The 57,439-nt window shown below is 75.5% G+C and carries 51 protein-coding genes and 1 pseudogene (2 of these 52 only partly in view); 27 read left to right on the top strand and 25 right to left on the bottom strand.

The features are described from left to right. The 8 genes from K353_RS05415 to K353_RS05380 all read right to left on the bottom strand — a co-directional run. Positions 1-205, bottom strand: the beginning of a protein-coding gene (locus K353_RS05415; protein ID WP_111552397.1) for an amidohydrolase family protein. Its footprint begins 695 nt before the window's first position; the window shows 205 of its 900 coding nt (coding positions 1-205); it begins with the start codon at positions 203-205; the stop codon falls past the left edge of the window. Positions 206-285: 80 nt separating this feature from the next. Beyond that, complete coding sequence (locus tag K353_RS05410; protein ID WP_111552396.1) at positions 286-762, bottom strand: GNAT family N-acetyltransferase; 477 nt, start codon at positions 760-762, stop codon at positions 286-288. Further along, positions 759-1,553 carry an ABC transporter ATP-binding protein gene (locus tag K353_RS05405; protein WP_111552395.1) on the bottom strand — a complete coding sequence of 265 codons (795 nt, stop codon included), beginning with the start codon at positions 1,551-1,553 and terminating at the stop codon, positions 759-761. The genes K353_RS05410 and K353_RS05405 overlap by 4 nt, the downstream gene beginning before the upstream one ends. Continuing rightward, positions 1,550-2,209, bottom strand: coding sequence for an isochorismatase family protein (locus tag K353_RS05400; RefSeq protein ID WP_111552394.1), 660 nt, complete (start codon positions 2,207-2,209; stop codon positions 1,550-1,552). The genes K353_RS05405 and K353_RS05400 overlap by 4 nt, the downstream gene beginning before the upstream one ends. Before the next feature lie 43 nt (positions 2,210-2,252). Beyond that, positions 2,253-3,854 carry a (2,3-dihydroxybenzoyl)adenylate synthase gene (locus K353_RS05395; protein WP_111552393.1) on the bottom strand — a complete coding sequence of 534 codons (1,602 nt, stop codon included), beginning with the start codon at positions 3,852-3,854 and terminating at the stop codon, positions 2,253-2,255. Then, the gene (locus K353_RS05390; protein ID WP_111552392.1) at positions 3,851-4,105 is read right to left on the bottom strand and encodes a hypothetical protein; all 255 of its coding nucleotides are present in this window, start codon (positions 4,103-4,105) and stop codon (positions 3,851-3,853) included. The genes K353_RS05395 and K353_RS05390 overlap by 4 nt, the downstream gene beginning before the upstream one ends. Then, the gene (locus K353_RS05385) at positions 4,102-5,316 is read right to left on the bottom strand and encodes an isochorismate synthase (protein ID WP_111552391.1); all 1,215 of its coding nucleotides are present in this window, start codon (positions 5,314-5,316) and stop codon (positions 4,102-4,104) included. The genes K353_RS05390 and K353_RS05385 overlap by 4 nt, the downstream gene beginning before the upstream one ends. 200 nt (positions 5,317-5,516) lie before the next feature. Next, positions 5,517-6,404, bottom strand: coding sequence for a 2,3-dihydro-2,3-dihydroxybenzoate dehydrogenase (locus tag K353_RS05380; protein ID WP_111552390.1), 888 nt, complete (start codon positions 6,402-6,404; stop codon positions 5,517-5,519). 245 nt (positions 6,405-6,649) lie between these two features. On the opposite strand from K353_RS05380, the gene K353_RS05375 reads away from it, so the two are divergent. The 4 genes from K353_RS05375 to K353_RS05360 all read left to right on the top strand — a co-directional run bounded on the left by K353_RS05375 (position 6,650) and on the right by K353_RS05360 (position 12,733). Further along, positions 6,650-8,281 carry an AMP-binding protein gene (locus K353_RS05375; protein WP_111552389.1) on the top strand — a complete coding sequence of 544 codons (1,632 nt, stop codon included), beginning with the start codon at positions 6,650-6,652 and terminating at the stop codon, positions 8,279-8,281. A 201-nt stretch (positions 8,282-8,482) separates the two neighbouring features. Further along, positions 8,483-10,321, top strand: coding sequence for a hypothetical protein (locus tag K353_RS05370; RefSeq protein WP_111552388.1), 1,839 nt, complete (start codon positions 8,483-8,485; stop codon positions 10,319-10,321). Positions 10,322-10,525: 204 nt separating this feature from the next. Beyond that, on the top strand, positions 10,526-11,761 hold the full coding sequence (locus tag K353_RS05365) for a hypothetical protein (RefSeq protein ID WP_199527992.1): 1,236 nt from the start codon (positions 10,526-10,528) through the stop codon (positions 11,759-11,761). Between the two features lie 117 nt (positions 11,762-11,878). Next, entirely contained in the window at positions 11,879-12,733 is an 855-nt protein-coding gene (locus K353_RS05360; RefSeq protein ID WP_111552387.1) for a DMT family transporter, read from the top strand. Positions 12,734-12,861: 128 nt separating this feature from the next. Here K353_RS05360 and K353_RS05355 read toward each other — a convergent pair whose 3' ends face one another. Continuing rightward, positions 12,862-13,506, bottom strand: coding sequence for a DedA family protein (locus K353_RS05355; protein ID WP_111552517.1), 645 nt, complete (start codon positions 13,504-13,506; stop codon positions 12,862-12,864). A 97-nt stretch (positions 13,507-13,603) separates the two neighbouring features. Here K353_RS05355 and K353_RS05350 point away from each other — a divergent pair, with 97 nt between their 5' ends. Both K353_RS05350 and K353_RS05345 read left to right on the top strand, forming a co-directional pair. Further along, positions 13,604-14,920 (top strand): VWA domain-containing protein, encoded by a 1,317-nt coding sequence (locus K353_RS05350; protein ID WP_111552386.1) that lies wholly within the window; start codon positions 13,604-13,606, stop codon positions 14,918-14,920. 73 nt (positions 14,921-14,993) lie between these two features. Beyond that, positions 14,994-16,187, top strand: a complete 1,194-nt coding sequence (locus K353_RS05345) for a low temperature requirement protein A (RefSeq protein WP_111552385.1) — start codon at positions 14,994-14,996, stop codon at positions 16,185-16,187. Positions 16,188-16,213: 26 nt separating this feature from the next. On the opposite strand, the gene K353_RS05340 is transcribed toward K353_RS05345, so the two are convergent. Continuing rightward, a complete protein-coding gene (locus K353_RS05340) occupies positions 16,214-17,905 on the bottom strand; it encodes a PP2C family protein-serine/threonine phosphatase (RefSeq protein ID WP_111552384.1) in 1,692 nt (563 codons plus the stop codon). A 242-nt stretch (positions 17,906-18,147) separates the two neighbouring features. Between K353_RS05340 and K353_RS05335 the strand changes: the two genes are divergently transcribed. Further along, entirely contained in the window at positions 18,148-18,633 is a 486-nt protein-coding gene (locus K353_RS05335) for a MarR family winged helix-turn-helix transcriptional regulator (RefSeq protein WP_158585343.1), read from the top strand. Between the two features lie 107 nt (positions 18,634-18,740). Here K353_RS05335 and K353_RS05330 read toward each other — a convergent pair whose 3' ends face one another. After that, positions 18,741-19,925 carry a PP2C family protein-serine/threonine phosphatase gene (locus K353_RS05330; protein ID WP_370447561.1) on the bottom strand — a complete coding sequence of 395 codons (1,185 nt, stop codon included), beginning with the start codon at positions 19,923-19,925 and terminating at the stop codon, positions 18,741-18,743. Between the two features lie 72 nt (positions 19,926-19,997). Between K353_RS05330 and K353_RS05325 the strand changes: the two genes are divergently transcribed. After that, the gene (locus K353_RS05325; protein ID WP_100834824.1) at positions 19,998-20,501 is read left to right on the top strand and encodes a MarR family winged helix-turn-helix transcriptional regulator; all 504 of its coding nucleotides are present in this window, start codon (positions 19,998-20,000) and stop codon (positions 20,499-20,501) included. A 253-nt stretch (positions 20,502-20,754) separates the two neighbouring features. Here the strand turns inward: K353_RS05325 and K353_RS05320 are convergent, their stop codons facing one another. After that, a complete protein-coding gene (locus tag K353_RS05320) occupies positions 20,755-21,339 on the bottom strand; it encodes a TMEM165/GDT1 family protein (protein ID WP_111552382.1) in 585 nt (194 codons plus the stop codon). A gap of 566 nt (positions 21,340-21,905) precedes the next feature. Between K353_RS05320 and K353_RS05315 the strand changes: the two genes are divergently transcribed. Genes K353_RS05315 through K353_RS05305 form a run of 3 tightly spaced genes read left to right on the top strand, consistent with a single transcriptional unit; the run spans position 21,906 to position 24,049 of the window. Beyond that, on the top strand, positions 21,906-23,096 hold the full coding sequence (locus K353_RS05315; RefSeq protein ID WP_111552381.1) for a cytochrome P450: 1,191 nt from the start codon (positions 21,906-21,908) through the stop codon (positions 23,094-23,096). A gap of 47 nt (positions 23,097-23,143) precedes the next feature. Next, complete coding sequence (locus K353_RS05310) at positions 23,144-23,350, top strand: ferredoxin (RefSeq protein ID WP_100834821.1); 207 nt, start codon at positions 23,144-23,146, stop codon at positions 23,348-23,350. Positions 23,351-23,401: 51 nt separating this feature from the next. Further along, positions 23,402-24,049 (top strand): AAA family ATPase, encoded by a 648-nt coding sequence (locus tag K353_RS05305; RefSeq protein ID WP_111552380.1) that lies wholly within the window; start codon positions 23,402-23,404, stop codon positions 24,047-24,049. Between the two features lie 7 nt (positions 24,050-24,056). Here the strand turns inward: K353_RS05305 and K353_RS05300 are convergent, their stop codons facing one another. Both K353_RS05300 and K353_RS05295 read right to left on the bottom strand, forming a co-directional pair. Then, on the bottom strand, positions 24,057-24,686 hold the full coding sequence (locus K353_RS05300; protein WP_111552379.1) for an MBL fold metallo-hydrolase: 630 nt from the start codon (positions 24,684-24,686) through the stop codon (positions 24,057-24,059). Next, positions 24,686-25,771 (bottom strand): S-(hydroxymethyl)mycothiol dehydrogenase, encoded by a 1,086-nt coding sequence (locus K353_RS05295; RefSeq protein WP_111552378.1) that lies wholly within the window; start codon positions 25,769-25,771, stop codon positions 24,686-24,688. Before K353_RS05295 ends, K353_RS05300 begins: the two co-directional genes overlap by 1 nt. A gap of 305 nt (positions 25,772-26,076) precedes the next feature. Between K353_RS05295 and K353_RS05290 the strand changes: the two genes are divergently transcribed. From K353_RS05290 to K353_RS05280, 3 genes are all read left to right on the top strand, one after another. Then, positions 26,077-26,481 carry an SsgA family sporulation/cell division regulator gene (locus K353_RS05290; RefSeq protein ID WP_158585342.1) on the top strand — a complete coding sequence of 135 codons (405 nt, stop codon included), beginning with the start codon at positions 26,077-26,079 and terminating at the stop codon, positions 26,479-26,481. Between the two features lie 365 nt (positions 26,482-26,846). Continuing rightward, complete coding sequence (gene sigK, locus K353_RS05285) at positions 26,847-27,434, top strand: ECF RNA polymerase sigma factor SigK (RefSeq protein ID WP_111552376.1); 588 nt, start codon at positions 26,847-26,849, stop codon at positions 27,432-27,434. Beyond that, complete coding sequence (locus K353_RS05280) at positions 27,431-28,195, top strand: anti-sigma factor domain-containing protein (protein WP_111552375.1); 765 nt, start codon at positions 27,431-27,433, stop codon at positions 28,193-28,195. Before sigK ends, K353_RS05280 begins: the two co-directional genes overlap by 4 nt. A 471-nt stretch (positions 28,196-28,666) precedes the next feature. Here the strand turns inward: K353_RS05280 and K353_RS05275 are convergent, their stop codons facing one another. From K353_RS05275 to K353_RS05255, 5 genes and pseudogenes are all read right to left on the bottom strand, one after another. After that, on the bottom strand, positions 28,667-29,428 hold the full coding sequence (locus K353_RS05275; protein ID WP_111552515.1) for a DUF1295 domain-containing protein: 762 nt from the start codon (positions 29,426-29,428) through the stop codon (positions 28,667-28,669). Positions 29,429-29,484: 56 nt separating this feature from the next. Then, on the bottom strand, positions 29,485-30,747 hold the full coding sequence (locus K353_RS05270) for a class I SAM-dependent methyltransferase (protein ID WP_111552374.1): 1,263 nt from the start codon (positions 30,745-30,747) through the stop codon (positions 29,485-29,487). A gap of 188 nt (positions 30,748-30,935) precedes the next feature. After that, positions 30,936-31,673 (bottom strand): annotated as a pseudogene (locus tag K353_RS05265) (DUF1365 domain-containing protein); the annotation flags it as partial. Positions 31,674-31,744: 71 nt separating this feature from the next. Continuing rightward, entirely contained in the window at positions 31,745-33,061 is a 1,317-nt protein-coding gene (locus tag K353_RS05260) for an NAD(P)/FAD-dependent oxidoreductase (protein ID WP_111552373.1), read from the bottom strand. 182 nt (positions 33,062-33,243) lie between these two features. Further along, the gene (locus K353_RS05255; RefSeq protein ID WP_111552372.1) at positions 33,244-33,717 is read right to left on the bottom strand and encodes an SRPBCC family protein; all 474 of its coding nucleotides are present in this window, start codon (positions 33,715-33,717) and stop codon (positions 33,244-33,246) included. Between the two features lie 364 nt (positions 33,718-34,081). Here K353_RS05255 and K353_RS34225 point away from each other — a divergent pair, with 364 nt between their 5' ends. From K353_RS34225 to pip, 5 genes are all read left to right on the top strand, one after another. After that, positions 34,082-34,384, top strand: a complete 303-nt coding sequence (locus K353_RS34225) for a DUF3040 domain-containing protein (RefSeq protein ID WP_158585341.1) — start codon at positions 34,082-34,084, stop codon at positions 34,382-34,384. A gap of 162 nt (positions 34,385-34,546) precedes the next feature. Then, on the top strand, positions 34,547-34,939 hold the full coding sequence (locus K353_RS05245; protein WP_111552370.1) for a hypothetical protein: 393 nt from the start codon (positions 34,547-34,549) through the stop codon (positions 34,937-34,939). Between the two features lie 72 nt (positions 34,940-35,011). Next, positions 35,012-35,299 carry a hypothetical protein gene (locus K353_RS05240; protein ID WP_111552369.1) on the top strand — a complete coding sequence of 96 codons (288 nt, stop codon included), beginning with the start codon at positions 35,012-35,014 and terminating at the stop codon, positions 35,297-35,299. A 313-nt stretch (positions 35,300-35,612) separates the two neighbouring features. Next, positions 35,613-38,456: a carbohydrate-binding protein gene (locus K353_RS05235; protein ID WP_111552368.1), complete on the top strand. Its 2,844-nt coding sequence runs from the start codon at positions 35,613-35,615 to the stop codon at positions 38,454-38,456. 94 nt (positions 38,457-38,550) lie between these two features. Then, entirely contained in the window at positions 38,551-39,537 is a 987-nt protein-coding gene (pip, locus tag K353_RS05230) for a prolyl aminopeptidase (protein WP_111552367.1), read from the top strand. Positions 39,538-39,638: 101 nt separating this feature from the next. Here pip and K353_RS05225 read toward each other — a convergent pair whose 3' ends face one another. Beyond that, positions 39,639-41,333 carry an ABC transporter family substrate-binding protein gene (locus K353_RS05225; RefSeq protein WP_111552366.1) on the bottom strand — a complete coding sequence of 565 codons (1,695 nt, stop codon included), beginning with the start codon at positions 41,331-41,333 and terminating at the stop codon, positions 39,639-39,641. Positions 41,334-41,696: 363 nt separating this feature from the next. Between K353_RS05225 and K353_RS05220 the strand changes: the two genes are divergently transcribed. From K353_RS05220 to K353_RS05210, 3 genes are all read left to right on the top strand, one after another. Beyond that, positions 41,697-42,680, top strand: a complete 984-nt coding sequence (locus K353_RS05220) for an ABC transporter permease (RefSeq protein WP_111552365.1) — start codon at positions 41,697-41,699, stop codon at positions 42,678-42,680. A gap of 142 nt (positions 42,681-42,822) precedes the next feature. Further along, a complete protein-coding gene (locus K353_RS05215; protein ID WP_111552364.1) occupies positions 42,823-43,794 on the top strand; it encodes an ABC transporter permease in 972 nt (323 codons plus the stop codon). Positions 43,795-43,901: 107 nt separating this feature from the next. Then, on the top strand, positions 43,902-45,938 hold the full coding sequence (locus K353_RS05210) for an ABC transporter ATP-binding protein (RefSeq protein WP_111552513.1): 2,037 nt from the start codon (positions 43,902-43,904) through the stop codon (positions 45,936-45,938). Between the two features lie 49 nt (positions 45,939-45,987). Here K353_RS05210 and K353_RS05205 read toward each other — a convergent pair whose 3' ends face one another. Continuing rightward, a complete protein-coding gene (locus K353_RS05205) occupies positions 45,988-49,209 on the bottom strand; it encodes a penicillin acylase family protein (RefSeq protein WP_111552363.1) in 3,222 nt (1,073 codons plus the stop codon). Between the two features lie 316 nt (positions 49,210-49,525). On the opposite strand from K353_RS05205, the gene K353_RS05200 reads away from it, so the two are divergent. Together K353_RS05200 and K353_RS05195 are read left to right on the top strand one after the other, a co-directional pair. Then, the gene (locus K353_RS05200) at positions 49,526-49,873 is read left to right on the top strand and encodes a PRC-barrel domain containing protein (RefSeq protein ID WP_111552362.1); all 348 of its coding nucleotides are present in this window, start codon (positions 49,526-49,528) and stop codon (positions 49,871-49,873) included. Between the two features lie 282 nt (positions 49,874-50,155). Beyond that, positions 50,156-51,118: a TerC family protein gene (locus tag K353_RS05195; RefSeq protein WP_111552361.1), complete on the top strand. Its 963-nt coding sequence runs from the start codon at positions 50,156-50,158 to the stop codon at positions 51,116-51,118. A gap of 37 nt (positions 51,119-51,155) precedes the next feature. Here the strand turns inward: K353_RS05195 and K353_RS05190 are convergent, their stop codons facing one another. Next, positions 51,156-51,482 (bottom strand): putative quinol monooxygenase, encoded by a 327-nt coding sequence (locus K353_RS05190; RefSeq protein ID WP_111552360.1) that lies wholly within the window; start codon positions 51,480-51,482, stop codon positions 51,156-51,158. A 289-nt stretch (positions 51,483-51,771) separates the two neighbouring features. Between K353_RS05190 and K353_RS34780 the strand changes: the two genes are divergently transcribed. From K353_RS34780 to K353_RS05180, 3 genes are read left to right on the top strand one after another with little or no spacing between them, the layout of a single operon-like run. Further along, positions 51,772-51,921, top strand: a complete 150-nt coding sequence (locus tag K353_RS34780; RefSeq protein WP_199527991.1) for a hypothetical protein — start codon at positions 51,772-51,774, stop codon at positions 51,919-51,921. Continuing rightward, positions 51,911-53,359: a glycosyltransferase gene (locus K353_RS05185; RefSeq protein ID WP_233533381.1), complete on the top strand. Its 1,449-nt coding sequence runs from the start codon at positions 51,911-51,913 to the stop codon at positions 53,357-53,359. Before K353_RS34780 ends, K353_RS05185 begins: the two co-directional genes overlap by 11 nt. A 43-nt stretch (positions 53,360-53,402) precedes the next feature. Beyond that, entirely contained in the window at positions 53,403-55,088 is a 1,686-nt protein-coding gene (locus K353_RS05180; RefSeq protein WP_111552359.1) for a serine/threonine-protein kinase, read from the top strand. 116 nt (positions 55,089-55,204) lie between these two features. Here the strand turns inward: K353_RS05180 and K353_RS36775 are convergent, their stop codons facing one another. The 3 genes from K353_RS36775 to K353_RS05160 all read right to left on the bottom strand — a co-directional run. Beyond that, a complete protein-coding gene (locus tag K353_RS36775) occupies positions 55,205-55,876 on the bottom strand; it encodes a phosphatase PAP2 family protein (RefSeq protein ID WP_111552358.1) in 672 nt (223 codons plus the stop codon). A 460-nt stretch (positions 55,877-56,336) separates the two neighbouring features. Then, the gene (locus K353_RS05165) at positions 56,337-57,011 is read right to left on the bottom strand and encodes a response regulator transcription factor (protein ID WP_111552357.1); all 675 of its coding nucleotides are present in this window, start codon (positions 57,009-57,011) and stop codon (positions 56,337-56,339) included. After that, a protein-coding gene (locus tag K353_RS05160; protein WP_370447560.1) for a sensor histidine kinase crosses the window boundary here: on the bottom strand, positions 57,008-57,439 show its 3' portion. The gene runs 1,080 nt beyond the window's last position; the window shows 432 of its 1,512 coding nt (coding positions 1,081-1,512); its start codon lies beyond the right edge, outside the window; its stop codon occupies positions 57,008-57,010. Before K353_RS05160 ends, K353_RS05165 begins: the two co-directional genes overlap by 4 nt.

The following is a 57,439-nucleotide window of genomic DNA, read 5'->3' as shown; positions in this document are numbered from 1 at the left end:
CGTCCTCCGCGCGGCGGTAGGTGATCGGCCAGCCGCGGGCGCCGATCAGCGGCCCGTGGGCGTCGAAGTACGCCCAGACCTTCCGCAGCACCCGCTCCGGCATGAAGTGCGTGTGCACGTCGATCAGCCCGGGCAGCCCCAACCCGCCCCAGAACCGCCGCACTTCGGCGGCCTCCGGGTCGCACCCCGTCCGCGCCGGACCCATCGGGACCCCTCTCCGCCCGCCGCGCCCGCGGGACACCGCTCCGACCGTACGCGCCCCGGGCCCGGCCCGGGGCCGCGGGGTCAGAGCAGGCGGCGGTAGACCCGGGAGCCGCGGGCGGGGTCGAGCGCGGCGGACCAGGACGGGGGCGCGGCGGAGGCGGGGATCTCGGCGAAGCCGTGGTGCCGGAAGACCGCGCCGTCGCCGGTGGTGGCGGTGACCACGGCGGTCAGCGCGGTGCGGCGGGCGTGCGCCAGGACGGCGGTGATCAGCAGGCCGCCCAGCCCCAGGCCCTGCCGGCCGGCGCGCACGCAGAGGTTGTGCAGGACGCCGGTGGGCGGGTGGCCGGGGTCGGGGTCCAGGACGCGCAGCGCGGCGCAGGCGTCCGGGGCGGCGGCGCCCCGGACGACCAGGAAGGTGTCCGCGGCGTGCCGGTAGTCGGCGGGGGTGCGGGCGCGCAGCGCCCCGGAGCGGATGAACGGCAGCGACAGCTCGTACAGGGCGCGGGCGTCGCGGAAGTCGGTGCGCACCGCGACGGGGGAGAGGGCGGCGGCGGTCATCGCGGCGCGGGCGGGACGACCAGCGGGGTGCCGGTCCGCGGGTCGGGGACGACCTGGCCGGGCAGGTCGAACACCCGCCGGACCAGGTCGGCGGTGACGATCTCGCCGGGCGGCCCCTCGGCGACCACGGCGCCGTCGCGCAGCGCGATCAGGTGGGTGGCGTACCGGGCGGCCTGGTGGAGGTCGCGCAGCACGACGACCAGGGTGCGGCCCTGCTCGCGGCGGAGCCGGGCGCACAGGTCGAGGACCTCGACCTGGTGCGCGACGTCGAGGAAGGCGGTGGGTTCGTCGAGCAGCAGCAGCGGGGTCCGCCGGGCGATCGCCACGGCCAGCCAGACCCGCTGGCGCTGCCCGCCGGACAGCTCGTCGACGGAGCGGTCGGCGAGCGCCTCGACGCTGGTGGCGGTCATCGCGTCGCAGACGATCCGCCGGTCCTCGGGCGACCACCGGCGCAGCAGCCCCTGCTGCGGGTAGCGGCCGCGGGCGACCAGGTCGGCGACGGTGATGCCCCCGGGCGCGGTCGCGCTCTGCGGCAGCAGGCCCATCCGGCGGGCCAGCTGCCGGGCCGGCAGGGTGGCGATCCGCCCGCCGTCCAGCAGCACCTGCCCGGCGGCCGGCCGCACCTGCCCGGCGAAGGCCCGCAGCAGGGCGGACTTGCCGCAGGCGGCCGGCCCGACGATCACGGTGAACGAGCCGTCCGGGACGCCCACCGTCAGGTCGGCGGCGGCCGGCCGGCCGCCGTACCGCGGGGTGACCCCGGCGGCCGGCGGCCGGGCGGCGGGGAGCGTCACGACACCCCCTCCGGGGCCGGCTCCGCCGCCCCCACCTGGGCCAGCAGCCGCGCGGTGTCCAGGACGACGGCGCACTTCCCGGCCGTCCAGCGCAGCGCCTCGCGGTGCTGCTCGGCGGAGAAGTCCGCGACGGCGTCGGCGACCACGAACGCCTGGAGGTCGCGCTGCCAGGCGTCGGCGGCGGTCATCTGCACCCCGATGTGGGCGTACACGCCGACGATGACCAGCTGGTCGCGGCCCAGCTCGGCCAACTGCTCGGCCAGGTCGGTGCGGACGAACGCGCTGTACTTCCACTTCAGCACCAGCCGGTCGCCGGGCTCGGGCGTGACGGCGGCGGGCATCGCCTGGGCGTGCTCGTCGGCGGGCAGGCCGGGGCCCCAGAAGTCCAGTTGCAGGCCGCGCTGTTTGGGCGTCTGGCCGCCGCGCTGGTGCGAGTAGAACACCGGCAGCCCGGCCGCCCGGGCGGCGGCGAGGATGCGCGCGGTGTGGGCCAGCACGGGCTCCAGCGGCGGCCCGGCGGCCGGGAAGGCCCCCAGGAAGTAGTGCTGGAGGTCGTGCACCAGGACGGCGGCCCGGGCCGGGTCGACCCGCCACGGCACGCGGCTCGGCGGCAGCTCGGCAGGCAGCTCGTAGGGGGCGATGGCGGGAAGCGCCACGGGGTGGGTCCTCTCTGACGGGCCTGACGCGTCCGGCGGACGGTCAGCTCTGGTGGGCGCGCAGGTCCTTCTTGCTGACCTTGCCGATGCCGGTGGACGGGAAGGCCGCGACGAACTCGACCCGGTCCGGCACCTTGTACCCGGCCAGCCCGGCGGCCCGCACGAACGACTTCAGCTCGACCGGCCGGGGCCGCTCGGCGCCCGGACGGAGGATCACGTACGCGCAGGACCGCTCGCCGAGGAACTCGTCGGGCTCGGCCACCACCGACGCGTCGTGCACCGCCGGGTGCGCCAGCAGCACGTTCTCCACCTCCTCGGCGGCGACCTTCTCGCCGCCCCGGTTGATCTGGTCCTTGGCCCGGCCCTCCACCACCAGGTGCCCGGTGGCGGTGCGGCGGACGATGTCGCCGGTGCGGTAGAAGCCGTCGGCGGTGAACGAGCGGGCGTTGTGCTCCGGGGCCCGCCAGTAGCCGCGGATGGTGTACGGGCCGCGGGTGAGCAGGTGGCCGGCGGTGCCGTCGGGCAGGTCGCGGTCCTCGTCGTCGACCACCCGGACCTCGTCGTCCGGGGAGATCGGACGGCCCTGGGTGGTCAGCACGGTGTGCTCGTCGTCCTCGGGGCGGGTGTAGTTGACCAGGCCCTCCGCCATCCCGAACACCTGCTGGAGGCGGCAGCCCAGCGCCGGGCCGAGCCGGCGCGCGGCCTCCTCGCTGAGCTTGGCCCCGCCGACCTGGAGCAGCTCCAGGCTGGACAGGTCCGGCCCGTCCGGCCCGGCGGCCTCGGCGGCGCCCGCCCAGGCCAGCGCGAGCGGCGGCACCACGCCGGTCAGCGTGACCCGCTCGCGGGCGATCAGGCCGAGCGCGGTGGCCGGGCTCGGGTCGGGGGCCAGCACCACCCGGCCGCCCGCGAAGAAGGTGCCGAGCGTGCCGGGCGAGGACAGCGGGAAGTTGTGCGCCGCCGGGAGCGCGCACAGGTACACCGACTCCGGCGAGAGCCCGCAGATCCCGGCGGACGCCCGGACGCTGTACAGGTAGTCGTCGTGGCAGCGCGGGATCAGCTTCGGCAGGCCGGTCGAGCCGCCGGACAGCTGGAGGAAGGCCAGGTCGCCGGGGTCCGGCGGGGCGGGCAGCGGCGCGTCCGCGGGGGCCCGCAGCTCGGCCAGCGGGGAGAACGGCCCCGGCTCGCCCACCACGAACACCTCCAGCGGCTGCGGCACCGCCGCCCGGACCTCGGCCGCCAGCACCCGGTGGTCGAAGCCCTCGTGGCGGTCGGGCACGAACAGCGCCCGGGCCTCGGCGAACTCGCAGAAGTACCCGATCTCGGAGCGCCGGTGCGCGGGCAGCGCCATCACCGGCACCACCCCGGCCCGCAGCGCGCCGAAGAACACCTCGAAGAACTCCGCCACGTTCGGCAGTTGCAGCACCACCCGGTCGCCTCGGCGCAGCCCGCGCGCCGCCAGCCCGGCCGCCAGCCGGTCGGCCCGGGCGTCCAGCTCGGCGTAACTCCACCGCCGGTCCCGGTCGGTGACCGCGATCCGCTCCGGCGTCGCGGCGGCGTGCCGCCGGATCATCGCGTCCAGCAGCTCGCCGGTCCAGTACCCGGCGGCACGGTGACGGGCGGCGGCCTCGGGCGGGTACAGGTTCATCGGACGTCCTCCGGCGGGCAACTCGACTGGATGGGCGGGGAATCGGCCGCCGTGACGGTACCGGGCCCGGCACCGGCCCCGGCACCCGCCCCGGCGTCGGTGTCGGTGCGGCTCTCGGCCCCGGCGTGCATTCCGGCTCCGGCGCCGGCCCGGGGGCCGGTCTCGGACCCGGTGTCGTGCTGGCGCAGGCCGGCGTCCAGCAGGCGGCCGTTCCAGCGCCGGGTGACGGCCTCGTCGGGGTGGGGGCTCACCGGGTGTCCGCCAGGCCCACCGCGTGCAGGAAGGTGCGGAACTTGGCGGCGGTCTCGGCGAGTTCGAGCTCCGGGTCGGAGGCGGCGACCACGCCCGCGCCCGCGAACAGGCGCAGCCGGTCGCCGTCGGCCTCGGCGCAGCGCAGGGTGACCACCCATTCGCCGTCGCCGGAGGCGTCGCCCCAGCCGACCACGCCCGTGTACAGGCCCCGGTCGAAGGGCTCCAGTTCGCCGATCGCGGCCCGGGCGTGCGCGGTGGGGGTGCCGCAGACCGCCGGGGTCGGGTGCAGGGCGAGGGCCAACTCCAGCGCGCTGGTGGCGGGTTCGCGCAGGACGCCGGTGACGGTGGAGGACAGGTGCCACATCGCGGCGGTGCGCAGCAGGGACGGCCGCTCCGGCGCGACCAGCTCGGTGCAGAACGGGGCGAGCGCGGCGCGGACCGCGTCGACCACGAAGGCGTGCTCGGCGAGGTCCTTGGCGGACTCCAGCAGCGCCTCGGCGCGCCGCCGGTCCTCCACCGGGTCGGCGCTGCGGGCGGCCGACCCGGCCAGCGGGTTGGAGACCACCCGGGTGCCGCGCCGCGACACCAGCAGCTCCGGGCTGGCGCCGATCAGGGTGGCGGTGCCGCCGGCCGGCACCGCGAAGGTGTAGCCGTGCGGGTCGCGGTGCACCAGCCGGGCCGCCATCGCGGCCAGGTCGCTCCCGCCGGGCGCGGTCAGCTCCAGGGTGCGGGCCAGCACCACCTTCTCCAGCGGCGAGTCGCCGGCCAGCCGGCGCACGGCCTCCGCGACCGCCGCCCGGTACCCGTCCGGTTCCGGCACCGGGCGGCGGTGCCAACGCCCTTCGCCGGTGCGGTCGGTGGCCAGCGGGACCCCGGACGGCGGCGGTACCGGCCCGGCCCGGCGGACCCGGTCGGGGACGAACAGCCGGGCGGGCGCGGCCGGGTCGAACGGGATCGCGCCGATCAGCAGCCGCTCCCCGCCGTCGGGCCGGACCTCGGCGAGCACCCGCCCGGCCGCCGCCGGGTCGTCGACCGTGCGGTGCACGCCCTCGGCGAGCAGGGTGCGGGTGGGCGTGGCGAGCAGGGCCCGGTCCGGTCCGGGACGGTACGCGGCCAGCAGGTCGCTGCCGGGCAGGTCGCCGGGTAGCGGACCGGCGCCGCCGGAGGCGGTACTAGTGGCGGGCGGCCGGAGCTCGGAGGCCGTGGTCATGCTGCTGCTCCGTTCCGCCGACGCGGGGCGCGCGCCGGCACTGCGAGGGCGGGAGGATGGCGGAGGGGGAGGAGGAGGGGAGTCCGGGTCGGGGCGGGACGTGGCGGAGCGGCCCGGGGCGGTCGCGGGAGGACCGCCGCACGGACCAGCGGGGCCCTCCGGCCGGGCCGGGGCGTGCCGCGCCTGGCGCGCCGGGCGGGTCAGGCCCGCAGCGTCGCGCCGCCGTCCACGTACAGGTCGTGCATGGTGATGTGCCGGGCGCGGTCGCCGGCCAGGAAGGCGACGGCCTCGGCGACGTCCCCGGGGTCGGCGATCCGGCCGAGCGGGATGCCGACCCGGTAGCTGCCCGGGTCGCCCTCCAGGACGCGGCGTTCGGCGTCGGGGTCGGTCCACAGCGAGCGCTGCATGGCGGTGTCGGTGGAGCCGGGGGAGACCAGGTTGCAGCGCACCCCGGCGGCGGCGAGCTCCAGGCCCAGGCAGCGGACGTACATGGTGGTGGCGGCCTTGGACGCGGCGTACGCGGCCATGCCGGTGCGCGGGACGCCGGCGGCGTTGGAGCCGACGGTGACGATGCTGCCCCGGCCGCGCTCGGCCATCCGGCGCCCGACGGCGCGGCAGGTGTGGAAGACGCCGGTGGTGTTGACGTCGAAGGAGTGCTGCCAGTCGGCGTCGGTGAGCTCCAGCGCGGGCGCCACGTGCAGCACGCCCGCGACGTTCACCAGCACGTCCACCGGGCCGACTTCGCGCTCCACGCGTTCCACCAGCGCCTCGACGGCGGCCCCGTCGGTGACGTCCAGCCGCTGCACGGCGTCCGGACCGGTCGCCAGGCCGCCGGCCGCACCGCCGTCCGCGCCGCTGCCGCCGCTGCCGCCGCTGCCGCGCAGGTCGCAGCCGACCACCCGGGCGCCGCGCGCGGCGAGCAGGGCGGCCACGGCCGCGCCGATGCCCTGGGCGGCGCCGGTGACCAGCGCGACCCGCCCCTCGAAGCTGTCCCCGGCACCGAGGACGGCGCCGGGCGCGGGGCCGGTGGCGGGCCCGGCGGCGGTGGCCGCGGCGGCGGGGGCGGGTATGCGGGTGGTGAACGGCATGGGGGTGCTCCCGGGTGTACGGATGCGGCGGATCGGAGGACCCCGACCCACTTAGGTTAGGTTAGCCTAATCATGCTTCCCGGGCCGCCCCGCGACCACCCTGCCCCGACGCCGGACTGACCGCCCGTCACCCCCGCCCCCGCCGGCCGCGCGCTCGCGGACCGGATTCCGGGAAGGGGCTGGTCAAGCGTCCTCCGGCTGCGCAGCATGGGTACCCGTCGGTACACCCCGTCCAGGAGGCCCCCTTGTCGCGCGATCCGCTCCCGCTCAGCCACTCCTCCGGCCCGTCCGCGGTGCCGCTGCTCGGCGACACCATCGGGGCCGACCTCGACCGGGCGGTGCGGGCCTTCCCGGAGCGGGAGGCGCTGGTCGAGTGCGCCACCGGCCGGCGCTGGACGTACGCCGAGTTCGCCGCCGACGTGGACGCGGTGGCGCTCGGGCTGCGCGCGCGGGGCGTGGGCCGGGGCGACCGGGTGGGCATCTGGGCGCCGAACCGGGCCGAGTGGACGCTCACCCAGTACGCCACCGCCCGGCTCGGCGCGATCCTGGTGACGATCAACCCGGCGTACCGCGCGCACGAGGTGGAGTACGTGCTGGTGCAGGCGGGGGTGCGGCTGCTGGTGGCCGCCGAGCGGTTCCGGTCCTCCGACTACGCGGGCATGATCGCCGAGGTGCGCCCGCGCTGCCCGGAGCTGGCCGGGGTGGTGCTGCTGGACGGTCCGGACTGGCCGGACCTGCTGGCCGCCGGGCGGGCCGGCGACCGGGCCGAACTGGCGACGATCGAGCGGGAGCTGAGCGCCGACGACCCGATCAACATCCAGTACACCTCGGGCACCACCGGCTTCCCCAAGGGCGCGACGCTCTCGCACCGCAACATCCTGAACAACGGCTACTTCGTGGGCGAGCTGTGCGGCTACACCGAGCGGGACCGGATCTGCCTCCCGGTGCCGTTCTACCACTGCTTCGGCATGGTGATGGGCAACCTCGCGGCCACCTCGCACGGCGCCTGCACGGTGATCCCGGCCCCGACCTTCGACGCCGCCGCCACGCTCGCCGCGGTGGCCGCCGAGCGGTGCACCTCGCTGTACGGGGTGCCGACCATGTTCATCGCCGAGCTGGCCGACCCGGGCTTCGACGGGTACGACCTGTCCAGCCTGCGCACCGGCATCATGGCGGGCGCCCCGTGCCCGACCGAGGTGATGAAGGGCGTGATGGACCGGATGGGCATGGCCGAGGTGTCGATCTGCTACGGCATGACGGAGACCTCCCCGGTCTCCACCCAGACCCGGGCCGACGACCCGGTCGAGCGCCGGGTCTCCACCGTTGGCCGGGTCGGGCCGCACCTGGAGGTCAAGGTGGTCGATCCGGCCACCGGCCGCACCGTCCCGCGCGGCGAGCCCGGCGAACTGTGCACCCGCGGCTACTCGGTGATGCTCGGCTACTGGGCCGAGCCGGAGAAGACCGCCGAGGCGGTCGACGCCGACGGCTGGATGCACACCGGCGACCTGGCGGTGATGGACGCGGAGGGGTACCTCTCCATCACCGGCCGGATCAAGGACATGGTGATCCGCGGCGGCGAGAACGTGTACCCGCGCGAGATCGAGGAGTTCCTGTACGCCCACCCGGACGTGCTCGACGTCCAGGTGATCGGGGTGCCCGACGCGAAGTACGGCGAGGAGCTGATGGCCTGGGTGCGGATGCGCGAGGGCGCGCCGCCGCTCACGGCCGAGGCGGTGCGCGCATTCTGCACCGGACGGCTGGCCCACTTCAAGGTCCCGCGCTACGTGCACGTGGTCGACGAGTTCCCGATGACGGTCACCGGCAAGGTCCGCAAGGTCGAGATGCGCGAGCTGGCGGCGGCGATCCTGGCCGGCTGAGCCCCGCCGCCACCGCCCGGGGCCCGGCCCTCCGCCGGGCCCGGCCGGACCGGTCACGTCACGGGTCTTGACGCCCCTCTTTTCTCAGACGTTAAATCTCGGCGTGAAGTAAGCGGGCCGGTTCGGGAGCTGACGCGCCGTCGGCGTTCCGTCCGGTCCCGGCCGTCCTCCCCGGATCCCACCAGACGGGTGTGCACCCCCATGAACCGAGCTCCCCGGTACCGCAGATACGGCCTCGCGGCCGCCGCCGCGACCGCCCTGGTCGCGGCCCTCGTCGCCCCCACCACCCAGGCCGTCGCGGCCCCCGTGCCGCCCGGCGGCGGCAGCCTCGGCGAGAACGCGATCGTGCTCGACCCGAGCATGCCCAAGGCCCAGATCCAGGACCGGCTGAACGCCCTCGCCCAGGCCCAGGCCGGCAACGAGTTCGGCCCCCAGCGCTACGCGGTCCTGTTCAAGCCCGGCACCTACGGCACCGCCGCCGACCCGCTGGTCTTCCCGGTCGGCTTCTACGAGAGCGTGGCCGGCCTCGGCCGCAACCCCGGCGACGTGGTGATCAACGGCTCCGTCAACGTGTACAACCAGTGCGTCGGCGGGGACCAGTCGCAGTGCTACGCCACCACCAACTTCTGGCGCTCGCTCAGCAACCTGACCGTCAACGTCGCGGGCCAGAGCGGCTGTTACGGCAACACCGACTTCTGGGCGGTCTCCCAGGCCGCGCCGCTGCGCCGGGTCCGGCTGAACGGCAACGTGACGCTGATGGACTACTGCACCGGCTCGCCCTCCTGGGCCAGCGGCGGCTTCATCGCCGACTCCGAGTTCACCGGCGCCACCGTGGTCAACGGCTCCCAGCAGCAGTTCTTCACCCGCACCAGCAGCCTGGACGGCTGGAGCAACGGCGTCTGGAACCAGGTGTTCTGCGGCACCGAGGGCGCCCCCGCGCAGTCCTTCTCCACCGACCCGGCCGCCGCCCCCTACACCACCCTGGACACCTGCCCGGTCACCCGCGAAGCCCCCTACCTCTACCTGGACGACCGCGGCCGGTACCGGGTGTTCGTGCCCGCCGTGCGGCGCGACTCGCGCGGCACCAGCTGGGCGGACGGCGCCACCCCCGGCCGCTCGATCTCCCTGGACGACTTCTACGTGGTCCGCCCCGGCGCCGACGTCAAGCAGATCAACGCCGCCCTGAAGGCCGGCCGCCACCTGCTGCTCACCCCCGGCGTCCACCAACTGCCCGACGCGATCAAGGTCACCCGCCCCGGCACCCAGGTCGTCGGCCTCGGCTTCGCCACCCTCGTCCCGACCAAGGGCAACGCCGCGATCAAGGTCGACGACGTGGACGGCGTCAACGTCTCCGGCCTGATCATCGACGCGGGGGAGAAGAAGTCCAAGGTGCTGATGCAGGTCGGCGACCGGGGGAGCGACGACTCGCACCGCAACGACCCGATCGCGCTGTCCGACGTGTTCTTCCGGGTCGGCGGCGCGCTGAACGGCGCGGCCGACACCGCGCTCGAGGTCAACAGCGACGACACCCTGATCGACGACGCCTGGATCTGGCGCGCCGACCACGGCGCCGGCGGCGGCACCTGGACCGGCGCCCGCAGCGACACCGGACTGGTCGTCAACGGCGACCGGGTCACCGCCACCGGCCTCGCCGTCGAGCACTTCCAGAAGACCGAGGTCGAGTGGAACGGCGAGCACGGCAAGGTGGTGTTCTTCCAGAACGAGAACCCCTACGACGTGCCCAACCAGGCCGCGTGGATGGCGAGCAAGAAGCAGAAGGGCTACCCGGCGTTCGCCGTCGGCCCGAAGGTGAAGACCTTCGAGGGCTGGGGCATGGGCAGCTACTCCTACTTCAACCAGGGCGTCGACATCCGCAACTCGATGGCCTTCCAGGCCCCGAGCACCCCGGGCGTCACGTTCCACGACCTGCTGACCGTCTTCCTCAACGGCTCCGGCGGCATCGACTCGGTGATCAACGGCACCGGCCGCGCCGTCGACCCCGCCTTCGGCGGCCCCAGCAACGTCGTCTCCTACCCGTGACGACTCCTACCCGTGACGACCCGCTGACCGCCGGTCCCTCCGGCCGCTCGTCCCGCTGACCGACCCTCCGAACGGCGGCGCTCCCAGGAAACACTCAGGAATGCCGTCGTTCGGCCCAATACGCCGATCTCCGGTCTGACGGATGGTCAGGTTGGCGTGTCTTCGGAAGAAGGCCACCGACCGTTCGTCAGAGGAGACCACGCCTTGTCTCGTCCCCGTCCCACCCGGCGCGCCCTGATCGCCACCTCCGCCTTCGTGGCCGCCGCGAGCACCCTGGCCGTCCCGGCCGCGTACTCCACCGACAGCCGCCCCGCCGCCCCCCACCAGCGGATCACGGCGGCGACCACCATCACCGAGAACCGGCTGCCCTTCACCACCCGTTTCGAGGGCGACTTCCACGGCAGCATCACCCACATCAGCAACACCCTGATGACCTGCGACGAGACCCAGCCCCCGGTCGACCCGGCCCAGGCCCCCTGCGCGCAGGCCCGCAACGGGGACGGGTCGCGCCCGATCAACAACAACTTCCAGATGAAGTACATCAACATCGACGGCCCCGGCCACATCGGCCCGCTCGGCGACCCGATCTACTCCTCCAGCTCCGCCGACCTCCATATCCCCGAGGACGCCACCGTCAAGTTCGCCCGCCTCTACTGGGGCGGCACCCGCGGCATCGGCAGCACCGTCCTGCCCGAGAGCCAGATCGACGAGATCTACTTCAAGTTCCCCGGCGACGTCCAGTACACCAACATCGCCAACCAGCAGCCCTCCATCGGCTACATCACCACCGACGACGAGAGCAGCTACCAGGCCTCCGCCGACATCACCGAGCAGGTCCGCAACCACGGCTCCGGCACCTACGAGGCCGCCGACATGGACTCCGTCGTCAAGGCCCACAGCTGGGGCGGCTGGACGGTCGTCGTCGCCTACGAGCGCGAGTGCGAGCCCCTGCGCCACCTGCACGTCTGGGACGGCTTCCAGCCCGAACTACCCAACAGCCCCGCCCTCACCGGCGTCCTGAGCGGCATCAAGACCCCCGCCAACGGCCCCGTCACCGGCCACCTCGGCTGGGTCGTCTACGACGGCGACCACAAGTGGACCGGCGACACGATGGACATGAAGTCCACCAACGGCCCGCTCACCCGCTTCTCCGACGCCCTGCACCCGGCGAACGACGCCTTCACCTCCAACCTCGACAACGCCGACCCGGCCCAGCGCTTCCCGCGCAACCCCGCCTACCCCAACTCCTTCGGCTACGACGCCAACCGCTGGGACGTCTCCCCGTACCTGCGCAACGGCGACAGCGACATCAACATCACCGTCAACACCCAGGGCGACGGCTACAACCTCGGCGTCTTCTACGCCGACGTCGACATCGACCCGGCCTCCCTCCGCGGCGTGAAGACCCAGCCCCGCTCCGCCTGGACCGGCCAGCGGTAACCGCCGCCCGGCCGGCGGTGACCGCCGCGCCGAAGCCCCTTCCCCGCCGGGGGAAGGGGCTTCGGCCGTCCGGGGGAAGCGGGGGTTCGGGCGCGCGGAAGGGGGAACCGGTCCCGGGTGGACGTGCTCGCTGTGGTGTTCGCCGTGCTCGGGGCCGCCTCCAACGCGGCCGGGACCGCCTTCCAACGGAAGGCGGCGTCCCGGGTGGCGCGGGGCGGGGGACTGCGCTTCCTGGCGGTGCTGGCCCGGGACCCGGCCTGGGTGCTGGGCATCCTCGGGGTGGCCGGGGCGGCGCTGTTCCAGGCCCTGGCCCTGGTGTTCGGGCCGCTCGCGCTGGTGCAGCCGGTCTTCGTGCTGGAACTGCCGTTCGCGCTGCTGATCGCCGCGCCGCTGCTGCACCGGCGGATCCCGCCCGCCGCCTGGGCGGGCGTCGCGGCCGTGGTCGGCGGCCTCGCGGTGTTCCTCGGGTGCGCCGCGCCCTCCGGGGCCGAGGACCACGCGCCGATGAGCCGGTGGACGCCCGTCCTGATCGGCTGCCTCGGGGCGATGGCGCTCTGCGTGGCCGCCGCCCGCGGCCGGGGCCCGGTGTTCCGGGCCGGGGCCCTGGGCGCCGCCGCCGCGATCGGCAACGCGCTGACCGCGGCCCTGCTGAAGTCCGCCACCGGCACCTTCTCCGACCACGGCCCGGCCGCCTTCCTGACCGCCTGGCAGACGTACGGCTTCGCGCTCACCGGCATCGCCGCCGTCCTGCTGCTGGAGAACGCCCTCCAGGCCGGCCCGCTGCTCGCCTCCCAGCCCGCGCTGACCATCGGCGACGCCTCGGTCAGCCTGCTGCTCGGCGTCGTCCTGTTCGACGAGGAGGTCCGCACCGGCCTGCTGCTGATCCCCGAACTCCTCGCCGTCGCCCTGGTGGCCGTCGGCGTGGTCACCCTGGTCCGGGCCGTCCCGAACATCCGCGGGACGGCGCCCTGAACCGGCCGCCGCGCCCCGCCGCAGGGCGTCCCGTGGTCCGCGCCGCGACGCGCGCCCGCACCGGGCGGCCGTTCGGGTCCACCACCACCCGGGCCGGGCCGGGGGCCGAACGGTCCGCTCCGGTCGGGTCAGTCGTCCCCGCCCGGGTGCCCCCGCTCCTTCTCCCGGGCGTGCTCCCCGCGGTGGCCGCGGACGTAGTGGACCAGCACCGCCACGACCAGCACGCCCGCCACCACCAGCGCGGCGGTCCGGCCGACCGTCCCCTCCACCCTGGTGTAGGCCGCGCCCGCGAAGTAGCCGAGCAGGACGAAGCCGACGCCCCACAGCAGGCCGCCGAGGGCGTTGAAGAGCAGGAACCGGCGGTACGGCATCCGGGACACCCCCGCCAGGGCGGGCATCAGGGCGCGGAAGAAGGCCACGAACCGGCCCAGCAGGACGGCCGCCGGGCCCCGGCGGCGGATCAGGTCCTGGGCGCGGCCGATCCGGTCCGCGTGCCGGCGCAGCGACTTGGTCTCCAGCACCCGCGGGCCCAGCCGCCGGCCCACCTCGTAGCCGACCGAGTCGCCGAGCACCGCCGCGCCCACCACCGTCACCAGGATCCAGCCCAGCGAGACACCGCCCTGGTGGGCCAGCACCCCGCCGAGCACCGCCGCGGTCTCGCCGGGCAGCACGAAGCCGAAGAACAGCGCGTCCTCGGCGAACACCAGCGCCGCCACCACCGCGTACACCACCGGCCCGGACAGGCCGCCCAGCCAGTCGGTCACCGTCCGCACCCGGACCACCTCGCTCCCGTCCCACCGTAACCCGCGCACGCGCGGCGGACCGGGACCGGACGGTGCCCGGCGCGGTCGCGGCGGGCAGACTGGGGAGGTGACAGCGACTCCACTCCCCAAGGGCGGCAACCTGCCGGTCGACGCCGCCGCCGTCCGGGCCCGACTCACCTGGCGCGCCGGGCCCGGCGTCCCCGCGGTCGCCACCGCCGCGCTGCTGATCGGCCCGGACGACGGCCCCCGGCTGGTCCGGGCGCAGGCCCCCGGCGTCCTGGTGCGGCCGGACGGGATCGACGTCGACCTGGCCGCGCTGGCGCCCGCCGTGCAGCGGGTGCTGCTGCTGGCGCTCTCGGACGGCGCCGGGCTCGGCGCCGTCCCCGGGCTGTCGCTGCTGCTCGGTGACGCCCGCGGCGGGGCCGGGCTGGCCCGCTTCGACCCCGGCGCGGGCGCGGAGACCGCGCTGGTCTGCGGCGAGCTGTACCGGCGCGAGGGCCGCTGGAAGTTCCGCGCCGTCGGCCAGGGCTGGACGGACGGCCTGGCGGGCCTCGCCGTCGCGCACGGGTTCACCCTCCCGGAGCCGGAGCCGGAGCCCTCGCCCGTACCCGTGCCCGTGCCCGTGCCCGTACCGGAGGTGGCGGAGCGTCAGGAGGCTTCGGCACCGGACGAGTCGGCGCTGCCCGCCGACATGCGCGAGCGGCTGAGCCTGCGCAAGCGGCAGGTCGCGGTCAGCCTGCGCAAGCACGGTGCCCAGCACCTCACCGCGCGGGTGGTCCTGGTGCTGGACGCCTCCGGTTCGATGGCCGGGCTCTACCAGCGGGGCGTGGTCGCCGACGTGGTGGAGCGGATGGCGGCCGTCGCCGCCCAGTTGGACACGGACCGCACCATGCAGGCGTGGACCTTCGCCAGTTGGCCCGCCCGGCTGCCCGACCTGCCGCTGTCCGAGCTGCCGCAGTGGCTGGGCCGGCACGTCCGGGTCGGCGAGCTCTCGCTGTTCGGCCGCCGCAAGGTCCGCCCGCCGCTGCCCGACGGCCGGATCGACATGAAGTCCGTCGGCGTCGGCAACGACGAGCAGCGGGTGATCGCGCAGGTCCGCGACCACGTCCGGGAGCACCCGACCGCCGAGCCGACCCTGGTGCTGTTCTTCTCCGACGGCGGCGTCTACCGCAACAGCGAGATCGAGCGCGAGCTGCGGGCGGCCGTCGAGGAGCCGGTGTTCTGGCAGTTCGTCGGCCTCGGCCACGGCGACTACGGCGTCCTGGAGCGCTTCGACACGCTGCCCGGCCGCCGGGTCGACAACGTCGGCTTCTTCGCGGTCGACGACATCAGCACCCTCCCGGACCCGGAGCTCTACGACCGCCTGCTGTCCGAGTTCCCGCAGTGGGTGGCGGCGGCCCGCCGGGCGGGCATCCTGCGCTGAGGCGGACGCGGCGCCCGGGGCGCGCGCGGCGCGCCGGAGCCGTCCCCGGCCGGGCGGTGCCGATCATGGGGAGGTGGACGCGGAGGACGGGACGGGCGCGGCGGCCGAACGGCACGCGGGGTGGAACGAGCTGTTCTTCGACCTGATCGCGGTGGCCGGGGTCGGGCAGCTGGCGCACCTGCTGCACACCGGGCCGGACTGGGGCGCGGTCGGGCTGTACGGGCTGCTGTTCGGGGCGTTCTGGCTGAGCTGGGCGTGCTTCACGGTGTACGGGGACGTGGTCGCGGAGCGGACCAGCTCGTTCGCGCTGTTCGTGGCGATGGCCGGGATGGCGGTGATGGCGGCGGCCGTCGAGGGCGTCCACGAGAGCGCCCGGGCCAACGCCTTCGCGCTCGCCTACGTGCTGCTGCGCTGGTACGCGGGGCGGCTGTGGCGGCAGGGCCGGAGCCTGCTGGTGGTGCCGGACTGGCCGATCGCGCAGTACGCGGCGGGCGGGGTGCCGTGGGTGGTCTCGCTCTTCGCCCCGGAGGGCTGGCGCTACTGGCTGTGGGGCGCCGGCCTGCTGGTGGACGCGCTGCTGCTGGCCGCCGCCAGGGGCGACGACCGGGAGCGGATCGCCGCGCGCTGGCGGGCCCGGCAGCGGCGGCACCCGGGCGGGCCGGGGGCGGACCGGCCGCTGCCGGAGCTGCGCGAGGCGGAGGTGGACGCCGCGCACCTGGGGGAGCGGCTGGGCCTGTTCATGGTGATCGTGCTCGGCGAGGGCGTGATCCAGGTGATCCGCGCCGCGTCCGACCAGGAGCACTGGGACGCCCGGCTGGCCTGGACCGGGCTGGCCGCGATGACGCTGCTGGCCGCGCTGTCGGTGCTGGGCGTGCGGCGCGGCGCGGTCGCCTTCCCGCAGCTGCTCGCGGGCGGCCGGCCGCGCTGGGTGCTGCTCTGCCACGCGCTGGGCTCCGCCGCGCTGGCGGCGCTGGCGGCCGGTCTCGGCCGGGCGGTCGAGCACGCCGGCGGCCCGCTGCCCGACGACACCCGGCGGCTGCTCTGCGCCGCGCTGGCCGGCTACTTCGCGGTGACGGCGGTGGCGGTGCTGCCGACCCTGGACACCCCGGGCCGGGCGCGCGGCCTCCTGGCGCACTTCGCCCCGGCTGTGCTGCTGCCGCTGCTGCTGGCCCTGCTGCCGGTGCCGCTCGCCGCCGGCCCGGTGGTGCTCCTGCTGCTGCTCGCCACCCTGTGGGCGCGCGGCTACCGCCCGGAGCGCGCCGGGTAGCGGGCGGGACGGGGGCCGGTGGCCGGTCAGGCCGCCGGGGCCTGGGTGAGCAGGAAGCAGATGTCGTCCTCGCGCGAACAGTTCGGCAGCATCCGGTTCAGGACGTCCTCGGCACCGGCCTCGGTGTCGCCGCGGCCGAGCGGTGCGGAGGAGCCGAGGACCGCGGCGAGCCGGTCGATGCCGAGGGCCACGTCCTCGCGGCGGCGCTCGACCAGGCCGTCGGTGTAGAGCAGCAGGGCGGAGCCGGGGGCGAGGAGGAGGCGGTGGTCGTGGATGGTCTGGTCCATCGGGAGGCCGAGCATCGCCCCGCCACGCTGCCGCAGCGCCCGGGTCTCCCCGTCGGCCCCGCGCAGCAGCGCCGGGAGGTGGCCGGCGGTGGCCCAGGTGACCTCCGGGCTGCCGGGGCGGTGGTGGGCGATCACGGCGGTGGCGCACAGGCCGGGCTCGGTGTGGCGCAGGAAGACGTGCAGGCGGGTGAGCAGTTCCCCGGGCGAGTCCTGGCTCATGCCGTAGGCGCGCAGGGCGTGCCGGAGCTGACCCATCATCACCGCGGCCCGCAGGCCGTGGCCGGTGACGTCGCCCACGACGGTGAGCAGCGAGCCGTCGGGGCGGGTGAAGGCGTCGTACCAGTCGCCGCCGACGTTCATGCCGCGGGTGGCCGGGAGGTAGCGGGCCGCGAGGCGGACGCCGGAGCCGGTCGGCAGGTCGGTGAGCATGGCCCGCTGGAGGGTCTCCGCGGTGTGCCGCTCGCGCTCGTAGCGCTGGGCGTTGTCGAAGGCGACGGCGGCGCGGCCGGCGAACTCGGTCAGCATGGCGACGTCGTCCGGGTCGAAGTCGGCGGCGCGGACCAGGTCCAGCACGCCGTGGACGGTGTTGCGGGCGGTGAGCGGGAGGGCGAGGCGGGCGGGGGCGTCCGGGCCGTCGGCGGCGGCGCGCTGCGGCAGGCCGGTGCGGGCCGCGGCGGCGACGGGGTGGTCGGCGTCCGGGACGGGCCGGCCGGCTCCCGGGCCGCCGGGGGCGGGGAGGAGCCGGCCGGCGTGGTCGGTCAGCCAGACGTCCGCCCGCTCGGCGTGGCCGGGGACGAGCAACTCGTCGAGGTGGCGCAGGATCTCGGCCCGGTCCAGCGAGGCGCTGAGCAGCGCGCCGCCGCCGGAGAGGAAGGTGAGGCGGGCGCGCATCCGTTCGGCGTGCAGCCGGGCGGCCTGCTCGGAGGCCAGCAGGAGCCGTTGGGCGCGGTCCGCCTCGGCGAGTTCCGCGTGCAGCGCCACCACGCCGCGGTTGGTCTCCTCCAGTTCGCGGCTGTGCCACTCCAGCAGGTCGAGGACGGCGGAGGCGTCGGCGTCCCCGGCGAACAGGGCCTCGACCAGGTCGGTGGTCGGGTCGCCGCCGCCGCCGTCCGCCGACCCCTGCCAGGCCGGGTGCAGTCCGCCTTCCGGCGGGCCCACGGTGAGGGTGGTCTGCCAGACGGGCGTGTCGGCGGCGGCCTGCGGGTACAGCGCCAGGTGGAGCCGGGGCGGGGAGCCGGCGCCCTGCACGTTCAGCCGGGCCGCGCAGCGCTCCGCGGTGAGCCGCTGCAGGTGGGCGGTGAGCGAGGAGGTCAGCCGGACGCGTTCGAGCGGGCGCAGGCCGGCCCACCGGGCCAGGTGGTGCACCGTGGACCGGGCACGGGCCGCCTCGGCCGGGGAGGTGATCGTCTGGACGAAGGACGGAGCGGTCATGGTTCCCTAGTCGCGGGGAGCGGGGGAGGGCGGTGTCGAGGGCGGCGGGGCCGCCTGGTTCTCCCCTCCGTCGGCCGGGCGCGGCGGTCGACGTGTGCTGTCCGACAACATTTGTCTCGCGACAAGTGTAGCCGCCGGAGGCCGTCTGAAACGGGTTCCTTCCCCCGAATGCGTGAATTCCCCACATGTCCCCCCGTTGTTCGGGTACGCGCGCGGCAGCGACACGTGTGGAGGAACGCACCATGCCTGGGCAGGAAAGCCGCGCGGAAGACGCGATCCGCGCTGCCGAACACGTTGCCGAAGCCATGATCGAACTGTGGCGGCGCGCACACGAGGAGGTGGCCGCTGCCGTCTCCGACCAGCAGATGCGGGCGCTACTGGTGCTGGAGGACGGCAGCGGCAACCCCACCGTGCTGGCCGCCAGACTCGGTCTCAGCCCCTCGTCGACGACCCGGCTCTACGACCGGTTGGAGCACCGCGGGCTGGTCGCCCGGGTCCAGTCCGGGCGGAAGGTCGCCGTCTCGCTCACCGCGGTCGGCGACCGTCTGCTGGAGGCGACCCGGCGGCGCCGCCGCGAGCTGCTGAGCCAGGCGCTGTCGGCGGCGGCCGCCGCCGACCAGCCGGTGCTGTACGAGGCGCTGGAGCAGCTCTGCACGCTGGTCCAGGACCTGCCCCCGGCCGCGCCGGAGCTGACGGTCGCCGACCCGGGCCCGCAGTGCCCGTCCTGACGCCGGATCACCCGCCGGGCCGTCGGCGGCGGACCGTCGGCGGGCCGCTCACCGGCCGGGGCCGCTCGTCTGCCGGGGCCGGTGGGCCGCGGCCCACCGGCCCCGGCTCAGGCGTCCGCGCCCGGGCGGCCGTACCAGTCGACGCAGACGATCAGGGCGTCGTCGTCCGGGTCGGCGGCGCGGTGGCCGGCCAGCTCGGCCAGGATCGCCCGCGGCACCTCGGCGGCGGGCAGCAGCCGGGTGGCGTGGATCGCCCGGATCAGCGCCCGTTCGCCGTAGCGCTCCCCGGCGGTCGAGGCGACCTCGGAGACGCCGTCGCTGACGATGATCAGCCGGTCCCCCGGCCGCACCTCGAACTCCTGCTCGCCGTACGGGGTCTCGTCCGCCATGCCGAGCGGCAGCTGGGCCTCGAAGGGCACCCGCTCGACCGTGCTCGTGCGTAGCCGCAGCAGCTGCGGGGAGCCCGCGTCCACCACCCGGACCCGGCCGGTGTCCAGCGCGAAGTCCAGCAGCAGGACGGAGAGGAACATCCGGCCCCGGTACTGGGCGTAGACGGCCTGGTCGGCGAGGGCCGCCTGGTCGGCGATGCTGATGCCCGCCCGGCGGGCGTTGCGCAGCGCGTTGACGGCCAGGTTGGTGAGCAGCGCGGCCTCGATGCCCTCGCCCATCCCGTTGGAGACGGTCAGCACCAGCCGGTCGCCGCCGGCCGACCAGTCGAAGTTGTCGCCGTGGATCGCGTACGCGGGCTCCAACTGCGCGCCGATCGCGTACTCGGCGTGCCGGCAGGCCTGGGCGGGGAGCAGCTGCCACTGCATCTCGGCGGCCAGGGTGAGCCGGTTGCGGCGGCGGGCCTGGAGGTAGAGGTCGGTGTCCCGCCCGGCGACCAGGATCTCGCGGGCCAGCATCTCGGCGATCTCGCACAGCTCATCCGCCACCTCCGGGGTGAGGCCGCCCGCGGGCAGTCGGGCCGTCAGGACGCCGAGCCGGTCGCCGCGGACCGTGACCGGCACGTAGGCGATCACCGCCCCGTCGTGCCCGTCCTCCTGGGCGAACAGCTCCTGCGCGCCGAAGGCCCGCCCGGCCGGGTTCCCGTGCGCGGGGACCGCCGCCCCGGGCTGCCGTCGCGCGGACACCGGCTGCAGGACGCTGAGGCTGTAGTCGATCATCAGCAGCTCGACCTCGGACGCCGCGTAGCACCGGGTCAGGCAGTCGCGCAGGGCGTCGAGCAGGTCGTGGGGTGCAGCGGTGCGCAGGGCGCGCTCGACTGCCATCAGGTTCGTCACGTCGGTCATTTCGTCGAGAAGCGGACCGGGCGGCCGTCGGACGGCTGCCCGTGGGTGACCGGTAGTGCCAAGATAGGGACCATGAGCCCCTTCTCCGCCCTTCCGGGTCCAGGCGACGCCGCGCAAACGGCGTCCTCGGTGGTGGAACTGCTGGAGATCCTCTGGGGCGGCGGACGCGATCTGGCGACCGCCCCCCTGTCGGCGTCACAGTTGCGCGTCATGTATGTGCTGGAGCGTCAGGACGGGATCAACCTGCGGACGCTGACCGAGGCGCTGGACTCGACGCCGTCCTCGGCGAGCCGCCTGTGCGACCGGCTGGAGGCGGTCGGGTTCCTCGACCGCGCGCCGAGCACCACCAGCCGGCGCGAGCTGGAGCTGCGGCTCAGCGGTCGCGGCCTGGCCTTCCTCGCCGAGTTGCGGGCCCGGCGCGAGCGGCAGATCGGGGCGGTCCTGGACGCGATGCCGCCCGCGGAGCGCAAGGCCCTGGTGCGCGGCCTGGAGTCCTTCCAGGACGTCCTGGCGGGCACCGTCCGTCCGCCCGCCCTCGGGGTCGCCGGGTCGCCTTCGGCGACGCGGTCGGCCTAGCACACCCACCGTGCCTCCTGCCCGGTTCCCAACGGCGGGCAGCGGGGAAGCCCCCCGGGGAACCGTCCCCGGGAGGTTGCTGTGCGCGCCTGACTCAGACGCAAGATTGTTGCCGACAGGCCATTGTTGTCAAACGGCAAATGTTACGGGGCCCCGCCGCCCGCGACCCCCGCGGCGCGGGTGGGCGACGACGCCCCGGCCGTCCCGCCGGGGCGGGGGCGGGAGCGGCCGGGCCGCCGGGGCGGGACGGCCGTCAGCCGGTGAACGCCTCGACCAGGGTCCAGACCGCCAGGACCGCCATGCACAGGCCGCCGACCCGCTGGATGGTGCGCAGCGGGACGCGCTTGGCGATCACCCGGCCGACCAGCAGGGCCAGGGCGGAGACCGACATCAGGGCGGCGGCGGAGCCGATCGCGGTGGGCAGCCAGCCGTTGGTGGCGGCGAGGTTGGCGGTGGTGATCTGGGTCAGGTCGCCCCACTCGCCGATGAACACCGTGGTGAACGCCGTCGCCCAGACCGGCCAGAAGCCGGTGACCGTCTTCGGGCCGCCCTCCTCGTCGTCCCCGTCGCCGCCCGAGCGCAGCAGCACGACCGCGCCGAAGGCGAACAGCGCGGCGGAGACCAGCTTGACGGCCAGGCCCGGCAGCAGGCTCAGCAGGCTGCCCGCGCCGACGGCGATCGCCACGTGCACGATGAACGCCGCCGAGGTGCCGAACCAGACGTAGAGCGGGCGCATGCGGGTGCCCATGGCCAGTGAGGCGAACATCGTCTTGTCGGGAAGTTCGGCCAGGAAGATCAGCCCGAAGGCGGTGAGCATCGCCAGGGGGTCGAAGGACATCGCGGTGCTTTCTGCAAGGGGCCGGGCCGCGGGCTCGAACGGCACCGGGCGGGCGACGGGCGAACCTCTCGGCCCGGCACGACGAGACCTCCCGCGCGGTGGCGCGGCAGGGTCATGCACAGGCCGAAGGTCTCGTCCGTCGCGGCGGCTCGCATGCCGCGACCCACGGGCCGGGACGGGCGCGCCGTCCAGTGTGTCGACCGGTGGTGTTTCGGGACTACTCCCCTTCGCGGCTCCGAGTGTAGGCGATCGACGGAGCCGGGGGGAAACCGCCCCCGGACGGGCGGTGGCCCGTTCTCGCCCGCGCGCCCGGCCGCCCGCCCGCCCCGCCCGGCCCGGACCCGCCTGGTGGGTGCGGGGACGGCCGCCCGCGGCGGCCGTTCGGACACGCCGGAATCAGGACAGAATCCGCCCCGGCGGCCGGGTGTCCTTCCCGTGGCCACGGAACGCGAGTTAGCGTGACCGTGAGTTAGTTGCCCTAGGCACTCAATTGCCGGGCCGCCCTGTCGCGCCCCGCCCCCACCGGGCCCGGGCGGCAGCCCCCGGCCCCGGGAAGGGACCCCAGCATGGCCACTGCCGCCACCACCTCCCACCCCGCCCCGCGCGGCGCCTGCCCGTTCGCGCCGCCGCCCGTCTACCAGCAGGCCCGGCAGGACGAACCCGTCACCCGGGTCGCCCTCTGGGACGGCGCCCCCTGCTGGCTGGTCACCCGCCACCAGGACGCCCGCGCCGTCCTCGCCGACCCCCGCTTCAGCGCCGACGCCACCCGCCCCGGCTTCCCCTTCCTCAGCGCCGCCGCCCGCCAACTCGGCACCGGCAACACCTCGTTCATCCGGATGGACGACCCCGAGCACGGCCACCTGCGCCGGATGCTCACCGGCGACTTCACCCTCCGCAAGACCGCCGCGCTGCGCCCCGCCATCCAGCAGGTCGCCGACGACCTGTTCGACCGGATGACCGCCGGCCGCACCGCCGCCGACCTGGTCGCCGACTTCGCCCTCCCGCTGCCCTCCCTGGTGATCTGCCTGCTGCTCGGCGTCCCCTACGAGGACCACGAGTTCTTCCAGCACTGCAGCCGCACCCTGCTGGACCGCAGCACCAGCACCGAACAGGCCACCGCCGCCCAGCAGAGCCTGGTCGACTATCTCGACGCCCTCACCGACAGCAAGCGCGCCCACCCCGACGACGGCATCCTCAGCCGCCTGGTCGCCCGCGGCGAACTCTCCACCCAGGACATCGGCGCCATGGGCCGCCTGCTGCTGATCGCCGGCCACGAGACCACCGCCAACATGACCGCGCTCTCCGTCCTCGCCCTGCTGCGCCACCCCGACCAGCTCGCCCACCTGCGCGCCCACCCCGAAGCCACGCCCGCCGCCGTCGAGGAACTGCTGCGCTGGCTCAGCATCGTGCAGACCGGCGTCACCCGGGTCGCGATCGAGGACGCCGAGATCGCCGGCGTGCCGATCCGGGCCGGCGAGGGCGTCATCTGCCAGCTCAACACCGCCAACCGCGACCACGAGCGCTACCCCGACGGCGACGCGCTCGACCTGACCCGCGACACCCGCCGCCACCTCGCCTTCGGCTTCGGCGTCCACCAGTGCCTCGGCCAGCCGCTGGCCCGGCTGGAACTGGAGATCGCCCTCGACACCCTGCTGCGCCGGCTGCCCGGCCTGCGGCTGGCCGTGCCCTTCGAGGAGATCCGCTTCCGGCACGAGATGACCGTCTACGGCGTCGAGTCGCTGCCCGTCGCCTGGTGAACCCCGGAACCGGAACGAGAGGAACCGCCATGGCGAGAGGAACCACCATGATCGTCCACGTCGACCGGGACAGGTGCTGCGGCGCCGGGCAGTGCGTCCTCGCCGCCCCCGAGGTGTTCGACCAGAGCGACGAGGACGGCACCGTCGTGCTGCTCGACGCCCGGCCGCCCGCCGAACTCGTCCGGGAGGTCGCCGACGCCGTCGCCGCCTGCCCGGCGGGGGCGATCCGGCTGGAGGAGGGGGCGCCCCGGTAGGCTGCCCGGCGCACCGCGGGGAGGAGCGAGCCGCGGGGGAGGAGCGAGCACGTGCAGGTCACCCGGTACGCCCCGCGCGGGATCGCCGACCTGCGCGGCCGCTCCGGCCCGCCGCTGGCCCTGCACTACGGGCCGGACGCGGTCGTGGTGGTCGGCGGCGTCCCCGGCAGCGGCAAGAGCACCCTGCTGCGGCGCTGGGACGCCCCCGCCGGGCTGATCGACCCGCGCGCCACCCGGCTCGCCTGCCAGGCCCGGATGCCCGCCGCCCTGCCCTACCCCGTCTACCGCCCCGCCGTGCGCCTGCTGCACCTGCTGCGCACCCGGGCCGCGTTCCGCCGCCCCGGCCCGCTGCTGGTGCACGACTGCGCCAGCCGCTGGTGGATGCGCCGGGCGCTCGCCCACTGGGCCCGGCGGCACGGGCGCGAACTGCACGTGGTGCTGCTCGCCGTCCGCCCCGCCGAGGCCCTGGCCGGGCAGCACGCCCGGGCCCGCACCGCCGCGCCGCGCACCTTCCGGCTGCACGTGCGGCGCACCGCCCGGCTGCTGGCCCGGCTCGAACGGAACGGGCCGGCGGCGTTCCCCGGCGCCCGGTCGGTGCTGCTGGCCGACGCGCCCGCGCGCGCACGGCTGGCCGGCGTCCGGTTCGGGGACTCCGCGGGCCCCGCCGGCCCCGGGGACCCCGCGGGCCCCGGGGGCTGACGTCCGGTCAGTGGCCCCGGGCGATCCACTCCGCCAGCTGCGGGGCCTCCGCGCCGACGGTGGTCGAATCGCCGTGGCCGGTGTGCACCACCGTCTCCGGCGGCAGGGTCAGCAGCCGCTCGCGGATCGAGGCGATGATGGTCGGGAAGTCCGAGAAGGACCGGCCGGTGGCGCCCGGGCCGCCCGCGAACAGGGTGTCGCCGGTGAAGACGGTGCCCAGCTCCGGGGCGTACAGGCTGACCGCGCCCGGGCTGTGGCCCGGGGTGTGCAGGACGGTCAGCGCGGTGCCCGCGACGGCCAGCCGCTGCCCGTCGGCGAGCGGGGCGTCCGGCGCGCGGTCCGGGTGGGTCTGCCGCCACAGCACCTCGTCCGCCGGGTGCAACAGCACCGGCGCGCCGGTCAGCTCCGACAGCTCCGGCGCCGCGTCCACGTGGTCGTTGTGGGCGTGGGTGGAGACCACCGCCAGCAGCCGGCGGCCGCCCAGCGCCGCCGCGATCGCCCGCGCGTCGTGCGCCGCGTCGATCACCACCGCCTCGGTGTCGTCCCCGACGATCCAGACGTTGTTGTCGACCTGCCAGGTGCCGCCGTCCAGGCTGAACTCGCCCGAGGTGACCAGCCGTTCGATCCGGGCCGCCATCAGAACACCACCACCGAGCGCAGCACCTCGCCGCGCTGCATCCGGGCGAACGCCTCCTCCACGCCGTCCAGCGGGACGGTCTCGCTGACGAACGCGTCCAGGTCCAGGCGGCCCTGCAGGTACAGGTCGATCAGCATCGGGAAGTCCCGCTCCGGCAGGCAGTCCCCGTACCAGGACGACTTGAGCGCGCCGCCGCGCCCGAACACGTCCAGCAGCGGCAGTTCGAGCTTCATCTCCGGCGTCGGCACGCCCACCAGCACCACCGTGCCCGCCAGGTCGCGGGCGTAGAACGCCTGCCGGTACGTCTCCGGGCGGCCGACCGCCTCGATCACCACGTCCGCGCCGTTGCCGCCGGTCAGCCCGCGGATCGCCTCCACCGGGTCCACCGCGCGGGAGTTGACGGTGTGGGTCGCGCCCAGGCGCTGCGCGGTGGCGAGCTTGCGGTCGTCCACGTCCACCGCGATGACCGTGCCCGCGCCGGCCAGCCGGGAGCCGACCACCGCCGCGTTGCCCACGCCGCCGCAGCCGATCACCGCGACGCTGTCGCCCCGGCCCACCTGCCCGGTGTTGATCGCCGCGCCCAGACCGGCCATCACCCCGCAGCCCAGCAGACCGGCCGCCGCCGGGGACGCCGCCGGGTCGACCCTGGTGCACTGGCCGGCGGCGACCAGCGTCTTCTCTGCGAAGGCGCCGATGCCCAGCGCCGGGGACAGCTCGGTGCCGTCCTCCAGCGTCATCTTCTGCTTCGCGTTGTGGGTGGCGAAGCAGTACCACGGGCGGCCCCGCTTGCAGGCCCGGCAACGACCGCACACCGCACGCCAGTTGAGGATCACGTAGTCGCCGGGCGAGAGGTCCTCGACGCCCCCGCCGACCGACTCCACCACGCCCGCCGCCTCGTGCCCCAGCAGGAACGGGAACTCGTCGTTGATCCCGCCCTCCCGGTAGTGCAGGTCCGTGTGGCACACCCCGCACGCCTGCACCCGCACCACCGCCTCACCCGGCCCCGGATCGGGCACCACGACGGGCACCACCTCCACCGGCGCCCCCTTCGCCCGCGCGATCACACCCCGGACAACCTGAGCCATCTTCCGTACCCGTCCTCTGCTCGGCACTCGGTCCGCGACGGCACCCGGTTCGTTCGGCGCGGGCGCCGTCGCCCAGCAGCGAACTTACGCGGTTCCGGACGGGAAGTCGCCCGTTCGGCCCTCCGGCGCGCGCGGGGAGCGCTCCCGGCCGGCACCGCGGATTCGGCCGTTCGTGTGGTGACCGGAGGGCATCGGTGAAGGTTCTGCGTCGATCCGCGGATCTGCGGGACGGATGGGTAATCGGGGCCATGCCGTCAGCTTTCGGCACCGTTCGCCGTCGCCATCTGGAAGGAAGGCCGCACCGCATGGCCGTCGCCACCTGCTGGTCCACCGCCGTCACGCTTCCGCACAGCCCGCACCCGGACCTGGCGGTGGATGCCGGGCTGCACTTCGACTCCTCACTTCCGTACGCGGTCCGGCTGGTGTTCCCGCCGGTCGGTCGGATCGACGCGGTGGAATGGGTGTTCGGGCGCGACCTGCTCAACGAGGGTCGTCTCGCGCCCGCCGGGCACGGCGACGTCACCGTCCGGCCCGGCGCCGACGGCGAGGTGCTGATCACGCTGCACGGCGGCACGGGGGCGGCGGTGGTCAACATCCCGGCGGAGGTCGTCACCGGCTTCCTGCTGGAGTGCTACGCGCTCGTCCCGACCGGCCACGAGCACGAGCACCTCGACGTCGACGGCCTGATCACCCGGCTGCGGGCCGCCTAGTCCCTGTCCGGTCGATCTTGCCGGGCGCGCGACGCCGGATCATCCCGGCTGGAAGCACCGGCGAAACACCCGAGTACACCCAGGACGAGGGCGTTCCGCCGGCACTCCCAGCCGGGCGCCCGACGCCGCGCACTGATCCGACAAGATCGACCGGACAGGGCCTAGGGCGGGCCGAGGGCCTCGGCGACGGGACCCGCACGGGGACCCGCACAACTGCCCGGGTCAGGGGGCAATCCGGACGGCGGGCCGTGACGAAGAGCGGGTGAGTCGTGTTATCGAGTCGTCGCGGTCGGGGGTTCCGGCCGCCGTAGGGAGGCCCCCGTGCCGGTGGTGCAGCGCAGGAACGTCGTGGGCGGGGTGGACGGGTGAGCCACGTCGTGTCACTGGCCCCGCCACGGCGGCCGGGACCGGAACTGCGGGAGTTGCTGGCCCGGGTGGTGCGGGGCGACCAGGAGGCGTTCGCCGCGCTCTACGACGCCGTCTCCGGCCCGGTGTTCGGGCTGGTGCGGCGGGTGGTGCGGGACGTCGCGCAGTCCGAGGAGGTCGCCCAGGAGGTGCTGCTGGAGGTGTGGCGCACCGCCGCCCGCTACCAGGCCGACCGCGGCGAGGTGCTGTCCTGGGTGCTGACCATCGCGCACCGGCGGGCCGTCGACCGGGTCCGCTCCGCGCAGGCCGCCGCCGACCGCGACCGGAAGGCCGCGGCGGCCTCGCACGGCGGCTCGCCCTACGACGAGGTCGCCGAACAGGTCGAGGGACGGCTGGAGCGCGAACAGGTGCGGCGCTGCCTGCGCACCCTGACCGAACTCCAGCGCGAGTCCCTCACCCTGGCCTACTACCGCGGCTACAGCTACCCCGAGGTCGCCCAGGTGCTCGGCGCACCGCTCGGCACCGTCAAGACCCGGATGCGCGACGCCCTGATCCGGATGCGCGACTGCCTGGGGGTGGGCGCGTGAACACCACCGACCCGCGCACCCGCGACCGGCACGCCCCCGACCCGCACACCCTGACCGGCGCGTACGCCGCGCACGCGCTGAGTCCCGAGGAGAACGATGCCTTCGAGCGCCACCTCGACCACTGCCCGTCGTGCGCCCAGGAGACGGCCGAGTTCGCCGCCACCCTGGCCCGGCTCGGGGCGGCCGAGGCCGCGCCCCCGCCCCCGGAGCTGAAGTCCCGGGTCATGGCCGCGCTGCCGGGCGTCCGGCAGGAGGCGCCGCGGGTCGCCCGCCCGGCCCCGCCGCGGGCCCGGTTCGCCCGCCGCGTCCCGAAGCTGGCGCTCGCCGCCTGCCTCGCCCTGGCCGTCGGCGCGGGCGGCCTCGCCGTCCAGCAGCACCGCGAGGCCGAACGGGCCCGCGACCGGGTCGCGGCGCTCACCCGGCAGCAGGAGTCCGTCACCGCGCTGCTCACCGCACCGGACGCCCGCACCGCGACGACCGCCACCGACGGCGGCACGGCCACCGTGGTCTGGTCGGCCGCCCGCGACCGGGCCGGCTTCCTCGCCGCCAACCTGCCCGCCCCGGGCCCCGGCCGCACCTACCAGCTCTGGTACGACGACGCCGGCACCATGCGCCCGGCCGGCCTGCTCCCCACCGGCGACGGCACCCTGCTGCTCACCGGTGCCCTGAACGGCGCGGCCGGCGTCGGCGTCACCCTCGAACCGGCCGGCGGCTCCCCGCACCCGACCGCCGCCCCGGTCCTGCTGCTGCCGTTCAGCTGAACCGGGCCGGGCACCCGCCCGGCTCCGGCCGGGCGGGTCGAGGGGGAACCAGGCGCTCCCGCGGGTAGGTTCCGCAGGGGGGAACGGGGTGGGCCCCCACGGGGGAGGGGAGAGCGCGATGCCGACCGAGGTGCCGTTCCGGGACGAGGACCGATCCCGGCTGTACGCCCTGGTGCTGCGCGGCGCGTCCGGGCAGCCGCCGGTGCAGGCGGTCGTCCGGCTGGCCTTCCAGGTCGCGGAGGCCCGTCCGGCCTGCCGGGGCCGGGCCGCTGCGCCACGCGATCGAGGGACTGACGCCCGAACAGGCCCGGCTGGTCGCCGAGGCGGTGATGCAGGCGGCGGGCTACCCGGACGCCACCGCCGACCCGCACGGCCGGGGACCCGCACGGCCGGGCCTGAGCGGCCGGGTCTGAGCGGCCGGGTCTGAGCGGCGGCCGTGCGGGTCGGCGGTGGCCCGGCCCGGTCCGGGCCTCAGCCGCCCGCCCGCGGGGAGCGGCGGCGCGGCGGGAGCGGGAAGAAGGAGCTGGTGCGGGCGGTGTACTCGGCCCAGCCGGGGCGTTCGCCGGAGGAGAGGTGCTTCTCCAGCATGGGCTTGCCGCTGCCGAAGGCCAGCAGCCAGGTCATCAGCAGCGGGCTGCCGACGAAGGCCCAGCCGATCGGGGCGTGCGCCACCAGCAGGAACAGGCCCCACCAGACGCAGGCGTCGCCGAAGTAGTTGGGGTGCCGGGTGTAGCGCCACAGGCCCCGGTCCATCACCCGGCCGCGGTGGGCCGGGTCGGCCTTGAAGCGGGCCAGCTGGGCGTCGCCGACCGCCTCGAAGAACAGGCCGACCGCCCACAGGGCCGCGCCCGCCCAGGCGGTCGGCCCGAGCCGGTCGGGCAGGTACTGGGCGGCCAGCACCGGCAGCGAGACGAACCAGACCAGGACTGCCTGGAGCAGGTAGACGGTCCGCAGCGCGTACCGGGTGCGGGCCGGGCCCTCCGGGGCGCGGGACAGCATCCGGGCGTAGCGCGGGTCCTCGGGCAGACCGCGGGCCCGCCACCACAGGTGGGCGGCCAGCCGCAGGCCCCAGACCGCCACCAGGACGGTGGCCAGCGCCCGCCGCCCGCCGTCGCCGTACCCGGCGGACAGCCCGTAGCCGGTCAGCGCGACGGCGGTGAACGCCAGGCCCCAGGCCACGTCGACGCCCCGGTGGCGGCCGGTGCGGACCCCGACCGCGAACGCGAGCAGCATCACGGCCAGGGCCGCGCCGGCGGTGCAGGCCGCGCCGATGCCGAACGCGGCGGCGTTCACCGCAGGCCGTCCCGGCTCAGCAGCACCTGGTGGACGTTCAGGTAGCCGGTGCGGAACCCGGCCTCCGAGTACGCCAGGTACAGCTCCCACATCCGCCGGAACACCTCGTCGAAGCCCAGCTCCGCGACCTCCCCGGCCCGGGCGGTGAACCGCTCCCGCCACAGCCGCAGCGTCTCGGCGTAGTGCGGCCCGTACGCGTCGGCGCTGTCCACCCGCAGCCGGGTGTGCGCGGCGGCGGTGTCCGCGATCGCCCGCAGCGAGGGGATCTGCCCGCCGGGGAACACGTACTTGAGGATCCAGGTGTACGTGCTGCTGCTGGCCAGCATCCGGGCGTGCGGCATGGTGATGGCCTGGAGGGCGACCCGGCCGCCGGGGGCGAGCAGCCGGTCCAGCGCGCCGAAGTAGGCGGGCCAGAACGGGCGTCCGACGGCCTCGATCATCTCGCAGCTGACGATCGCGTCGAACTCGCCCCGTGCCTCGCGGTAGTCGCAGAGCCGGACCTCGACCCGCTCGGACTGCCCGGCGTCGGCGATCCGGCGCCGGGCCAGCGCGAGCTGCTCCGCGGAGAGCGTGAGGGTGACCACCCGGGCGCCCCGGGCGGCGGCGCGCAGGGCGAGTTCGCCCCAGCCGGTGCCGATCTCCAGCAGCCGGGTGCCGGGGCCGACGGCGGCCAGGTCGAGCAGCCGGTCGATCTTGCGGTGCTGGGCCGGGACCAGGTCCGCCCAGCGGGTGGCGGGGGAGGGGTCGGAGAACACCGCCGAGGAGTACGACATGGTCGGGTCGAGGAACAGCCCGAACAGCTCGTTCGACAGGTCGTAGTGCCGGTGGATGTTGCGCCGGGCGTTGGCGGCCGTGGACAGCTCCGCCGCCGGGGGCCGCCGCACGTACAGCTTGCGCAGCCACCCGGTGCCGGGCGGCACCAGGGTCTCGGGGCGGGCGGCCAGCGCGGTCAGCAGCCGGGCCAGGTCCGGGCTGTCCCAGTCGCCCGCCTGGTAGGACTCGCCGAAGCCGATCAGGCCGCCCGCGCCGACCCGGTGCAGGAACGCCTCCGGGCGGTGCAGCCGCAGCACCGGGGCCTGCGGCGGGCCGGCCAGCAGCGGGCGCCCGCCCGGGAGTTCGACCCGCAGGCCCCGGTGGGCCGCCGCCCGGCGCAGCACCCGCCCGGCCGCCGCGGCCCGCAGCGGGGCGTGCGGCACCCGGGCGACGTCCGGCCAGCGCAGCGGGTCGACGGCGGTCGGGAACGGGACGGTGGTGGTCATCGACGGGGGGCCTCTCCGGAACGGGAACGAGAACGGGAACGGTGGTGGCGGGTGCGGGGAAGGGGGAGGGGACGGGCGGCGGCGGTCTCCGGGCCGGTGCGGGGGCCGGGTTCCGGCCGCCCGTGGGGGCACGGGCCGGCGGCGGCCCCGGGCTCGGCTCCCGGGTCCGCCTCCGGGCGGGAGCACGGGCCGGGCTCGGCTGCGAGGCGCGGGCGCGGGTGGACGGGCAGGCCGCGCAGCCACAGGCGGATGCCCTGGGAGCGGATCCGCACACTCACGGCGAAGGTCGCGAACGGGTGCCGCAGCACCGCCCGCAGCAGCGCGGCCGGGCCCGCCGGGCGGCCGGTGCCGGCCACCGTGGCGGTGAACGCCCGCCCGCCGGGCAGCTCCAGTTGCACGGTCAGGTGCAGCCGGGCGTCCGGCTCCGGCAGCAGCATCCGGTAGTGGCCGTCGACCGGCAGGAACGGCGAGACGTAGAACTCCTTCGCCGTCCGCGCGTGCCCGGCCCCGTCCGGGAACAGCAGGTAGCGGTGCCGCCCGCCGTAGGTGTTGTGCACCTCGGCGACGGTGCACAGCGGTGCGCCCGCCGCGTCCCGGCACCAGTACACCGTCAGCGGGTTGAACACGTACCCCAGCGAGCGGGCCTGGGTCAGCATCAGCACCCGCCCGGCCGGGCGCAGGCCGTGCGCGGTCAGCTCGCGGGCCAGGTCCTCCCGGATGCTCGCGGGATCGGGGCCGGAGCCGGGGGCGAGGGCGTGGTCGCGGGGCAGGAAGCGGGCCAGCGGGCGCAGCGCCCGGGGCAGCCGTGGCAGGTGGTCGAGGTCGACCAGCCACAGGTAGCCGCGGTGGCGGAACACCCGGCGCGGCTCGGCCCGGACGTGGGTGGTGCGGGTCTCGTACAGCACCGCGCCCCACGGGCCGGGCAGCACGCGCGGCACGGGCGGCGCGGCGCCGGGCGCACCCGCGGCACCCGCCGCACCCGTGGCGCGCACGGCACTCACGGCGCGACCGCCGCGAGCAGGTGGCGGGCGGCGGCCAGGCCGGAGCGGCAGCCGTCCTCGTGGAACCCCCAGCCGTGGTACGCCCCGGCGAACGTGGTGCGGGGACCGGCCAGTTCGGGCAGCCGGCGCTGGGCGGCGACCGTGCGGGCGGTGTACACGGGGTGCTCGTACACGGTGCGGGAGACCACCAGCGGCTCGGGGACCGGCTGCCGGTCGTCCTCGTTCAGGGTGACCAGGTAGTCCTCCGCGCCGCCCAGCCGCAGCAGCCGGTTCAGGTGGTAGCTGACCCGGACCCGGTCGGAGGGCGCGTCGCAGCCGGGCATCCGGTAGTTCCAGGAGGCGCGCGCCCAGGCGGCCCGGGGCAGCACCGAGGCGTCCCGGTGCAGCACCGTCGGGTTGCGGGAGTACGCGAACGCGCCCAGCACCTCGCGCTCGGCGGGCGTCGGGTCGGCGAGCAGCCGCAGCGCCTGGTCGGGGTGGACGGCCACCACCACGGCGTCCGCCCGGGTCCACCGCCCGTCCTCGGTGGCCACCGTGACGCCGTCCGGGTGGCGCCGCACCGCGCGCACCGGCGCGGAGCGGTGCACGGTGCCGGAGTGCGCGGTGAGGTGCGCGGCGATCCGCTCCACGTACGTGGCCGAGCCGCCGACCACGGTGCGCCAGGTCGGCGAGCCGGTGACGCTCAGCAGGCCGTGGTTGGCCAGGAACGCGAACAGGTACCGGGCCGGGTAGTCCCCGGCCAGGTCGGGCGCGCAGGACCACACCGCGGAGACCAGCGGCGTGATGAAGTGCTGCGTGAAGTACGGCGAGAAGCCGTGCCGGGCCAGGAACGCGCGCAGGCTCGGGTCGGCCGCGTCCGCCCCGTCGGCGGCGGCGCCCGGCTCCGGAGCGGCCGGCTCCGGCGCGGCCAGCAACTGGCGGGCCAGGCGGTGGAAGCGCGGCACCTCGCCGAGCATCCGCAGGTACCGGCCCCGGACCAGGTTGCCCGGGGTGGCCAGCAGCCCCGACAGGCCGCGGGCCCCCGCGTACTCCAGGCCGCAGCCCTCGCAGTGCACCGACATGCTCATGTCGCTGTCCTGCGTCCGTACGCCCAACTCGTCGAACAGGCCGACCAGTTCCGGGTACGTCCGGGTGTTGTGCACCAGGAAGCCGGTGTCCAGCGCCAACTCCCGGCCGTCCGCCGCCGTGATCCGCTGGGTGTGCGCGTGCCCGCCGAGCCGGTCCGCCGCCTCGAACAGCTCGACCGCCGCCCCGGCCCGCGCCAGCGCGTACGCCGCGCTCAGCCCCGCCACCCCCGCACCCACCACGGCCACCCGCCGTACGGGACGCCCCTCGCGCGACGGCGGGACGAACCCTCCGGCGGAAACGGTGCCGAGTGTCGTCACGTCGATCCTCCCCACTGGTCCCGGCCGCCCGCGGCGGCCCTTGCGCCCCCCATTCGGAGGCACCGGGTCCGCGGATTGCTCCGAATGGGGGGACCGGCCCGGCCGGGCGCTCAGCCGCCGTCCAGCACCTCGGGCATCCGCCGCCGGGCCGCGTCCGCCAGCCGCTCGAAGTCCCGCCGCAGGAACGGCTCCGCCAGCCGCGCCAGCCCGTGGAACCGCAACCGCGCCCGGTACCGGACCACCGACCCCGCCCCGTCCGGAGCCGGGCTGACGGTGATCTCGTCCGAGGCCGTGACGGTGCGGTTGCGCCCCACGAACAGCAGCTGGTCGGGCCCGCGGTCCACCAGCTCGTACACCAGCTCGGTGCGCCGCCCCCGGAACACCGAGACGTTCCGCCACCGGGCCCCCGGCTCCGGCGCGCCCGCACTCCCGCTCGCACCCGCGCCCGCACTCCCGCTCGCGTCGATCCGGACGCACTGCTCGGTGCCCGGGTCCCACTCGGCGGCGTGCGCGAAATCCGCCAGGTACTCCAGCACCTCATCCGCCGGACGGCGGACCGGGATCTCCCGCACCACCTCGATCATCGCTGCCTCCTCGGCCGTCGGGACGTCGGCAGGGACGTCCGCGGAGTGTCCAGGGGGTTCGGAGCCGGGCCCGATCCGGATGGGTGCGGGTGGCGCGGAGCGGCGCGCCGCCGGGTGCGGACCTCCCGGACGCGCCGGATGCCTCCGAAGGCCCCGCACACTCCGGGCCGAAACGCTGCACCAGCGCTGCGGGTGGGCGCCGACCGCCCGGCGGCGGGACTTTTTCCCGGAAAGGGGTACCCGCGGTGGTCGCGGCCCGCCGCACCGGGAGGAGGACGGCGATCCGACCCGCACGGCGCACCGGCCGCCACCGCCGTGCCGGCCCGACGGCACCCCCACCCCCTCCCCGAGAGGCGGCAGACCCATGGACACCCGACTGACCCCGCAGGAACGCCTCCTGCTCGCGGAGATCGAACAGCACCTGCGCCGGACCGACCCCCGCCTCGACCGCCGGCTCGACCACCCGCCCGGCCCCGCCGCCCGCCTGGGCCACCGCCCCGTCCTGCTGGTCGCGGCCGTCGCCCTGCTCACCACCGTGACCGCCGCCGGCGCCCTGTGGGCCGGCGCGGGCGGGCCCCACCCCCTGGCCGCCGTCCTGCTCGCCGCCGCGACCGCCCTGCTGGCCGCCCTCGCCCTGCGCCGACTGGCACGGCTGCGCCTCGACTGACCCCCCGCCGACGCCGCCGAATCCCTCCACGCGGTCCCCGCCGGTACCACCGGGCGGGCCTTCCGGCGGGGTGCGGCACGCCGTCCGGAGCCGGGTTGCACCCTGTGGTGGAACCGGGAGAACGGGCCGTGTCCCCCTCGGGGGCGGGTAGTTGGACCCGACGTGACAGAGCCCGCGCATACCAGCCCGCTGCCCGCCGTCCGCCCCCAGTGGACGCTGCTGCAACCCCTGCTGGCCGCCCTCTCGGAGGCCGGTGTCCCGCTCCGGCCGGGGGATCTGGACCAGTTGCAGCACGCCGCCGCGATCGGCCCCGAGTTCGCCCACGCCCTGGCCCGGTGGATCCGGACCGCGCACACCGCCGCCCCCGCCCCGCTGCCGGCGGGTGTCCGGACGCTCGCCCCGCGCCCCGAACGGCCCGCTCTCGGCACGTCCACGTCCGCCTCCGCCTCCGGGCCCGCCTCCGGCCCCAGGGCCAGGGCCGCGCCCGCGCCGGGGTCCGGGCCCGCCGCCGTCGTGGACCGGCACGCCGCCGTCGTGGACCGGCACGCCTCCTGACCGGGCGGTGGCGGGCCACTCGAACGTCGCGGACCGCGTAACCGTCCCGGGCCGTGGCCCGTTGAACCGGGCATGCCCGTGATCAACGAACCGCGCCGCCCGCAGGGCGGGCACCCCCTGGCGACGCCCCCGCGCGTCCCCGAACCGGCGGAACCCCACGACCGGCCCTCCGGCCCCCCGACGATCGGGCACCAGGCCGCCGCCCAGCTGCTCGGCCTGCGCGAGATCGTCCTCCCCGCCGCCGTGGTCGCCGCCGCCGACCTGCTGCTGGGCGACGCCCTCGGTAGCGACGACCCCGTCACCCGGGAGGCCGCCGCGGCCACCCGGGGACGGCTGCGCGCCGCCCTCGGCCTGGGGTAGCGGCGGGCGGCGGCCGTCCGGGCCGACCACCGGGACAGCGCCGCCGCCCCCGCCCCCGCCCCCGGCCCGTCGACACCCGGCGACCCCTCCCGTCGCGGCCCCACGGGCCCGCCCTCCGCCCCGCCCGAGCCCCTGACTGCGGTGTGCGCGAGTCGAGTTGGGATTTTGCGCGATCCGGTGCAGGCATTGCGGATTCATGTCAACGACGTTACGTTCGCTGCTGCCCCGCCCGCGCTCCACCGCTCCCCGCTCCTCGCTCAGCGCGCCCGCGCCTCCGCGGAGCGCGCCTCGCGCACGCCCAGGAAGGGACTCGATGAGACGACCTCTGCCCGGCGCCGGCCCGCGCGCCCGGACCGCCCTGCTCGCCACCACCGCGCTGCTGGCCGCCGCGCTCGCCGCACCCGCGGCCGCCACCGCCGCCACCGCGGCGGACGCCCGCGGCGCGGCGGACCCGCTCGGCGCGGCGGGCGCCCGAGCCGCGGACGCCGGAACCGCGGGCGCCACCCTCCCGTTCGCCCCGTGGGAGGCCGAGGCGGGCACGCCCACCGGCGGCGCGGCCGTCGTCGCGCTGACCGCCGCGCCGACCACGCCGTACTCCAGCGCCGCGCTGGAGGCGTCCGGGCACGCGTACGTGCACCTGGCCGCCACCGGGCAGGGCGTGCGCTGGACCAACGGCACCGGCGGGCCGGTCAGCGCGGTCAACGTGCGCGAGAGCATCCCGGACTCCGCCACCGGCGGCGGCACCACCGCGACCCTGAACCTGTACGTGGACGGGGTGTTCCGCCAGACGCTGAACCTGAACTCCAAGCAGAGCTGGTTCTACGAGGGCGGCGACGGCCACTACAACGGCAGCGACCAGAACGCCGCCGACGGCGACCCGCGGGACTTCTTCGACGAGGCGCACACCTTCGTCACCGGCGCGCCGATCGCCCCCGGCAGCACCGTCGAACTGCGCAAGGACGCCGCCAACACCGCCGCGTACTACGACATCGACGTGCTGGACGCGGAGAACCCGCCGCCGCCCGCCGCCCGGCCCGCCGGATCGCTGTCGATCACCGACTGCGGGGCCGTCGCGGGCACCGCGCCGACCAACGGCTCGGCCGCGCCCGACGCCGTCGACTCCACCGCCGCCATCCAGTCCTGCATCGACCAGGCGCAGGCCCAGCAGCGCACGCTGTGGATCCCGCCGGGCACCTTCTACCTGCGCGGCACCACCGGCCTGACCGCCCGGGACATCACCATCGTCGGCGCCGGCCCGTGGTACTCGACGGTCTACCGCGACGTCCCGCTGCCCAACCGCACCCCGCTGGCCGCCCTGTTCAACCTCACCTCCACCCACGTCCGGGGCTTCCACCTGGACTCCAACTCCACCAGCCGGGAGATGGTCGACGGCGGCGGCGGGGCGATGGACACCACCGGCACCGACTGGAGCGCCGACGGCATCTGGAGCCAGCACGTCGAGTCCGGCTACTGGGCCTCGGGCACCGGCGGCAGCGTCCGCAACGCCCGGGTCACCGCGGTCTGGGCCGACGGCATCAACGTCAACAACGTCTCGCTCGGCAACTCGGTGGGCAGCGACATCACCGCCGACAACAACTTCGTCCGCGGCACCGGCGACGACGGCATGGCCGTCAACTCGGTGAACTACAACACCGACGGCAACGGCAACCGGACGTACTACACGCCGATGGCCCGGATCACCATGACGCACAACACCGTCGTCGCGCCCTGGGGCGGCAAGGGCATCGGCGTCTACGGCGGCAGCGGCCACCTGGTCGAGCACAACCTGATCTCCGACACCGCCCGCTACATCGGCCTCGGCGCGGGCCGCTTCGGCGTCAACGGCAGCGACCTGCTCGGCGCCACCCTGAACGCCAACACCGTGGTCCGCTCCGGCGGCAACGGCTACAGCCAGGGCCAGCCCGCGCTGCACGTCGGCAACGGCGGCGACGGCCAGAACACCGGCGTGGTCGACCACGTCACCGTCACCGGCAACACCGTGCTGAACGCGCTGTACGACGGCGTCGGCCTCTCCGCGTCCACCAACACCCTGATGCGCGGCAACACCGTCACCGCGCCCGGCCGCAACGGCTTCGTGGTCGCCCCGCCGTTCTACCCGGCACCCACCGGCTCGGCCACCCTCACCGACAACACCGTCACCGGCCTGAGCGCCGCCGGAGCCACCGCCTACCGCAACAACTCGCCGGCCTTCACCGTCACCGCGAGCGGCAACAGCTGGGGCAGCGGCACCGGCAGCCCCGAAGCCCCGTACGGCGGTTCGCCCGCCGCGATCCCCGGCACCGTGCAGGCCGAGGACTACGACACCGGCGGTCCCGGCACCGGCTACTTCGTCAACACCGTCAACGGCACCGCCAACGGCTACCGGGCCGACGGCGTCGACCTGGAGGCCGTCACCGACACCGGCGGCGGCTACGGCCTCGGCTGGACCTCGGGCGGCCAGTGGCAGCGCTACACCGTGGACGTCGCCACCGCCGGGACGTACACCGTCACCCTGCGGTACGCCGCGCCCGCCGCCGTCACCGGCGCCCTGCACCTGGCGAACGGCACCGGGGCCGACCTGACCGGCGCCGTCACCCTGCCCGCCACCGGCGACTGGCAGACCTGGGGCGACGCCACCGCCCGCCTCACCCTGCCCGCCGGACGCCAGGTGCTCACCCTGGTCCAGGACACCGGCGGCTGGAACCTCAACCACCTGCGCTTCACCGGCGCCTCCACCCCGCCCGCCACCGACCTGGCGGCCGGCCGGCCCACCACCGAGTCCTCGCACGCCGACGTCTACGGCTCCGGCAACCTCACCGACGGCAACCGGAACAGCTACTGGGAGAGCGCCAACCACGCCCTCCCGCAGTGGGTCCAGGTCGACCTCGGCACCGCCCGGCAGGTCTCCCGCGCCGTGCTCCGGCTGCCCGCCGGCTGGGGCGCCCGCACCCAGACCCTCACCCTGCTCGGCTCCATCGACGGCACCGCCTTCACCCCGCTGAAGTCCTCCGCCGCCTACCTCTTCGACCCGGCGGCCGACAACACCGTCACGCTGGCCTTCCCCGCCACCCAGGTCCGCTACGTCCGGGTCCAGGTCACCGGCAACACCGGCTGGCCCGCCGGACAGCTCTCCGAACTCCAGCTCTGGCAGCAGTAGGCACCGCGTGGACCGTCACCCCCCGGCGGCCCGCCGGTGGGGGGTGACGGTTATTCAGTTGCCGTACGCGGGAGGCCGGTTAGGATCGCCCGTCATGCCTCCGACCCCCCTGGACGACCTCCTCCACCCGCCGACCGTCCCCTACGACCGCGGGTTCCTCGACACCGGCGACGGCAACCGGATCTACTACGAGCAGCTCGGCAACCCCGCCGGCAAGCCCGCCCTGTACGTGCACGGCGGGCCCGGCGCGGGGACGCCGGACCGGCCCACCCGGGCGTGGGACCCGGCGCGCTACCGGGTGGTCCGCTACGACCAGCGCAACTGCGGGCGCAGCACCCCGCACGCGAGCGACCCGGCGGCGGACATGGCACTGAACACCACGCAGCACCTGGTCGACGACATGGAGCGGCTTCGCGCGCACCTCGGCATCGAGCGCTGGCTGCTGGACGGCGCCTCCTGGGGCTCGACGCTGATCCTGGCGTACGCGCAGCAACACCCGGAGCGGGTCGGCGAGATCGTCCTCCAGGCGGTGACCACCACCCGCCGGGCCGAGACCGACTGGCTCTACCACGGGGTGTCCGCCTTCAAGCCCGAGGCGTGGGACCGCTTCCTGGCCGCCGTCCCCGAGCACACCTGGGACGGCGACGTGTACGCCCTGCTGGCCGCCTACGCGCGGCGGACGGAGCACCCCGACCGGGCGGTCCGGGCCGCTGCCGCCGACGCCTGGCTGGCCTGGGAGGACGCGGTGGTCTCGGACGAGCCCCACGGCGTCCCCGGCATGTACAGCGCCCGGGAGGCGGACGACCGGATCGCGTTCGTCCGGATCTGCGCGCACTTCTTCAGCCACGGCGCCTGGCTGGCGGAGGACCAACTGCTGCGCGAAGCCGGGAAGTTGGCCGGAATCCCGGCCGTGCTGGTGCACGGCAGGTACGACCTGGGCTGCCCGGTGCGGACGGCCTGGGAGCTGGCGAAGGCGTGGCCGGACGCCAGGCTGCACGTCTTCGACGACTCCGGGCACGTCGGCGGCGAGGCGATGCGGCGGACGGTGTTCGAGGCCCTGGAGGAGTTCAAGGACCGCTGAGCCGGGGCCGCCGAGCCGGGGCCGCTGAGCCGGGGCCGGCGGGCCGGTGCCGCCCGGGGTGGGGGCACCGGCCCGGAGCGGGGACACCGGCCCGGGGCGGGCTACTTCTGCCAGCCGACCGAGGTGATCACGGTGCTGGCCAGGCTGCCGGCGCCGTAGTTGGCCAGTCCCTTGCGGACGGCGACGATGCTGGGGCGCTGGTAGAGCTCCAGGGTGTGGCCGAGCTCCCAGATCTTCGCGTCGGCCTGGTTGTACAGCTCGTCGGCCTGCGCCGGGTCGAGGGTGGCGGCGGCCTTGCGCAGCAGGCCGTCGATCTCGGGGGTGCTGAGCTTCGAGTAGTTGCCGAACACGTTGTCGCCCTGCGGGGCGCGGTAGATCGCCACCGTCTGGGAGAGCGGGAAGGAGTCGGTGTTGCGCCAGCTGGCCAGGTCGAACTTGCCCAGGTTGACGTACTTGGTGAAGTACTCCTTGCTGGAGACCTTGTCGAGGGTCAGCTTGACGCCGACCTGCTGGAGCATGTTCTGCACGGCGGTGGCCAGGTCGGTCTGGGCCTGGGTGGAGCCGTCGCTCAGCACGTAGTGCAGTTCCAGCGGCTGCCCGTCCTTGCTGCGGGTGCCGCCCGCGTCCTTCCAGCCGGCCTCGTCCAGCCACTTCTTCGCGGTGGCCGGGTCGTAGGAGGCCCAGTCCCCGGCGTTGTTCCGGTAGCCGTTCTGGTTGGTCATGAACAGGTGGTTGTCGAGCGGCTTGAACTCCACCGGGACGCCCTTGTTGGCGATCTTGATCAGGGAGGCGCGGTCGATCGCCCGGCCGAGCGCCTGGCGGACCTTCTGGTCGGCGAGCGGGCCGTTGCCGCCGAAGGAGATGTGCACCTCGTCCCAGGGGGTGCCGGTGCGGATCGCCGCGCCGGAGGCGTCCTTGAGCTGGCCGTACGCGGTGGCGGTGCCCGCGGAGGCGAGGTCGACCTCGTTGTTCAGGAACGCCTGGGTGATCGCGGCGGCGTCCAGCACCCGGTAGGTGATCCGGTCCAGCTTGGGCTTCGGGCCCCACCAGTGCGGGTTGGGGGTGAGCGTGATGGTCTGCGCGGTCTTGTCGGCGTTCGAGACCACGAACGGGCCGCCGAAGACCGGGACCTTCTCCACCCAGCCGTCGTTGAAGTCCTGCGGGGTGGAGATCCCGGAGGCGGGCAGCAGCGGGTTGAACAGGTTCTGCCAGTCGGCGTACGGCTGGGCGAAGGTGACCTTGACCTCCCCGGCGTCCGCGCCCTGCTCGACGGCGGAGATCTGCTCGTAGCCGGAGGAGTCGGCGAGGTTGTACGCCGGGTCCTTGCCGTTGGACGCCTTCCAGACCGCCTCGAAGTCGCGGTAGCCGATCGGGGTGCCGTCGGACCAGACCGCCTTCGGGTTGAGCTTGTACGTCACCACCTGCGGCGAGGCGGAGGTGACCTCGGCGGAGACCAGGTACGAGAGGTCGGGGTGGTAGACGCCCTTGGCGTCGACCTGGAAGAGCTTGGCCTCGGTGTAGTACATGATCTCCACCGCGTCCCCGTACCTGCCGTCGACCTGGTACGGGTTCCACTGGGTGATCCACTGTTGGAGCGGCAGGCGCAGCTCGCCGCCGTCCTTGATGCCGTCCAGCGGCTGCGGGTTGTTGTCCTCGGCGTCCACGGTGGGGGAGACGGTCTTGGCCACGTCGCCCGTCGACCCGCCGGTGGAGCTGCAGGCGGTCGCGGCGAGGAGGGCGGCGAGGGCCGCCGCGGCGGTGCGGCCGATCCGGCGGGTGGCGGGCGGTGTGGGCATCGGGGGAGTCCTCGGGTTTCGAAGAGTGGGGGGCCGCCAGGTGTGGCGGTACTTGATGGTGGGCAGCCAAGTCGGTGCCGACGGGGCGAACGTAACAGCCCGTCAGCCACCCCACCAGGGGTGGGCGTGCAGAACTGATCGAAGTGAAACGCGGGGCAACACTGCGGCAACACGCCGTCCGTACCCGTCTGATCAGCTGTGACCAGCGGGTTCCCCGGACCGGGTGGACCCGTCGGCGCGGCGGGCCCTGGACGGACCGTCCGGCGTGGCGTACAACTGCTGCCCGAAAGTGCGTCAAAACCCGTACTAGTGAAGGCGAATGACCATGTTCCCCAGGTGTGCGAACCACACCGGAGGCAGGCCGTGACGCGATACCTCGCGGGACGGCTCGGCTACTACGCCGCCCTGCTGACCGCGGCGGTGTTCCTGTCGTACGCCCTCACCGCCACCGCACTCGGCCCCCGCGCCTACTTCGAGGCCAAGCAGCCCCGGCCCTCCGCCGCGTCCGTGGACCGGCAGCTCACCGCGCTCAACCTCAACGAGCGCACCCCCGTGGTCCAGCGCTTCGGCACCTGGGCCGACGGCCTGCTGCACGGCGACCTCGGCCGCACCATCCACGGCACCGCCGTCAACGACGAGTTCGGCCGCCGGATCTGGGTCTCGCTCCGGCTGCTGCTGGTCGGCAGCCTGCTCGGCATGCTGCTCGGCGTCGCCGCCGGGGCCTGGAGCGCGGTGCGCCAGTACCGGCTCTCCGACCGGCTGCTGACCGTGCTCTCCTTCGTGCTGCTCTCCACCCCCGTCTTCCTGCTCGCCCTGCTGCTCAAGAACGGCGCCATCGCCGCCAAGGACGCCGCCGGACACGACGTCGTCCCGTTCACCGGCTACGAGACGCCCAACCTGGCCGGCGACCTCGGCACCCACCTCGCCGACTGGGGGCTGCACCTGCTGCTGCCCACCCTCTCGCTCGCCCTCGGCGGGCTGGCCACCTACAGCCGCTACCAGCGCGCCACCATGCTCGACGTCCTCGGCGCGGACTACCTGCGCACCGCCGAGGCCAAGGGGCTCACCCGCGGCCGGGCCCTGCTCAAGCACGGCCTGCGCACCGCGATCATCCCGATGACCACGATGTTCGCCTACGCCTTCCTCGGCCTGTTCACCGGCGCCGCCTTCACCGAGACCATCTTCGGCTGGCACGGCATGGGGGAGTGGTTCATCCAGGCCGTCAACGAACAGGACGTCAACTCGGTCGTCGCCGTCAACCTGTTCGCCGCCGTGGTCGTCCTCGCCGCCGGCTTCCTCGCCGACGCCCTGCACGCCGCGCTCGACCCCCGGGTGAGGGCCGCATGAACACCGAACTCGCTCCTCCCGCCGACCGGTCGGCGCCCGTACCCCGGTCGGCGCCCGCATCCCGGCTGACGGCCGCGCCCCGGCTGACGCCCGCGCCCCGGTCGACGGCCGCGTTCGTCGCGTCCGCCCGGGCGGTGGCGGGATGAGCGCCGAACTCGTCCTCGCCGCCGAACAGCCGTCCTCCGCCGAGGCGTTCGCGCCGCGCGGCCGGATACGGTTGGCCGCCGCCCGGCTGGCCGGCTCGCGCGGGGCGGTGGCCGGGGCGGTCGTGCTGGTGCTGCTGTTCCTGCTGGCCTTCGTCGGGCCCTACCTCACACCCTGGGACTACGCCGCGCCCGACTACGCCAACCTGCGCCAACCCCCGTCCGCCGCGCACTGGTTCGGCACCAACGGGCTCGGCCAGGACGTGTTCGCGCAGACCGTCCGGGGCCTGCAGAAGTCGCTGGTGATCGGGCTGCTGGTGGCGGTGCTCTCCACCGGCCTGGCCTCGCTGGTCGGGGCCTGCGCCGGGTACTTCGGCGGCTGGACCGACCGGGTGCTGACCTTCCTGGTCGACCTGCTGCTGATCTTCCCGGCCTTCCTGGTGATCGCCGTGCTCTCGCCCCGGCTGCGCGGCAGCGGCTGGGTCGCCTTCGTGCTGCTGCTCGCCGTGTTCAACTGGATGATCACCGCCCGGGTGGTCCGCTCGATGACCCGCTCGCTGCGCGAGCGCGAATTCGTCGCCGCCGCACGGTACATGGGCGTCGGGCCGTTCCGGATCATCTGGCGGCACGTGCTGCCGAACGTATCCTCGTTCCTGATCATCGACGCCACCGTCACCGTCGGCGGCGCCGTGATGAGCGAAGCCGCGCTCTCCTACTTCGGCTTCGGCGTCCGCCCGCCCGACGTCTCGCTCGGCACCCTGCTGGCCGCCGGCGCGGGCGACGCCCCCGTCTTCCCCTGGCTGTTCTACTTCGCCGCCGGACTACTGGTGCTGTTCGTGCTCGCCGTCAACCTGGTCGGCGACGGCCTGCGCGACGCCCTCGACCCGACGGCCGCCGCCGGACGCCGCCGCCCCGCCCGGCGACCCCGCCGCCGTCCGACCACCACCCCCTCGCGCCGGAGCACCCCGTGACCACCCCGCCCGCCACGCCGCCGCCCGCCACGCTGCCGCCCGTCACGCCGCCGCCCGCCACGCCGCCGCCCGCCACGCCGCCGCCCGTCACGCCGCCGCCCGCTCCGCTGCTCGCCGTCCGCGGCCTCACCGTCGACTTCGACGGCCACCCGGCGGTCCGCGGCGTCGACCTCGACCTGCACCGGGGCGAGACGCTCGGCCTGGTCGGCGAGTCCGGCTCCGGCAAGTCCGTCACCGCGCTCGCCGTGCTCGGCCTGCTGCCCGCCACCGCCCGCACCGGCGGCTCGGTCCGGCTGGACGGCCGCGAACTGGTCGGCCTGCCCGCCCGGCAGCTGGCCGAGGTCCGCGGGCGCCGGATCGCCATGGTCTTCCAGGACCCGCTGTCCGCCTTCACCCCGGTCTACCGGATCGGCGACCAGATCGCCGAAGCCGTCCGGATCCACCAGGACCTCGGCCGGGCCGCCGCCCGCAAGCGCGCCGCCGACCTGCTCGACCTGGTCGGCATCCCCGACCCGGCCCGCGCCCTGGACGCCTTCCCGCACGAGTTCTCCGGCGGCATGCGCCAACGCGCCATGATCGCCATGGCGGTGGCCAACGACCCCGACGTGCTGCTCGCCGACGAACCCACCACCGCCCTCGACGTCACCATCCAGGCCCAGGTCCTCGACGTGCTGCGCACCGCCCAGCGGGAGAGCGGCGCCGCCCTGGTCCTGGTCAGCCACGACCTCGGGGTGATCGCCGGCAGCGCCGACCGGGTCGCCGTCATGTACGCCGGACGGATCGTCGAGACCGCCCCCGTCGACGAGCTGTACGCCGCCCCCCGGCACCCCTACACGCTCGGCCTGATCGGCGCCGTCCCCCGGCTCGACGGCCGCGGCGGACCACTCGTCCCGATCCCCGGCTCCCCGCCCGCAGCCGGCCGACTCACCGGCCCCGGCTGCGCGTTCGCCGACCGCTGCCCGCTGGTCGAGGAGCGCTGCCGCACCGCGCAGCCGCCGCTCACCGGCACCGGCGAACCCCCGTCGGCCCACCTCGCCGCCTGCGTCCGCGCCGACCACCTCGCCGCCGCCCGGCCCGCCCCCGCCGAGGTCTACCCCGTCCCGGAGCTGCCGCCCGCCGCCACCGCGCACGGCCCGCGCGCCGAACGCGAGCCCGTCCTCACCGTCCACGGCCTCACCCGCAGCTTCCCCCGCCACCGCGGCGGCCTGCTGCGCCGCCGGGCCGGCGAGGTGCACGCCGTCGACGGCGTCGACCTCGACATCCGGCGGGGCGAGACGCTCGGCCTGGTCGGCGAGTCCGGCTCCGGCAAGTCCACCACCCTGTACGAGATCCTCCGGCTGGCCGCCCCGCAGGGCGGCCGGATCGAACTCCTCGGCCGGGACACCGCCGCCCTCGACCGGGCCGCGGTCCGGCGGCTGCGCTCCCGGGTCCAGATCGTCTTCCAGGACCCGGCCGCCTCCCTCGACCCCCGGATGCCGGTCGGCGACGTGCTCGCCGAACCGCTGCTCGCCCAGCGCACCCCCGCCGCGGAGGCCCGCCGCCGCGTCCCCGAACTGCTGCGCCAGGTCGGCCTCGACCCCGCCCACGCCGACCGCTACCCGCACGAGTTCTCCGGCGGCCAGCGCCAGCGGATCTCCATCGCCCGCGCCCTCGCCGTCCGCCCCGACCTGCTGGTCCTGGACGAACCGGTCTCCGCCCTCGACGTCTCCGTCCAGGCCGGGGTGCTCAACCTGCTCCAGCGGCTGAAGGCCGAACTCGGCCTCGCCTACCTGTTCGTCTCGCACGACCTGTCGGTGGTGCGCCACCTCGCCGACCGGGTCGCCGTCATGTACCTCGGCCGCACCGTCGAGACCGGCACCGCCGCACGCGTCTTCACCCACCCCCGCCACCCCTACACCCGGGTCCTGCTCGCCGCCGTCCCGCTCCCCGACCCGCCCGCCGAACGCGCCCGCCCCCGCCGCCTGCTGGCCGGCGACCCGCCCTCACCCGCCGAACGCCACCTCGGCTGCCCCTTCCGCACCCGCTGCCCCGTCCACCCCACCCTCGCCCCCGCCCAGCGCGACCGCTGCGCCACCGAGCCCCCGCGCCCCGCCCCGGCCGCCCCCGGCGCCGACCACACCGCCGCCTGCCACTACCCGGACTGAACGCGCGCCGGGCCCCGGACGGCGTCCGTCCGGGGCCCGGCGCGGCGGGTCACTTCCCGTACACGCCGACCTCGTTGAGCGAGTAGCGGTTGTCGGTGCCGCGGGCCAGCAGCACCACCCGGACGTGGCGGGCGTCCACCGGGGTGAAGGAGCGGTTCTCCAGGCCGCCGCGGTCGGTGGTGGTGGCGTAGACGGTGCGCCAGGCGGCGCCGTCGGTGGAGACGTCGATCCGGTAGGAGGTGGCGTACTGGTCGGACCAGTCCAGCACCACTCGGCCGACCTTGCGGACCGTGCCCAGGTCGACGTTCAGCCAGGCGGTGGCCACCGTCCTGGACGCCCAGCGGGTGCCGGGGTTGCCGTCCACGGCCTGCTTGGGCGGGTAGGAGACGACGATCGCGTCCTGGTAGTCGGAGGCGGTCGCGGTCGCGCCGCGGGCCAGGTTGGTCAGGTCGTCGGTGCGCCGGGCCGGAAACTCCACCACCTGCTGGTAGGTGGGCCGGTTCTGCCAGGCGATCCGCGGCACGGTGATGCCGCCCATCGCCCGGTGCACGATCGAGTCGGCGCACAGCTGGTCGCCCGCCGCGCAGTACTTGTCGGCCGGGTAGGTGGTGGCGGCGGGGGTCGCCACCGCCCGGGCGAGCGTGGTCAGCAGCACCTGCCGGCAGGCGCCGAGCGTGCCGCCGCCGCAGTACGCCCGGTCCAGCGGGCCGGTCACGGACCGGCCGAGCACCGTGCGCAGGTCCTTGTCGACGTACGACCACCAGCCGTGCTGGAACGCCGAGCCCTTGTGCGCCTCGCCCGCCGCGATGTCGCTGCCGCCGGACGTCCCGCCCAACTGCCCGCCCGAGGGCGTCTCGTTGATCGGCGCGACGGCCGTCAGCGCCTGCCACGCCCCGTCGCCCAGGCCGGGCCGGAACTCGCCCTCCACCAGCAGCGGCCACCAGGCGTCCAGCACCCGGATCGCCTCCGCGTCGGTGTACACGCCCGCGCCCTTGCTCGCCTCCCGGCGGTGCGAGCCGCCCGCCGCCCAGGCCCGCAGCCCGGCGACCGCGGCCGCCGCCGCCGGGTCGGTGACCGGCGCGGAGTCCAGCACCGCGAGCAGCTCGGGCAGCACCTGCTCGGCCCGCAGGTCGACGTTGGCGGCGTCCTCCATCGCCTTGACCAGGTCGGTGCGGGTGACGCCGCCGCGCTGGGTCAGCGCCTTCACCCGGGAGTCCAGCAGGTCGGCCCGGTGCACCGCGCCGTTGCCCCAGGCCGAGGTGAAGCCCGGGGCCTGCTTGTTGTTCCAACTGACGTAGTAGTCCTGGTCGGTGGACTGGGCGTGCCGGGCGGGCGGCTCGACCGCGGAGGTGTTCGCGGTCCGGTCCCAGCCCTGCCAGAGGTAGGCGGGCCGCGCCAGGACCGGCAGGTCCGGATCGGTGCCGGGCGCGCGCAGCGGCTCGGCGCCGGAGTTGTAGTACGCGGTGTGGTCGGCGTCCGCGTAGAACCAGTTGAAGGTGTAGCCGATGTCCTGCGCGGCGCGCTGGAACGCCGCCGCCGAGGTGATCGCCGCCGGGTCGTTGAACTGCTGGAAGCCGATCACCGAGTCCGCCTCGTGCCGGTAGGTGGAGCGCAGCGCGGTGTACGCCACCGGCCGCCCGCCGACCGTCCCGGTGTGGGTGACCAGCCCGTACGCCGAGCGCAGCGTCACCAGGTCGTAGGAGCCCGCCGCGGTGGAGTCCGCGGTGCTCGGCTGCCAGGCGTTGTGCCTGGTCAGCCGCTCGAACGGGGTGCACGTCCCGTCCAGCAGGTAGCCGGTGGAGGCGGTGCTCGGGGTGCCGCCGCCCGGCTCGCACAGGTCGACCGCGAAGGTGTCGGTGATGTCCTGGTTGGCGGAGGTCGCGCTCCACGAGTAGTCCAGGCCGCGGCCGATCTCCACGTAGAAGCTCAGCCCCGGGAAGGACGCGCCCCGGCTGCGCAGGCCGGGCCCGTCCAGCTCCTGCACCATCAGGATCTGCGGCGCGTAGTAGCCGGTCTGCGGGCCGAAGACCGCGATCGGGTGCCCGGAGGCGGTGTGCGCACCGGATACCAGCAGGGCGTTCGACATGCCCTTCTTCGCGGTGATCAGGTCGGCGGGCAGCACGCCCTCGGCGGCGGACGCGGCGGCGGTGGGCGTGCTGGCACCGGACGCGGCCGAACTCGCCCCGGTGCCCGTGCCGTTGGCGGCGTGCGGCAGCTCGGTCACCGAGCCCGGGTCGGGCAGCGCGGTGCCCACCGGCGCGGCGGGCGAGGCCGCGTACGGGAAGCTGCTGCCGTCGTGCACGGTGGGCGTCGCCTCCGGGTCGTCCTCGGCCCGCCAGGCCGCGTATGCCCGGTCGCCCGCCTCGGTGCCGAGCTGCTGGCGGAAGGCGAGCCGGGCCAGCGCGTTGCCGACCTCGCCGCCCCCGCCGCCGCCGAAGATCGCCCCGATCACCGAGGAGATCGCCACCACGTCGGTGGCCGTGAACGGCTCGATGGTCGAACCGTGGCCGGTCAGCACGTACTCGCCCGGGTAGTTGTTCGCCGCGACGTCGGCCGCCGCGAAGGCGTTCAGGCCCGCCACGTAGTCCTGGATGTCCTGCCAGGCCTGCGCCCCGCGCGGGCCGGACGCCTTCACCCGGTCCACCTGCTGCTGGAGGTCCGCCTCGGTGTACGGGGCCACCGCCCACAGGCTCTGCTCCAGCGCCCGGTTGCCCGCCGCGCCGCCCGCGAACGAGGACAGCTGCCCGCGCCCCACGTGCCGCAGCACGTCGATCAGCCACAGCCGGTCCTGCCCGGCCGCGTACCCCGCGCCGAACTCGGTGTCCGAGCGGGTCACGCCCTTGACGTGCGGCGTGCCGGTCGCCTTGTCCCGGGTGATGGTCACCCCGGCGCGCGGCGTGGCGGTGCTCTCCACCTGCCCGGCGGGCACCCCGAACGAGGCGTCGTCGAAGTAGCTCGACAGCTGGTCGGGCGTCAGGCCGCTGTAGTCGTGCAGCAGCGCGTCGTACGCGTCGACCTGGTCGGCGGAGTGCGCCGGACGGGTCCCCACGGTCTGGTGCAGCAAGATCCCGGCCAGCGTGGCGTGGCCGTTCTCGCCCGCCGTCAGGATGTCCTGGCACTGCCCCAGGCACGGGTCCCCGGCGGCGGGGGCGGGCCCGGCGGCGGCCCCGGCGGCCGGCTGGGCGGTGAGCGCGCCGAACAGCAGCGCGGCGGAGGTGAGCACGGCGAGGGCCGCCGAACGCAGTCGGCGGGGAACGGGGGCAGCGGGCACCTGGGCCTCTTCCTGACAGCGGGTATCGGAATCCGGGCGCACGCTAGTCCGCGCGGTGACCCCCCGGTAGGGGTCCCGCGCGCCTCGCCACGGAACTGTCATCCACCTGTCATGAACGCGAGTTGACGCCCCGTCGGCGGACCCGGAAACGCGCACCCGCGGCCACGGCGGGCCGGAACCCCGTCGGCCCCGCCGCCCCGACACCGTCCCCGTCGCGGGTAAGCCGCCAAATCCGCCGAAAAGCCGCGCATGCCCGCCCGGAAACCGGGCAGCCGAACCGGCAGAACGACGAACTCCCCTCACCAAGGAGGCAGTTGTGAGCAACGGCATGTGGGGCTACGAGAAGGCGGAGGGCTACAACCCGGGCGTCGATCTGACCGGCTTCCGGGTCGAGGCCGCCGACGGCCACATCGGCAAGGTCGACAAGCACTCCTACGAGGCCGAGGACGGCCACATCGTCGTCGACACCGGCCCGTGGATCTTCGGCCGCAGCGTCCTCCTCCCGGCGGGCACCATCCGCCGCATCGACGAGGAGGCCCGCACCGTCTGGGTGGGCAGCACCAAGGACGAGATCAAGGACGCCCCCGAGTACCACCACGAGTCGCACGCCCTGGACCCCGAGTACCGCCGCACCGTCGGCGGCTACTACAACACCGGCCTCTGACGGCCCGCCACGAGCGCCACCGCACCCCGTCGGCGGACGGGGTGCGGTGGGCACCGGCATGCCCGGACCGCCGGGCAGCTGCCCCGGGTCCGCCCGCCGCAAGCCCGCCACCCGGGCCCACAGGCCCAGGCGGGGCCGGTTCGGCTCCTGCCCCCTGGAGCGCGACCAGCCGTCCGTGACCACCCCCGGCATCGGCCGGTCGTGGTGTCCGGGTGTGTCGTGCGGGCGGGGCGGTTCCGGCCGGTCAGGATGGTGCTTTCGACGGGACCTCGAGGAGCAGCCTTGGACGTGTCCGCGGGTCTGTGGGCCGGCACCATCGCGGTACTGATCGCCCTGATCGTGGCCGACTTCTTCATCGGGGGGCGCAAGCCGCACGAGGTCTCGATCAAGGAGGCCGGGGTCTGGACCACGGTGTGGGTGGTGCTGGCGGGGCTGTTCGGCTGCTTCGTGTGGGGGTACGCCGGGTCGCGGTCGGCGGTGGAGTTCTTCGCCGGGTACGTCACGGAGAAGTCGCTGAGCGTCGACAACCTGTTCGTCTTCATCCTGATCATGGGCAAGTTCGCGGTGCCGAGGATCTACCAGCAGTGGGTGCTGATGTTCGGGGTGGTGATCGCCCTGGTGCTGCGGGCGGTCTTCATCGCGGGCGGCGCGGCGCTGGTCGAACGGTTCTCCTGGGTGTTCTACCTGTTCGGCGCGTTCCTGGTCTGGACGGCCGTCAAGCTGCTGCGGGAGGCCGGGCAGGACAAGGAGGCGGAGGAGTACCACGAGGGGCGGCTGATGCGGCTGATCAGGAGGCGCGTCCCGTCCACGGACGAGTACCACGGCACCAGGCTGTTCGTCCGGGTGGACGGCCGCCGGCTGATGACCCCGATGATGACCGTCATGCTGGCGATCGGCACCACCGACCTGTTGTTCGCCCTGGACTCCATCCCGGCGATCTTCGGCCTCACCCAGGACGCCTACATCGTCTTCACCGCCAACGCCTTCGCGCTGATGGGCCTGCGCCAGCTGTACTTCCTGATCGGCGGCCTGCTGACCAGGCTGGTCTACCTGTCCTACGGCCTGTCGGTGATCCTCGGCTTCATCGGCGTCAAGCTGATCCTGCACGCGCTGCACGAGAGCGGCGTGCACGTCCCGGAGATCGGCATCGCGTTCTCGCTGGGCTTCATCGTGGTGGTGCTGGTCGTCACCACCGCGGCCAGCCTGCTGGCCTCCCGCCGCCGGGACCGGGCGGCCGGCGCCTGACCGCTCGTCAGACACCGGCCGCCCGGCGGCGACGCGCTCAGCCGCGCGGGCTGAGTTCCGCCATCGCGCTCCAGCCGCTGCCGGGGACCTCCACGTTGATGATCTCCGGGGTCCGGGCGATCGAGTCCGGCATCCAGGCCATCGCCGCCTTGAAGTGCTCCGACTCGACGTGCCGGGCACCCGCCTCGCCGTCCCGGAACGCCTCCAGCAGCACGTACTGGTGCGGGTCGTCGACGCTGCGGGACCACTCGAAGAAGACGTTGCCCTCCTCGGCGCGGGTGGCGGAGGTGAACTCCCCGACCCGCTCGATCCAGTCCGCGCTGTGCTCGGGCCGGATGGCGAACTTCACAGCGATGAAGATCACGACTGCTCCTCTGGTGTCTGGTACGCACACGGACCCGTGTGCCGGCACCCGCCACCCTCCCAGATCCGCCCACCCCCCGCAGCCACCGCCCTCGCGCGACGGGAACGGGCCGGTCACCAGGCACCCGCGGTGCCGGCGGGCGAGTTCTCCGGGCGTGTCCCGATCCTCGCACCCGGTGCGGACGGCCCCGGCGCGGGGTTCACCCGTTCCGCCCCCTGACGGTGCGTCAGCGGAGCGCGGCGGCGACGGTGGGGAGGACCGTTCGTCCACCGGACTCGTGAGGGCAGGCATGTACCAGAACCAGTTGGCGAAGACCGGTGCGGGTGTGCTGGTGCTGGGCGGGTTGACCGTCGCCGGATGGTGGATGGTGGCGGTCGCCGCCGTACTGGTCGCGGCCGGGGTGCTCTGCGTGCGGGTCGGGTTCCGCCGTGGCCGCTGACGGCGACCGCCGCCCGGCCGGTACCGCCGCCGCCGACCCCTGCCCGGACCCTGCCGCCGACCGCCCGGACGCTGACGCCGACCGCCCGCTGGTCGCGCACCGCCACCGGCCGGGGGTGCTGCTGGCCGCCACCGCCGGGCTGTTCCTGCTCGCGGTCGTCGCGGCCGGCTACGGGCTGCGCGCCTGGGGCGCCGCGGCGGGGACGGGCGGGGGCTGGACGGACTGGGCCTGGGCGCCGGTCGCGCTGGCGCTCCTCGTGCAGACCGTCCTCTACCTCGCCGAGCGCCCGGTCCGGGCCGACGCCGGGCAGCAGCGGGAACTCGACCGGCTGGAGGTCGCCGTCCTCGTCCCGCTGTACAACGAGGACCCCGGCTACCTGCGCACCTCCCTGGCCTCCCTGCTCGCCCAGACCCGGCCCCCGCAGTCCGTGCACGTCGTCGACGACGGCTCCACCACCGACTACGCGTCGCTGCGGGCCTGGTGGCTCACGGCCGCCGAGCGGGCCGGCGTCCGCACCACCTGGCAGCGCCGGGCCAACCGGGGCAAGCGCGCCGCCCAGCTCGCCGCCGCCGCGCACTGCCCCGGCGCGGACGTCCTGGTCACCGTCGACTCCGACGCCCGCCTCGACCCGCGGGCCCTGCACGAACTGCTGCAACCCCTCGCCGACCCGAGGGTCCAGGCGGTGGCCGGCGTCGTCCTCGCCCACAACAACCGGCACGGCCTGATCAGCCGGATCACCGACCTCTGGTACGTCACCAACCAGCTCGTCGACCGCTCCGCGCTCTCCCCGCTCGGCGCGGTCATGGTTTGCTCCGGCTCGCTCGCCGCCTACCGCGCCGCGGCCCTCACCGACCACCGCGAGGCGTACCTCACCGAGACCTTCGCCGGACGGCCCGTCACCTTCTCCGACGACTCGCTGCTCACCTTCTACGCCCTGCGGCGCGGCCGGGTCGTCCAGCAGCCCACCGCCCTGGTGTTCAGCGCCATGCCGGAGCGCGTCGGCCACCACCTGCGCCAGTACCTGCGCTGGATGCGCGGCTCCACCATCCGCTCGCTGTGGCGGGTGCGCTACCTGCCGCTCACCCACCCCGCGCTGCTGGCCCAGGTGCTGCGCTGGTACCAGCACCTGGCCGCCACCGCCACCGCCGTCCTGCTGCTCACCCGCACCTGGCGCACCGGCGCCCCGCTGCCGCCGGTGCTGCTCGCCGTCCCGCTGCTGATCGTCGCCGGGCAGACCCTGCGCTACCTCACCCTGCGCCGCTCCGACCAGCCGCTGCGCTCCCAGCTCGCCACCTGGGCGCTCACCCCGCTCGCCGTCGCCTGGTCCTGGACGGTGCTGCGCCCGGTGCGCTGGTACGCCACGCTCACCTGCCTGCGCACCGGCTGGGGCACCCGCCAGCACGGGCCCGAGGTCGCCCTCGCCCCCGCCGCCGGGTAGGGGCGTTCGAGGACCGTCCGCCCCAGCCCCTACGATGTGCGCCATGACGACAGCCGGGCCGGGCGGCCAACTGATCGACGGCCGCTTCGAGTTGCTGGCGCGGCTCGGCGGCGGCGGAATGGGCCTGGTCTGGCGGGCCAGGGACACCGTGCTGCAGCGCGAGGTCGCGCTCAAGGAGGTCCGCCCGCCGGACCCGGCGATGCTCGCCGCCGACCCCGCCGCCGCCCACGAACTGCGCGAACGCGTGCTGCGCGAGGCACGGGCGCTGGCCCGGCTCCAGCACCCCAACGTGGTGACCATCCACCACATCGTAGACAACGCCGAACTCGCCCACCCCTGGCTGGTGATGGAACTCGTCACCGGCGGCTCCCTGCACGACCGGATCACCCGCGGCCCGCTCTCCCCGCCGGAGGCCGCCCGGATCGGCCGCGGCCTGCTCGCCGCGCTCACCGCCGCCCACGCGGCCGGCATCCAGCACCGCGACGTCAAACCGGGCAACGTCCTGCTGCGCACCGACGGCACCCCCGTCCTCACCGACTTCGGCATCGCGGCGCTCAGCGAGTCCACCAGCCTCACCGCCACCGGCGCGCTGATCGGCTCGCCCGAGTACATCGCCCCCGAACGCATCCGCGGCCACGAGGGCGACCCCGCCTCCGACCTCTGGTCGCTCGGCATGACGCTGTACGTCGCCGTCGAGGGCCACCACCCGCTGCGCCGCGCCAACAGCATCGCCACCCTCGCCGCCGTCCTCGACCAGCCCCTCCCGCCACCGGTGCGCTCCGGCCCGCTCGGCCCCACCCTCACCGCGCTGCTCGCCCGCGACCCCGCCGAGCGGCCCGGCGCCGCCCGCCTCGACCGGCTCTTCGCCGCTGCCGAACAGGGCATCGACGGCACCCTCGGCGGCAGCCCGGCCTTCTCCCCGACCGAGACCAACTCCCCGCCGCCGTACCGCCCCACCGGAACGCACACCCCGCCGCCGTACGCCCCCACCGAGGCCGGCTCCCTCCCGCACGCGCCCACCGGGACGATGCCCCCGCCCCGCCGACGCCGCCGCACCGGACCGGTGCTGACGGCCGTGCTGGCCGCCGCCGTCGCGGCCGGACTCCTGGGCTGGTCGTTCCAGCAGGGCTGGTTCGACTCCGCGAAGCCCGGCGGCACCGACGCCGCCGCGAAGGCCCCCGCCACCGCGCCCGCCACCCCCAGCACCTCGGCCACCCCTGGGGCCGCACCCACCGCCTCCTCCCCGTCCGGCGCGCCGTCCGCCGCCGGCCCCGGGCCCGCCGACCCCGGCACCGGCCTGCTCACCCCGGACGGGGCCCGCGGCCTGGTCGAGAAGATCCGCGCGGCCACCGGCAGCGCCACCGTCATCGACATGTCGATCTATCCGGAGTACGCCAGCGCCAAGGTGCTGACCAAGGACAACCCCAAGCACTACGACGACGTCAGCTACCGCAACGGCAAGATCACCAGCGAGCCCGGCGGCACGGTCAGCCAGGGCCAGGACCCCGTCGACCTCACCAAGATCGACTGGAACCAGATCCCGGCCGTCCTGGCCACCGCCAAGACCGAACTCGGCGTCCCCACCCCCAAGTCGACCTATCTGCTCGTCGACTACGGCTGGTTCGCCAACGAGATCACCATCCGCTACTACCTCTCCGGCGACTACGACGAGGGCGGCTACCTCACCGCGGGTGCCACCGGCAAGATCCTCAAGGTGGTCAAGTCCTGACCGGGACCGACCGCCGGCCTTCGTGACGGACCCGGCCGGGTGGGCCCCGCGCCCTGCCGGGCCCGAGGGCACCGCGCCGTCGGCGGCGGACCTCGACCGGACGGCTCCGCCCACCGCTACCCGTCCGCCGCCCGTCGGTCCTGCCGGTCCCGCCGCCCGAGCAGCCACGCCCCCAGGGCCAGCCAGCAGGCCGCCAGCAGCCAGCCGCCCAGGACGTCCAGCGGCCAGTGCACGCCCAGGTACACCCGGCTGGTGCCGATCGCGGCGGCGAACAGGGCCGCTCCCGCCGCCGCGCCGCGGGCGGCTCCGGGCCGGGCCCGGGCCAGGGCGACGGCCAGCAGTCCGGCGGACAGGGCGGAGGTGAAGGCGTGCCCGGAGGGGAAGGAGAAACCCGAGGCGTCGAACGCCCAGCCCGTGCGCGGGGGGCGCGGCCGGGCGAAGGCGCGCATCAGCCCCTGCCGGAGCAACTGCCCCGCCAGCAGCCACACCAGGGGGGCCAGCAGCACCGCCGTCCGCCGGGCCCCGGCCGGGCGGCGGGCCCGGAGCGACACCGCGCCCGCCGCCAGGGCGAGCAGGTACGGGAGGACGCCGGTGCCCAGCTCGGTGACCGCCACCGCCGCCGACCGCGCCGCGCCCGGCCGGTGCGCCGCGCTCCAGCGCACCGCCGCCGCCTCGAATCCGAACGGCGCCCACCCGTGCACCGCGACCACCACCGCCACCAGCACGAACGCCCCGCCGCAGGCCCCGGCCACCACCGCCGGGGAGCGACGCGGCCCCGCGCCGCTCACCGGGGCCCGGGCCGGCGGTGCGCACGCGGTGGCGCCCCCGCGTCCAGGGGGCCGGCGGTCGGCGGGGCCGAGGAGCGGAACATGGTCGGGGCGCCTTTCCGGAGGGCGGCGGGCGGCACCGTGACGACCGGCACGGCCCAGGTGTCCTGAACGGATCCTGAAGACCCGATGGCGGCCCGGCACCGCGCCGCGCCGACCCGCCCACCCGGGGACCACCGTCCGGACCTGGACACCGGGGGGTGGCGGGTGCCCGGCCGCCCGGCGGCGGACCGGCTCGGCGGACCGCCCGACGCGGCACTAGGGCCCGTCTTCACCCCCCCGTCTGCCCCACGACGCCTGGCACGCCCTCTCGCCGCACCGGGCGAAAGGCCGAGTACATCCAGTACGCGGCCTTCCACCCGGCACGCCGAGAGCACGCACCAGACGCCGCGGGGCTGCGACGGGGGTGTGAAGACGGGCCCTAGGCGGGCGGGTTGGGTCGGGTCAGCCCCAGGTCGTAGGCGAAGATCACCGCCTGGACGCGGTCCCGGGCGCCGATCTTGGCGAGCACCCGGCCGACGTGCGTCTTCACCGTCGACTCCGAGAGCACCAGCCGACCGGCGATCTCGCCGTTGGTCCAACCCCGGCCGACCGCGACCAGGATCTCCCGCTCGCGGCCGGTCAGCGCCGCCAGCCGCGGGTCCTCCTCCACCGGGCCGGGCGGCCGGGCCGGCAGGTGGTGGGCGTACGCGTCGAGCAGCCGGCGGGTGATCGCGGGCGCCACCACCGCGTCGCCCCCGGCCACCGCGCGTACGCCGGCCAGCAGTTCCTCGGGGCGGGCGTCCTTGAGGAGGAAGCCGCTGGCCCCGGCCCGCAGCGCGGCGTGCGCGTACTCGTCCAGGTCGAAGGTGGTCAGCACCAGCACCCGGGAGCGGCCGCCTGCGGCGACGATCAGCCGGGTCGCCTCGATGCCGTCCATGCCGGGCATCCGGATGTCCATCAGGACCACGTCCGGCCGCAGTTCGGCGGCCAGCCGGACCGCCTCCGCGCCGTGCCCGGCCTCCCCGGCCACCGAGGTGTCGGGCTGGCTCTCCAGCAGCATCCGGAAGCCGAAGCGTTGCAGGGGCTGGTCGTCCACGATCAGGACGCTGGTCATGCCGGACCTCCGGCCGGGTCGAGGACGGGAGGGACGGGAGGGACGGGAGGGGCGGCAGGGACGGGAGGAGAGGGCGAGGAGTGGGGGAGGGGAGGCGCGGGAGAAGGGGGAGGAGCGGGCGGGGCGGGCTTCGTGGGCGGGGGAGCCGGGGCGAGGCCCAGGTCGGTCGCGGGGGTGACGTCCAGGTCGGCGACCACCGACCAGCCCCCGCCCGGGGCCGGGCCCGCCGCGACGGTGCCGCCGTACAGCGCGGCCCGCTCCCGCATGCCGGTGACGCCCTGGCCCTCCCCGGGCGGGCCGCCGGGGGAGGGGGCACCGCCCGGCTGCTGGTCCGGGCCGCCGTCGTCGTCGACCCGGACCAGCAGCCGGGCCCCGGCCAGCGAGACCGACACCCGGGCCCGGGCCGCCGGGCCCGCGTGCTTGAGCGT

Origin of the sequence: Kitasatospora sp. SolWspMP-SS2h, from assembly GCF_003259315.1 — a bacterium.
Lineage (GTDB): Bacteria > Actinomycetota > Actinomycetes > Streptomycetales > Streptomycetaceae > Kitasatospora > Kitasatospora fiedleri.
The sequence above is the reverse complement of the archived record's forward strand: the minus strand, read 5'-3'. Positions and strand labels throughout refer to the sequence as shown.

Bases quoted from the DNA above. Each gene is read 5' to 3' on its own strand.
- K353_RS05410 (WP_111552396.1), bottom strand. From the start codon at position 762: ATGACCGCCGCCGCCCTCTCCCCCGTCGCGGTGCGCACCGACTTCCGC.
- K353_RS05395 (WP_111552393.1), bottom strand. From the start codon at position 3,854: ATGAACCTGTACCCGCCCGAGGCCGCCGCCCGTCACCGTGCCGCCGGG.
- K353_RS05385 (WP_111552391.1), bottom strand. From the start codon at position 5,316: ATGACCACGGCCTCCGAGCTCCGGCCGCCCGCCACTAGTACCGCCTCC.
- K353_RS05380 (WP_111552390.1), bottom strand. From the start codon at position 6,404: ATGCCGTTCACCACCCGCATACCCGCCCCCGCCGCCGCGGCCACCGCC.
- K353_RS05370 (WP_111552388.1), top strand. From the start codon at position 8,483: ATGAACCGAGCTCCCCGGTACCGCAGATACGGCCTCGCGGCCGCCGCC.
- K353_RS05340 (WP_111552384.1), bottom strand. From the start codon at position 17,905: ATGACCGCTCCGTCCTTCGTCCAGACGATCACCTCCCCGGCCGAGGCG.
- K353_RS05335 (WP_158585343.1), top strand. From the start codon at position 18,148: ATGCCTGGGCAGGAAAGCCGCGCGGAAGACGCGATCCGCGCTGCCGAA.
- K353_RS05330 (WP_370447561.1), bottom strand. From the start codon at position 19,925: ATGACCGACGTGACGAACCTGATGGCAGTCGAGCGCGCCCTGCGCACC.
- K353_RS05325 (WP_100834824.1), top strand. From the start codon at position 19,998: ATGAGCCCCTTCTCCGCCCTTCCGGGTCCAGGCGACGCCGCGCAAACG.
- K353_RS05320 (WP_111552382.1), bottom strand. From the start codon at position 21,339: ATGTCCTTCGACCCCCTGGCGATGCTCACCGCCTTCGGGCTGATCTTC.
- K353_RS05315 (WP_111552381.1), top strand. From the start codon at position 21,906: ATGGCCACTGCCGCCACCACCTCCCACCCCGCCCCGCGCGGCGCCTGC.
- K353_RS05310 (WP_100834821.1), top strand. From the start codon at position 23,144: ATGATCGTCCACGTCGACCGGGACAGGTGCTGCGGCGCCGGGCAGTGC.
- K353_RS05300 (WP_111552379.1), bottom strand. From the start codon at position 24,686: ATGGCGGCCCGGATCGAACGGCTGGTCACCTCGGGCGAGTTCAGCCTG.
- K353_RS05295 (WP_111552378.1), bottom strand. From the start codon at position 25,771: ATGGCTCAGGTTGTCCGGGGTGTGATCGCGCGGGCGAAGGGGGCGCCG.
- K353_RS05290 (WP_158585342.1), top strand. From the start codon at position 26,077: ATGGCCGTCGCCACCTGCTGGTCCACCGCCGTCACGCTTCCGCACAGC.
- K353_RS05275 (WP_111552515.1), bottom strand. From the start codon at position 29,428: ATGCTGCTCGCGTTCGCGGTCGGGGTCCGCACCGGCCGCCACCGGGGC.
- K353_RS05270 (WP_111552374.1), bottom strand. From the start codon at position 30,747: ATGACCACCACCGTCCCGTTCCCGACCGCCGTCGACCCGCTGCGCTGG.
- K353_RS05255 (WP_111552372.1), bottom strand. From the start codon at position 33,717: ATGATCGAGGTGGTGCGGGAGATCCCGGTCCGCCGTCCGGCGGATGAG.
- K353_RS34225 (WP_158585341.1), top strand. From the start codon at position 34,082: ATGGACACCCGACTGACCCCGCAGGAACGCCTCCTGCTCGCGGAGATC.
- K353_RS05240 (WP_111552369.1), top strand. From the start codon at position 35,012: ATGCCCGTGATCAACGAACCGCGCCGCCCGCAGGGCGGGCACCCCCTG.
- K353_RS05235 (WP_111552368.1), top strand. From the start codon at position 35,613: ATGAGACGACCTCTGCCCGGCGCCGGCCCGCGCGCCCGGACCGCCCTG.
- pip (WP_111552367.1), top strand. From the start codon at position 38,551: ATGCCTCCGACCCCCCTGGACGACCTCCTCCACCCGCCGACCGTCCCC.
- K353_RS05225 (WP_111552366.1), bottom strand. From the start codon at position 41,333: ATGCCCACACCGCCCGCCACCCGCCGGATCGGCCGCACCGCCGCGGCG.
- K353_RS05215 (WP_111552364.1), top strand. From the start codon at position 42,823: ATGAGCGCCGAACTCGTCCTCGCCGCCGAACAGCCGTCCTCCGCCGAG.
- K353_RS34780 (WP_199527991.1), top strand. From the start codon at position 51,772: ATGTACCAGAACCAGTTGGCGAAGACCGGTGCGGGTGTGCTGGTGCTG.
- K353_RS05180 (WP_111552359.1), top strand. From the start codon at position 53,403: ATGACGACAGCCGGGCCGGGCGGCCAACTGATCGACGGCCGCTTCGAG.
- K353_RS05165 (WP_111552357.1), bottom strand. From the start codon at position 57,011: ATGACCAGCGTCCTGATCGTGGACGACCAGCCCCTGCAACGCTTCGGC.